This is a genomic window from Clostridium sp. C8 (assembly GCF_001010885.1).
Lineage (GTDB): Bacteria > Bacillota > Clostridia > Clostridiales > Clostridiaceae > Clostridium > Clostridium sartagoforme.
In genome coordinates, this window is record NZ_LBMX01000037.1 from 1 (window position 1) to 52,641 (window position 52,641).

The 52,641-nt window shown below is 27.8% G+C and carries 51 protein-coding genes and 1 riboswitch; of the genes, 44 read left to right on the forward strand and 7 right to left on the reverse strand.

The features are described from left to right. Positions 1-342 precede the first annotated feature (342 nt). Together AAT22_RS04875 and AAT22_RS04880 are read left to right on the forward strand one after the other, a co-directional pair. On the forward strand, positions 343-2,091 hold the full coding sequence (locus tag AAT22_RS04875) for a phosphoenolpyruvate carboxykinase (RefSeq protein ID WP_047000440.1): 1,749 nt from the start codon (positions 343-345) through the stop codon (positions 2,089-2,091). A gap of 99 nt (positions 2,092-2,190) precedes the next feature. Beyond that, positions 2,191-3,552, forward strand: a complete 1,362-nt coding sequence (locus AAT22_RS04880; RefSeq protein ID WP_052953910.1) for a DUF2334 domain-containing protein — start codon at positions 2,191-2,193, stop codon at positions 3,550-3,552. 60 nt (positions 3,553-3,612) lie between these two features. Here AAT22_RS04880 and AAT22_RS04885 read toward each other — a convergent pair whose 3' ends face one another. Together AAT22_RS04885 and AAT22_RS04890 are read right to left on the reverse strand one after the other, a co-directional pair. Further along, positions 3,613-3,822 carry a DUF378 domain-containing protein gene (locus AAT22_RS04885; protein ID WP_016207105.1) on the reverse strand — a complete coding sequence of 70 codons (210 nt, stop codon included), beginning with the start codon at positions 3,820-3,822 and terminating at the stop codon, positions 3,613-3,615. A gap of 67 nt (positions 3,823-3,889) precedes the next feature. Further along, complete coding sequence (locus AAT22_RS04890; protein WP_016207104.1) at positions 3,890-4,357, reverse strand: Lrp/AsnC ligand binding domain-containing protein; 468 nt, start codon at positions 4,355-4,357, stop codon at positions 3,890-3,892. A gap of 581 nt (positions 4,358-4,938) precedes the next feature. On the opposite strand from AAT22_RS04890, the gene AAT22_RS04895 reads away from it, so the two are divergent. Continuing rightward, positions 4,939-5,277, forward strand: a complete 339-nt coding sequence (locus AAT22_RS04895; RefSeq protein ID WP_047000441.1) for a hypothetical protein — start codon at positions 4,939-4,941, stop codon at positions 5,275-5,277. A gap of 97 nt (positions 5,278-5,374) precedes the next feature. Here the strand turns inward: AAT22_RS04895 and AAT22_RS04900 are convergent, their stop codons facing one another. Beyond that, on the reverse strand, positions 5,375-6,400 hold the full coding sequence (locus tag AAT22_RS04900) for a PHP domain-containing protein (RefSeq protein ID WP_084820719.1): 1,026 nt from the start codon (positions 6,398-6,400) through the stop codon (positions 5,375-5,377). Positions 6,401-6,519: 119 nt separating this feature from the next. On the opposite strand from AAT22_RS04900, the gene AAT22_RS04905 reads away from it, so the two are divergent. The 11 genes from AAT22_RS04905 to AAT22_RS04955 all read left to right on the forward strand — a co-directional run bounded on the left by AAT22_RS04905 (position 6,520) and on the right by AAT22_RS04955 (position 17,866). Next, positions 6,520-7,020: a gamma carbonic anhydrase family protein gene (locus tag AAT22_RS04905; RefSeq protein ID WP_016207101.1), complete on the forward strand. Its 501-nt coding sequence runs from the start codon at positions 6,520-6,522 to the stop codon at positions 7,018-7,020. 13 nt (positions 7,021-7,033) lie between these two features. Further along, positions 7,034-7,876, forward strand: a complete 843-nt coding sequence (locus tag AAT22_RS04910) for a S1-like domain-containing RNA-binding protein (protein ID WP_016207100.1) — start codon at positions 7,034-7,036, stop codon at positions 7,874-7,876. 165 nt (positions 7,877-8,041) lie between these two features. Further along, positions 8,042-9,490, forward strand: a complete 1,449-nt coding sequence (locus tag AAT22_RS04915; RefSeq protein ID WP_047000442.1) for a hypothetical protein — start codon at positions 8,042-8,044, stop codon at positions 9,488-9,490. Further along, a complete protein-coding gene (locus AAT22_RS04920) occupies positions 9,490-10,338 on the forward strand; it encodes a diguanylate cyclase (protein WP_047000443.1) in 849 nt (282 codons plus the stop codon). Before AAT22_RS04915 ends, AAT22_RS04920 begins: the two co-directional genes overlap by 1 nt. Continuing rightward, positions 10,328-11,683 (forward strand): DUF2334 domain-containing protein, encoded by a 1,356-nt coding sequence (locus tag AAT22_RS04925; RefSeq protein ID WP_047000444.1) that lies wholly within the window; start codon positions 10,328-10,330, stop codon positions 11,681-11,683. The genes AAT22_RS04920 and AAT22_RS04925 overlap by 11 nt, the downstream gene beginning before the upstream one ends. A gap of 10 nt (positions 11,684-11,693) precedes the next feature. Beyond that, positions 11,694-12,944 (forward strand): glycosyltransferase family 2 protein, encoded by a 1,251-nt coding sequence (locus AAT22_RS04930; protein ID WP_047000445.1) that lies wholly within the window; start codon positions 11,694-11,696, stop codon positions 12,942-12,944. Positions 12,945-12,957: 13 nt separating this feature from the next. Further along, positions 12,958-15,087 (forward strand): cellulose biosynthesis cyclic di-GMP-binding regulatory protein BcsB, encoded by a 2,130-nt coding sequence (locus AAT22_RS04935; RefSeq protein WP_047000446.1) that lies wholly within the window; start codon positions 12,958-12,960, stop codon positions 15,085-15,087. 89 nt (positions 15,088-15,176) lie between these two features. Beyond that, positions 15,177-15,497, forward strand: a complete 321-nt coding sequence (locus AAT22_RS04940; RefSeq protein ID WP_047000447.1) for a hypothetical protein — start codon at positions 15,177-15,179, stop codon at positions 15,495-15,497. A gap of 195 nt (positions 15,498-15,692) precedes the next feature. Beyond that, positions 15,693-16,493: an amino acid ABC transporter substrate-binding protein gene (locus AAT22_RS04945; protein WP_047000448.1), complete on the forward strand. Its 801-nt coding sequence runs from the start codon at positions 15,693-15,695 to the stop codon at positions 16,491-16,493. Positions 16,494-16,535: 42 nt separating this feature from the next. Beyond that, positions 16,536-17,177, forward strand: a complete 642-nt coding sequence (locus AAT22_RS04950) for an amino acid ABC transporter permease (RefSeq protein WP_047000464.1) — start codon at positions 16,536-16,538, stop codon at positions 17,175-17,177. Positions 17,178-17,188: 11 nt separating this feature from the next. Beyond that, a complete protein-coding gene (locus AAT22_RS04955; RefSeq protein WP_047000449.1) occupies positions 17,189-17,866 on the forward strand; it encodes an amino acid ABC transporter ATP-binding protein in 678 nt (225 codons plus the stop codon). Between the two features lie 454 nt (positions 17,867-18,320). Here AAT22_RS04955 and AAT22_RS04960 read toward each other — a convergent pair whose 3' ends face one another. Continuing rightward, a complete protein-coding gene (locus AAT22_RS04960; protein ID WP_047000450.1) occupies positions 18,321-20,945 on the reverse strand; it encodes a calcium-translocating P-type ATPase, PMCA-type in 2,625 nt (874 codons plus the stop codon). A gap of 150 nt (positions 20,946-21,095) precedes the next feature. Here AAT22_RS04960 and AAT22_RS04965 point away from each other — a divergent pair, with 150 nt between their 5' ends. The 5 genes from AAT22_RS04965 (at position 21,096) to AAT22_RS04985 (ending at position 26,642) form a co-directional block, all read left to right on the forward strand. Then, on the forward strand, positions 21,096-21,518 hold the full coding sequence (locus AAT22_RS04965) for a YaaR family protein (RefSeq protein WP_016207090.1): 423 nt from the start codon (positions 21,096-21,098) through the stop codon (positions 21,516-21,518). 108 nt (positions 21,519-21,626) lie between these two features. After that, positions 21,627-23,339, forward strand: coding sequence for an ABC transporter ATP-binding protein (locus tag AAT22_RS04970; protein WP_016207089.1), 1,713 nt, complete (start codon positions 21,627-21,629; stop codon positions 23,337-23,339). Between the two features lie 130 nt (positions 23,340-23,469). Next, positions 23,470-23,784, forward strand: a complete 315-nt coding sequence (gene trxA, locus AAT22_RS04975; RefSeq protein ID WP_047000451.1) for a thioredoxin — start codon at positions 23,470-23,472, stop codon at positions 23,782-23,784. A gap of 17 nt (positions 23,785-23,801) precedes the next feature. Beyond that, entirely contained in the window at positions 23,802-24,671 is an 870-nt protein-coding gene (locus AAT22_RS04980; RefSeq protein ID WP_047000452.1) for an NAD(P)/FAD-dependent oxidoreductase, read from the forward strand. A gap of 234 nt (positions 24,672-24,905) precedes the next feature. Then, entirely contained in the window at positions 24,906-26,642 is a 1,737-nt protein-coding gene (locus AAT22_RS04985; protein ID WP_047000453.1) for an oleate hydratase, read from the forward strand. Between the two features lie 191 nt (positions 26,643-26,833). On the opposite strand, the gene AAT22_RS04990 is transcribed toward AAT22_RS04985, so the two are convergent. Both AAT22_RS04990 and AAT22_RS04995 read right to left on the reverse strand, forming a co-directional pair. Further along, positions 26,834-27,649 (reverse strand): VanW family protein, encoded by an 816-nt coding sequence (locus AAT22_RS04990; protein WP_047000454.1) that lies wholly within the window; start codon positions 27,647-27,649, stop codon positions 26,834-26,836. Positions 27,650-28,098: 449 nt separating this feature from the next. Next, positions 28,099-29,157, reverse strand: a complete 1,059-nt coding sequence (locus AAT22_RS04995; RefSeq protein WP_016207084.1) for a nitronate monooxygenase family protein — start codon at positions 29,155-29,157, stop codon at positions 28,099-28,101. Between the two features lie 181 nt (positions 29,158-29,338). Here AAT22_RS04995 and AAT22_RS05000 point away from each other — a divergent pair, with 181 nt between their 5' ends. The 12 genes from AAT22_RS05000 (at position 29,339) to AAT22_RS05055 (ending at position 39,017) form a co-directional block, all read left to right on the forward strand. Then, the gene (locus AAT22_RS05000; RefSeq protein ID WP_047000455.1) at positions 29,339-29,890 is read left to right on the forward strand and encodes a biotin transporter BioY; all 552 of its coding nucleotides are present in this window, start codon (positions 29,339-29,341) and stop codon (positions 29,888-29,890) included. An 85-nt stretch (positions 29,891-29,975) separates the two neighbouring features. Next, positions 29,976-30,953: a beta-ketoacyl-ACP synthase III gene (locus AAT22_RS05005; RefSeq protein ID WP_047000456.1), complete on the forward strand. Its 978-nt coding sequence runs from the start codon at positions 29,976-29,978 to the stop codon at positions 30,951-30,953. A gap of 12 nt (positions 30,954-30,965) precedes the next feature. After that, positions 30,966-31,193 carry an acyl carrier protein gene (acpP, locus tag AAT22_RS05010; protein WP_016207081.1) on the forward strand — a complete coding sequence of 76 codons (228 nt, stop codon included), beginning with the start codon at positions 30,966-30,968 and terminating at the stop codon, positions 31,191-31,193. A 15-nt stretch (positions 31,194-31,208) separates the two neighbouring features. After that, a complete protein-coding gene (gene fabK, locus AAT22_RS05015) occupies positions 31,209-32,135 on the forward strand; it encodes an enoyl-[acyl-carrier-protein] reductase FabK (protein ID WP_016207080.1) in 927 nt (308 codons plus the stop codon). Between the two features lie 12 nt (positions 32,136-32,147). Beyond that, positions 32,148-33,092 (forward strand): ACP S-malonyltransferase, encoded by a 945-nt coding sequence (fabD, locus tag AAT22_RS05020; protein WP_016207079.1) that lies wholly within the window; start codon positions 32,148-32,150, stop codon positions 33,090-33,092. Then, positions 33,093-33,836: a 3-oxoacyl-[acyl-carrier-protein] reductase gene (fabG, locus tag AAT22_RS05025; RefSeq protein ID WP_047000457.1), complete on the forward strand. Its 744-nt coding sequence runs from the start codon at positions 33,093-33,095 to the stop codon at positions 33,834-33,836. Between the two features lie 15 nt (positions 33,837-33,851). After that, positions 33,852-35,093 carry a beta-ketoacyl-ACP synthase II gene (gene fabF / locus AAT22_RS05030; RefSeq protein WP_016207077.1) on the forward strand — a complete coding sequence of 414 codons (1,242 nt, stop codon included), beginning with the start codon at positions 33,852-33,854 and terminating at the stop codon, positions 35,091-35,093. After that, a complete protein-coding gene (accB, locus tag AAT22_RS05035) occupies positions 35,056-35,565 on the forward strand; it encodes an acetyl-CoA carboxylase biotin carboxyl carrier protein (protein WP_016207076.1) in 510 nt (169 codons plus the stop codon). The genes fabF and accB overlap by 38 nt, the downstream gene beginning before the upstream one ends. 9 nt (positions 35,566-35,574) lie before the next feature. After that, a complete protein-coding gene (gene fabZ / locus AAT22_RS05040) occupies positions 35,575-35,991 on the forward strand; it encodes a 3-hydroxyacyl-ACP dehydratase FabZ (RefSeq protein WP_016207075.1) in 417 nt (138 codons plus the stop codon). A 15-nt stretch (positions 35,992-36,006) separates the two neighbouring features. Further along, positions 36,007-37,350, forward strand: coding sequence for an acetyl-CoA carboxylase biotin carboxylase subunit (locus AAT22_RS05045; protein WP_016207074.1), 1,344 nt, complete (start codon positions 36,007-36,009; stop codon positions 37,348-37,350). A 12-nt stretch (positions 37,351-37,362) separates the two neighbouring features. Continuing rightward, positions 37,363-38,220: an acetyl-CoA carboxylase, carboxyltransferase subunit beta gene (accD, locus tag AAT22_RS05050; RefSeq protein WP_016207073.1), complete on the forward strand. Its 858-nt coding sequence runs from the start codon at positions 37,363-37,365 to the stop codon at positions 38,218-38,220. 2 nt (positions 38,221-38,222) lie between these two features. Beyond that, positions 38,223-39,017: an acetyl-CoA carboxylase carboxyltransferase subunit alpha gene (locus tag AAT22_RS05055; RefSeq protein WP_084820720.1), complete on the forward strand. Its 795-nt coding sequence runs from the start codon at positions 38,223-38,225 to the stop codon at positions 39,015-39,017. A gap of 355 nt (positions 39,018-39,372) precedes the next feature. Here AAT22_RS05055 and AAT22_RS05060 read toward each other — a convergent pair whose 3' ends face one another. Then, positions 39,373-39,963, reverse strand: coding sequence for a lysozyme inhibitor LprI family protein (locus tag AAT22_RS05060; protein WP_047000458.1), 591 nt, complete (start codon positions 39,961-39,963; stop codon positions 39,373-39,375). Positions 39,964-40,177: 214 nt separating this feature from the next. Between AAT22_RS05060 and AAT22_RS05065 the strand changes: the two genes are divergently transcribed. From AAT22_RS05065 to AAT22_RS05125, 13 genes are all read left to right on the forward strand, one after another. Beyond that, the gene (locus AAT22_RS05065; RefSeq protein ID WP_047000459.1) at positions 40,178-40,672 is read left to right on the forward strand and encodes a dCMP deaminase family protein; all 495 of its coding nucleotides are present in this window, start codon (positions 40,178-40,180) and stop codon (positions 40,670-40,672) included. Between the two features lie 180 nt (positions 40,673-40,852). After that, positions 40,853-42,637: a DUF438 domain-containing protein gene (locus AAT22_RS05070; protein ID WP_084820721.1), complete on the forward strand. Its 1,785-nt coding sequence runs from the start codon at positions 40,853-40,855 to the stop codon at positions 42,635-42,637. Positions 42,638-42,953: 316 nt separating this feature from the next. Further along, on the forward strand, positions 42,954-43,796 hold the full coding sequence (locus AAT22_RS05075; RefSeq protein ID WP_242849790.1) for a metallophosphoesterase: 843 nt from the start codon (positions 42,954-42,956) through the stop codon (positions 43,794-43,796). A gap of 15 nt (positions 43,797-43,811) precedes the next feature. After that, entirely contained in the window at positions 43,812-44,546 is a 735-nt protein-coding gene (locus tag AAT22_RS05080; protein WP_047000461.1) for a TatD family hydrolase, read from the forward strand. 30 nt (positions 44,547-44,576) lie between these two features. Beyond that, entirely contained in the window at positions 44,577-44,813 is a 237-nt protein-coding gene (locus tag AAT22_RS05085; protein WP_016207060.1) for a hypothetical protein, read from the forward strand. 122 nt (positions 44,814-44,935) lie between these two features. Beyond that, positions 44,936-45,043: riboswitch (TPP riboswitch) on the forward strand. 127 nt (positions 45,044-45,170) lie between these two features. Next, entirely contained in the window at positions 45,171-45,461 is a 291-nt protein-coding gene (locus tag AAT22_RS05090) for an MTH1187 family thiamine-binding protein (protein WP_016207059.1), read from the forward strand. Continuing rightward, the gene (locus AAT22_RS05095) at positions 45,433-46,209 is read left to right on the forward strand and encodes an ABC transporter permease (RefSeq protein ID WP_016207058.1); all 777 of its coding nucleotides are present in this window, start codon (positions 45,433-45,435) and stop codon (positions 46,207-46,209) included. The genes AAT22_RS05090 and AAT22_RS05095 overlap by 29 nt, the downstream gene beginning before the upstream one ends. Positions 46,210-46,243: 34 nt before the next feature. Continuing rightward, a complete protein-coding gene (locus AAT22_RS05100) occupies positions 46,244-47,248 on the forward strand; it encodes an ABC transporter substrate-binding protein (protein ID WP_047000462.1) in 1,005 nt (334 codons plus the stop codon). Next, on the forward strand, positions 47,229-47,951 hold the full coding sequence (locus AAT22_RS05105; protein WP_016207056.1) for an ABC transporter ATP-binding protein: 723 nt from the start codon (positions 47,229-47,231) through the stop codon (positions 47,949-47,951). Before AAT22_RS05100 ends, AAT22_RS05105 begins: the two co-directional genes overlap by 20 nt. Before the next feature lie 20 nt (positions 47,952-47,971). Next, positions 47,972-48,748, forward strand: a complete 777-nt coding sequence (locus AAT22_RS05110) for a GTP-binding protein (RefSeq protein ID WP_016207055.1) — start codon at positions 47,972-47,974, stop codon at positions 48,746-48,748. A 284-nt stretch (positions 48,749-49,032) separates the two neighbouring features. After that, the gene (locus tag AAT22_RS05115; protein ID WP_047000467.1) at positions 49,033-50,010 is read left to right on the forward strand and encodes a diaminopimelate dehydrogenase; all 978 of its coding nucleotides are present in this window, start codon (positions 49,033-49,035) and stop codon (positions 50,008-50,010) included. Positions 50,011-50,191: 181 nt separating this feature from the next. Beyond that, positions 50,192-51,565 carry a bifunctional UDP-sugar hydrolase/5'-nucleotidase gene (locus AAT22_RS05120; protein WP_016207052.1) on the forward strand — a complete coding sequence of 458 codons (1,374 nt, stop codon included), beginning with the start codon at positions 50,192-50,194 and terminating at the stop codon, positions 51,563-51,565. Between the two features lie 425 nt (positions 51,566-51,990). Continuing rightward, positions 51,991-52,641 (forward strand): deoxynucleoside kinase (locus tag AAT22_RS05125; protein ID WP_047000468.1); only part of this gene is annotated, 651 nt, incomplete at its 3' end.

Below are 52,641 nucleotides of genomic sequence, written 5' to 3' on the forward strand. Positions count from 1 at the left end.
TAATATAGCTTTTTACTATTTACAATTTATTCCTTAACTGGTGGAAGATTATAAATTACAATAAGGCATATCATATATATAATATGAAAAATAAGATTCGAACAAGATAGAATATTTACTCAATATTTACAAATATAGTTCGCAAATTTATCAATTATCAAAAAAAACCTAAATGTATTAGTTTGGTTACGTTTTCTTTCAGAAAAAATATTTAAAAATCATAATAATTTTGAAAAATGAAAAAATAAACTTTAAAAACTTGCATAATATATGTTATAATAGAAAAAAATAAGGTCAAAATGAAATTTTTATCATACACATAATTCACAAGGGGGTTAATTTATGCGTAAAGAGTTTTCAATAAGCAATGATAAGGTATTAATTAATTTTACAGCTAAATACTGTAGTACATTTGAGGAACTAGTAGAAAGTTATGGATTTAAGAGAGTAATAGAAAATTATTTGAAGAAATCTAAGAAAAAGGTAACATTAAGCTGGAGATATTTAAGGCAAGGATTAAAAACAGATGATATAGCTCAAATATCTAAAGATTTATCTAAAATATTTAAATATTGTACAGTTATGAGTGTTCAAGAAATAGTAGAAGCCAATGAGATGTATGATGATTTATTTTCAGATAAAGATAAATTTATAGCATTTATAGAAGACTTGTATTTATTCTGGAGGGGGCTAGAAAGATATACAATAATTCATAATAATAGACGTCAGGATGGATTATCAGCAGTAAGTTTTACTCAAGCAAATTCATCATTATCTAATTTAATTTTGAAATTATATAGAAAAATAGAAAAGAATGTTTTGGGATATAAGCCAAATGTATTTAGACAAATACCAGTTGGGGGAAATGCCTCAATAATAATTAATAGAGTTTTATGGCCATTACCAAAAGGATATGAATCATTAGAAGATATAGAATTTATTGACAGTATATTATTAGAAACACCATTTATAACATACCCTAAAAAGAATACTAGAAGTGGAATGTTTACAGAAGTAAGTACTAACCCATTACAATATGCTTCATTAAATAAAGATCATTGGTTTTGCTATCCAGCAAAAGTAGGAGAACTTATAGCGTTCATATATTTCCATAGAGATTTCATGCAACATGGAATAACTTTATGTAATTTATTTGAAATGGCAAGGTGCGAAGAATATAGAGGTAAAAAGCCAGATTTAGTTTATGTATTTGGTGCAACAGATAATGAAACGGATAAGAAAACAGTATTCTATGATGATAAAGAAAATGATATCATGTTAGGATATGTAAATCATTCTGTTGACATTGATTATTTTGGATATATGAAGAAAATGACTCTTACATTACACAATTTAGTAATGATTAAAAGAGGATATTTACCAATACATGGTGCTATGGTTAATATAGAGCTTAAGGATGGTAAAGCAGCAAATGTTGTTATCATGGGAGATAGTGGAGCAGGAAAATCAGAAAGTTTAGAAGCCTTTAGAACATTAAGTGAAGATCATATAAGTAATATGACAGTGATATTTGATGATATGGGAACATTTAAAGAAATAGATGGAAAGATAATTGGATATGGAACAGAAATAGGAGCATTTGTTAGATTAGATGATTTAGACCAAGGATATGCCTTTAAAGAAATCGATAGAAGTATTTTTATGAATCCTGATAAAATAAATGCTAGATTAGTAATGCCAGTTGCTCCATATAAAGAAATAGTAAAAGGATATGAAGTAGATTTATTCTTATATGCTAATAATTATACATCGGTGGAAGTGGGCGAAAATGCTATAGAATATTTTGAAAATACTAAAGATGCTATAGAAATATTTAAATCAGGCGCTAGAATGGCCAAAGGAACAACTTCAGAAAAAGGATTAGTAGAAAGTTATTTTGCAAATCCATTTGGACCTGCGCAAAAACAAAAAGAAACAGATATATTAATAGAAAGATATTTTAAGGCTATGTTCAATGGATCTGTTAAAGTTGGGCAAATAAAAACTTGTTTAGCTATAGATGGTCAAGAAAAAGAAGGCCCAAGAAAAGCGGCAATAGAATTATTTGATATTATTAAAGAAATGAAATAAATAATTAAGAAAACCTACTTCAAAAGTAGGTTTTTTAGTTATACAATATAAATTACTATTAGGTAGTAAAACTTAAATTATTTATAGGGGTATAACATTATGAAAAAAACTTACATAATTTTCTTAGTATCAATTATTTTTATAATAAGTTTAAATCTGATTGGGTTTAATTTATTAAAGAGTCATAATTTAAAGAAGAAGTATTATAATACAAAAGGAGCAAGGGTTGTAGAAGAATTAAAGTCCAAAAATGTAAATGAAGAAGAAAAAAATAGTTTTAAAAGAATCCCATATAACTTATCATTTTATTTAAAAAATAATAAAATGAATTTTAATAAAAACATATTATACAAGAACAATAGATTTTATATTCCGTTATCAGAATTTTTAAGTTATTTTGGGAATAAAGAAGAAGTAGATAAGGACGATATAATAATAAAAAATCTTGCGAATATTGATCTAAATAAAAAAACTTATGAAGAAGATAATAAAATTACCGATTTAAGAGGTGATATATTAAAAGAGGATAATGAATATTACATATCATTTTTTGATTTGTGTGAAATCTTAAAATTAAACACCTATTGGGATTATGAAAAAAATAGTATATACATATCTAAAAAAACATTAACAGAAGTAGACAAAGAGAAACAAATAAAAAGAAATAAAAAGAAAAAAGCATTTATAAGATTTGAAGATTTTACTGCAGGAGATGTATATATTACTAAAGGTGCTCTAGAAAAAGTAAGAAAAGTTGCTGATTATATGAATGAAAACAAAGAAAGCTTTAGTGTAGCATGGGTACCTAGATATATAAATAATACCTATAATATAGATAATGATGTATCAAAAAAAGATTCTATTCAAAATTCAAATTTCATTTTTACTTTAGATTATCTTTTAAATAGAGGTGGAAATGTAGGGTTACATGGATATACTCATCAATATAAAGATACTAATAGTATTTCAGGTTTTGAGTTTGGCGATGATGGATATAAGGATGAAAAGGAAATTAGGACAAGGGTAGAAAATGCACTGAAAATTGCAAATAAAGTAAATATACCAATTAGCTTTTGGGAAACACCACACTATAGGACAACCCATAAGCAACAAGAGATTTTTGAAGAATATTTTAAGATAATTTATGAACCTTCCATAGGAATATATAATAAAAATATAATTACAAGTAAAATAAATAAAGTTACAAAATATATACCAACTCCAATGGGATATGTAGATGATGATGATGGGAAAGCAATTCTTAGTAGAATAAGAAATAAAAGAAATAATGAAGAGTTAAGCTTATTTTATCATCTAAGTGTTGAAATAAAGGATGTAGATATTTCAATAGATAAAAACGGAGAAATAAATTATAAGTATAATGAGAACTCTATATTAAAACAAATAGTTAATTGCGTAGAATCTTTAGGCTATGAATTTGGCAATATAAAAGATTTATAAAAATTAAGAAAGTGTGGATAACCACACTTTCTTAATTTAAATTTAAAACACTATATTATTTTAGTCATTAGAACCAAGAAATTTATCTTTAGCAAAGAAGGATAGTGAATAGATTCCAGCTATACCAACTAAAGCATAAATTATTCTGCTAAATGCAGTCATAGTTCCAAATAACGTATCAACTAAGTTAAATTGAAAAAATCCAATTAATCCCCAGTTAATAGCTCCAATTATAACTAATATAAGTGCTATCGAATCTAAAACTTTCATTAAAAACACTCCTTTTATAATAGGTTTACAATTAATAGTATAACCACAGGAAAGTTTTTTATGTATTTTAAATAGTGATATTTCTATCGATTGGTTGATCTAAAGATATTATAGTATCAGTTCTTTGAATACCAGTAATAGTATTAATTTTATTAAGCAATATATCTTGAAGATCAGTAATATTCTTACAAACTACTTTAGCAAAAATAGAATAGTTACCTGTTGTTAAATGTAATTCGACAACTTCCTTAATTCTTGATAACTCTTCAAAAACTGAATCAAATGAAGATGTTTTATCTACATATATACCAACAAAACAACATACGTCATAACCTAATTTAGGTAAATTTAAAAGAATTCTTGTTCCCTTTATTATACCAAGCTCTTCCATTTTTTTCATTCTCACATGTATAGTTCCACCACTTACATGACAAATTCTTGCTATTTCTAAGTAAGGAGTTCTACAATCTTTTATTAATAAATCTAGAATTTGTAGATCTAATTCATCTAATTGATATGTTAAATTTAAACTCATAGAATCACCTCTTATTAACATTTTTTAATTTCTTACTATATTCTATCAAATAATTTATTAAAATAGAAGGGAATTATAATAAATTTAATAAATAAAATAGGAAAAATTAATATATTAGTAATAAATGCTATTTATTCAGTTCACAGTGCACAATTCATAGTCCACAGTTTTGGGATAACGGAACAGGTATCAGGGAACAAGTAACAGGGAACAGGTTATGATATAAATTGCGAAGCAATTTTTTAGTGAAAAGTTAAGAATGAAAAAGTCAAAAGTTGAGGATGTTTTGCTAAGCAAAACTTTAAATATATAGGTGCAAGGCATTGAATACTTAGTAAAGTTGAGTGTAACGATAACTGAACTTAGTATGAAAGCCCATCTACTGAAGCTTGCCTGAAGTAGATGAACATATCTTTTCCAAAATCCTATAAGGATTTTTTCCATCACTATTCACTTTTTCACTATTCCCTTTTCACTATTTTGCTTCGCAAAATATTTCAAGTATTAATTCGATATGTCTTGAAAATATGTAGTATTTCTTTTAATATAATAATAGAAGCTTTTAAAGGAGGAATAACAACGTGGACATATTAATTACTATATTATATTTTGCAGTAACTATAGGATTAATGATTTTATCATTTAATTTAGGAAAAAAATATGTATTTTCAAAAGTGAGAATAAATAAATGGATTCCATTAGCAATAGCATTAGTTTTATTTGTACCTCAAGTCGTATATAGACCAAGTAACCCGTGGCTAAATATGGGACTTACGTTATTAACAGTTTGGTTTTTCTTATGGTTCTTCGATATTCAAAATACAGGCGGACCAAAGATGAAGGAAAAGAAAATTGAAATAAGGCCAAAAGCAAAACCTAATAGAGCTAAACATATACAAAATCAAAAAAAGGAAGATTAGCATATAAGTAGGACATATATTATAAAGTATTATAGTATATGTCCTACTTATTTTATATTAAATATATTTTATAAAGGGTAATACATTGAAAATAAACTTATATTTTTAAGTTAGTGTCATTTATAAAAATAGGAGAACTAAATGCGATATTATCATTTTCTTCAAATACCTTTATTATATACCAGCTTTCATCTTCTTCCCTTTTATGCTCATATAGATATTTGATACTACTTAAATTTATATTTTCTATAGTCCTTATAATTTTGCCCTTGTTAGTTATGATTTGTATTTCTTTTATTTTATATTTAATATCCTCTGTAAATATCATAAATTTAAGTTTATCAGAAGTAATAAAAATTTCTTTTCCCATGAAATTATCATTTATAGTAAAGTATAATTTTAGATAGCGTGATTCAGTAGAATAAGTCCGTCTTTCTCTAAAAGCAGATATAATATCTTCAGTAGATAAACTATTACAAATGCAAACAGTTAAATTTTCGGAGTCTCCAAAATTCATTTTATGATTATCTTGGCCATTAATAGCACCTAGTTTCCAACCATCATCTAGCAAGCTAAAGTAGTATTTATCATGTCGTGTATATTTGTGAGAAGGATTGCCATTTCCAACTTCTATAGATGTTATTAATTTATTCAATACAGGATTGTAGGGTAAAGCTTTTATATTTTTATGGGGATGATTTATAGAAATAAATGCATCAGGATTATTCAACATCCATAAAGCTAAAATTTTCAAATCTTTAACAGCGCCTGTAAAGAAACTTGAAGAATTCATTATATTTAAATCTCCATAGAGATAAGTTTTACATTCAAATCCAACTAAAGGTAAGAAATCATCATATTTTTTTCTTACTTTAGCTGCATAAACCTTAGTACCTTGAAATTTAGAATATTTATCGTCTTTAATTGATATTTCACTAGATAAAAAAGAATTATGATCTGTTATAAACATAAAATTTAATCCAGATTTATAACCATACTCATAAGCTTCTATGGGAGAACCTTTGCCAGTTGAAAATTCAGTATGACAGTGAGGAATACCATAATAAAACTTCATATTATTTTCATCAAAATCTTTTATTTGTTTATGTTTTTTTCTTCCCAAAATAAGCTCCTTATAAATTATTACTTATTCTATATATAGTATTGAATATCTATAAATAATGACAATAATATTCACTAATGATAAAATAACTTTAAGAGAAATTAATTGGAGGATTATAAATGATAAAAGAATTTAATAATAAAAAGCCCATGATAGATAAATCTTGCTATATATCAGAAAGTGTTGATATAATAGGAGAAGTTGTTATTGAAAAGAATGTTAATATTTGGTTTGGAACTAGAATAAGAGGCGATATGAATAAAATTTATATTGGTGAAAATAGTAATATTCAAGAAAATTCAGTTGTTCATGTAGACTCTCATTGTGAAACTAATATAGGAAAAAATGTAACTATAGGACATGGAGCAATAATTCATGGTTGCATAATTTCTGAAAATGTTTTAGTTGGTATGGGATCAATAATATTAAACGGAGCTAAAATTGGCAAAAATACTATAATAGGAGCAGGATCTTTAGTGCCTCAAGGCAAAGAATATGAAGAAGGAGTTCTTATTCTGGGAAGTCCTGCTAAAGTTATAAGAAAACTGACAGAGGATGAAATTAAGGGGATAGAAAGATCTGCCAATAATTATGTTGAGTTAAGTAAAAAATACTTATAAATCAGGAGGAAAAATGATTAATATAGGAAAATATAATACTTTAGAAGTTAAAAGAGAAAAAGAATTTGGGTTTTATTTAGGTGATGAAGGCAAAGTTGATGTACTATTACCTAAATCAGTAGCAGAAGGGAAAAGTATACAAGTCGGAGAAAAGGTAGAGGTCTTTGTGTATAGAGATTCTAAGGATAGACCAATAGCAACATTTAAAAAGCCTTTGGTTACTGTTGGTGAAGTTGCATATTTGAAAGTGGTATTTCAAACAGAATTTGGTGCATTTATTGACTTTGGCTTAGATAGAGACATTTTTGTTCCAATTAAAGAGCAAAGGTTTAAATTACATACTGGAAGCAAATATTTGTTTTATGTGTATTTAGATAAGACTGGAAGAATAGCAGCAACTACAGATGTTGAGAACTATATATTAAATGCAAAAGATGAAGAAAAAGAATTTAAAGTTGGAGAAGAGGTTATAGCTCAAATTTATTCAAAAGGCCAAAGTGGAACTATCCATGTAGCAATAGATTCAAAATATAAAGGCATGATATTACCAAATGAGTATTACATAGATTTTTATCCAGGAACTGAAATGAAATTAAGAGTAAAAAGAATATATGAAGATGGGATAATAGGATTAACACCAAGAAAAACAAGGTTAAATGAAAGAGATCAAATTCAAGAAGATATATTAAAATATTTAAAAAAGAATGGCGGATTCATGCCATTTAATGATAAATCAAATCCAGATGATATTAAAGCTACTTTTAATACAAGTAAAAATTATTTCAAAATGGCTTTAGGTGGATTAATGAAGGATGGGAAAATAGTTCAAGAGAAAGAAGGAACTAGATTAAAATAAAATATTATTATAAAGAGACAGATTAATGCTGTCTCTTTTTGTATATATTTATTTATTAAGAGAAAAATATATACAAAATATAAATGAAATTTATAATAGAACTTCAATATTAATAGTAAATTTCATTAATTTAAATATTTGAATATATTTAAACAGGAGATTTATATGAAAAATATATTAAATAAAATAAATTACTCCATGTTGTCAGTAATATTATTTTTATTAATTAGTATAATAACATTATTTATTCCTCCAATAATAGGTATGGCTGACAATGGAGACTACTATAGAATTATTAGTCAAAATGATTTATATCATTTACCTAAAGAAAATGAAGATATATTTTTTGGATATTTTAATAAAAGCTATGGAATATATAAATATAATAATGAGTTAGAAACAACTCTTATTTCCACTCAATCTACATTTATAAAACTAGCTATATTTATAGATAAGTTAATAACTAAAGATGATGTTTTTGATATAAGGTTTTTATCAATAATATATATAATTATACAAGCAGTAGCACTTTATTTTATTAGTAGAGTATTGCTAGAAGATATAAATAATAAAAAATATAAAGTTATATTAGTATTTTTAATTACAATCATATTTTCAGATACCGCATACATTGCTTATTATAATTCATTTTATGGTGAATCAGTAAACATATGCTGCTTTTTATATAGTATAGGAATATTTTTGTATATGTGTAAGTTTAATAAGTTTAATATAAATAATTTAATTTTATTTGGAATATCTACATATTTGCTTTTAGGATCAAAACAGCAATTATCACCAATAGGAATACTAGCATCAATACTTTTAGTAAGAGTGATATTTCTAAAAAGGGATATTAAGGTAAGAATAGTATCTATAATTTTAATAATATTTTTAATAACAAATTCAGTATATTTCTATAAATCCATTAAGGGAGATTTTGATTATATAAATAGATATCATGCTATAACAAGAGGTGTTTTATTATATGAAGAAAGAGCAGATGAAATATTAAATAACTTTGACATATATAATCAATACTCACTTCTACAAAATGAAATATTTTTTGAAAAAATACCAATGATAAATCCAGATGACGAAAGATTAAAAGAAGACTTTTATAGTAAATATTCTGTCTTTGGTATTCTTTTATATTATATTAAAAACCCCAAGGCTTTAATAAAAATGTGTGATTTAGCTTTTAAAAACTCATATTCAATAAGACCAAAAGTAATGGGGAACTATGAAAAATCTGAAGGTAAGGCTTATGGGAAAAGATCTAACTTTTTTGTATTATGGAGCTCTTTTAAAGAAAGTATTATGCCAAAGGGTTTTATTATATCAGTAATATATATTTTTATATATTTAATTTTTTCTTATAAGAAATATATAAAAGCATTTAAGTTAGGCAATTTAGAAGGGTTACTATTTGAAGAAGGATTATTATATGCACTAATAATAGGTTTATCTCAAATATTCATTTCAATAATAGGGGCAGGAGATGCAGACTTATCAAAACATGTATTTATGTACAATTTAAGTTTTGATTTAATGATAGTATGTTTGTTAAGTAATATCATTAGTAAAAAAGATTCTAAAGGGAGGATAAAATAATGAAAGATGAAAATCAAAGAAAAGCAGTGGATTTTTATATTAATCTATTAATAGCATATTTTTTTATTCTTTCAATTATAATTACATTTTTAAATTTTCAAGTAAACTTTGAAAACTATATTATGCTAACAATATTAATGATAATTGCATTAATTAGTTACTATTTTAATGTGACAATATCTTTAGTGATAACTTTAATAATAGATTTCATTTATGGAACCTATAACTTATATAAAAACATATCAACAGGAATATCATTAAATAATGAAGTTTATTTGTGGATAGTTTTCATGCCACTAACAGCTGTGATTGTTTCATTAGTTTCAAGGAATATACTATTACTTCAAAATAAGGTGGAAGAACTAGAAGATTTAAATGAAGAACTAGTTATGATAAATCCATTAACAGGAGATAGAAATATAAAGGCTTTTACTAACGAAATACCAATATACATCAGTATGAATAAAAGATACAACATACCAATAACAATTATGATTGTAAAGTTTAAGTATGGAGATAGATTAAAAACTATAGTTGGAAAAGATTATTTCAATAACATATTAATAAAATCATCAGGAGTATTAAGTGAATCCTTAAGAGTAGAAGATAGAAAATATATATTAAATGATAGTACTTTTGTGTATATATTAATTTCTGATAATTCAGGTTCAAAGGTAGTTGAAAATAGATTGAAAGAAAATATAAAAAATATAGAAATGAAGGACAGAAAATTTAATAAAAATATAAACTTAGAAATTCAAGTTGGATCTTATACCTATGAAGGAGATGTAAAAGATCCATTGGAACTTCTGAAAAAAGCTGAAAAGGAATTAGAGTATGACGTATAAAAGAAAATCCATACTGATTATCATATCTTTTATACTATCATTTAATATTTTCTCTATAAAAAATTATACTAGTGCAAAAGAAAAAAATATTCTTATAACATATGATTCCTATAAAGCTTATGGAGAAAAACTTAATTTGCTAAATGAAGTAATAAAATTATCATTAAATTTAGAAAGTAACTTAGAGGTTATTAATTTAGAAGAAATAGAAAATATAAATTTTAATAGCTATGATGAAATAATTTTACTTAAGAATAGACCAGAAGAATTTAAAGAAAATATTATTAATGTATTAGATAGTTATAGTGATAAAATTCTGATGATTATAAATAGTGATGAAGAAAAAGAAAATTTATTTTACAAAGAAATAAGTAAATCTATACGAATAAAGAATTTAGAAGATTATGATAAAAACAAAACTGTAAGAGAAGCGATATTAAAAATGTCAAAAAAAAACAACAAAACATTTTTTATGCTAGATGAAGCTTATCCATTTGACGATTTAAATGAGCTAGTAAAAAAAATAGACTATTTATATAATAAAGGAATACCATTTATAATATCATCTATGCCTATATTTAACAATCAAAATTCCGAGGCTATGAAAAGATATATGGAGGTTTTAAGATATGCTGAGAGTAGAGGTGGATCCATAATATTACACTACCCATATATATATCAAAAAGATAATGTAAGTGCAGATATAAAAGAAATATTAAGTAAAATGTCTATGTCACAAAAAAGTTTTCAAGATTACTTAGTTTACGCAACTGCAATAGATATATCAGAAGATTGGATTTACTTTTCTGATATAAATAAATATTTAGATACAAGTAATACTTTATTTATAACACCAATAGATGAAGATATAAAAATAAGTAAATATAATATGAAAATAAACAAAAAAGAAAATGTTATAGAAAAAGTTCCATATAATAATTTTAATAATAAAGATAATTATTTAAATAATATAGCAATAACCTTAAGAAGTGATACTGATTTTGAAGTTTTTAAAAATAATTTAGATACAATAAAAGAAAATCAAATACATTTTAATGATTTTATGAATATGAATTCTTATGTTCACATGAGAGAAGATATTATAAAGAAAGAAAATGGGAACATTTTTCTTAATAATATTAATGTGAATTCTCAAAAGTTTATATCCATAAAAGATTTTGAAAATATGTTTATAAGAGAAGTTGAAGATACTACTAATAATGAGGAAATTGACTTATCTTATGCAAATAGATGGATAATATTATTAACTACAATAGCTAGTTTTATATTCTTAATAATAGGAATTCGAAGTAGAAATTTAGATAGAAACAAATTTTTTAAATAGGAGAATAAAAATGAATATATTTGATTATATAATCCTATATTCCCTCATAGTTATTTGGTTAATAATATTTATTAACGTAATTTTAGTTATAGGAGGATATTTATATTATTTAGATATACTAAAGGAAAACTTATTGCAAGAGCTAAAAGAATATCCTTTTGTTTCAGTACTAGTACCTGCTCATAATGAAGGAAAAGTAATAGAAAAAACAGCAAAAGCTTTATTAGAATTAGAGTATCCTAAAGATAAATATGAAGTAATAATAATAAATGACAATTCAAGTGATAATTCAGCAGAAATACTAGGTAAAGTTAAAGAAGAATATAAAAATAGAAATTTTATAATTATAAATACAGATAAAACTACAGGAGGAAAAGGAAAATCTACTGCATTAAATATAGGTTATAAGCAAAGCAAAGGAGAAATATTAGCAGTATATGATGCAGATAATACTCCAGAAAAGAAAGCATTAAAATATTTAATAAAGACATTAGTAAGTGATGAAAAATTAGGAGCAGTTATAGGAAAGTTTAGATGTAGAAATAAAAATGTAAATATACTTACAAAGTTTATAAATATAGAGACATTAACATTTCAATGGATGGCACAGGCTGGCAGATGGAAATTATTTAAACTATGCACTATTCCAGGAACAAACTTTGTAATAAGAAGAAAGATATTAGATGAAATAAATGGATGGGATACAAAAGCTATAACTGAAGATACAGAGTTAAGTTTTAGAATGTATAGAATGGGATATAAAATAAAATTTATGCCTTTATCAGTAACTTGGGAGCAAGAGCCACAGACCCTTAATGTATGGTTTAAGCAAAGATCTAGGTGGGCAAAAGGAAATATTTATGTAGTTCTTAAAAACTTTAAGTACATATTTGATAAATCAGCAGGGGCAACCAGGTTTGATATTTTATATTATATTCTTATTTATGTATTCTTTTTATCTGCAACCATAATATCAGATGCTATATTTTTATTAGGAGCAATAGAAGTTGTACATATAAATATAGTTGGTTATAATACAATACTTTGGATAATGGCATATTCGGTATTTGTTTTATCTATATTAGTTGCAATATCTACTGAAAAGGGTGAGTTATCAATAAAAAATACTATAATAGTTATAATCATGTATTTTACATATTGTAAACTATGGGGAATTGTAGCTGCGTTAGGATTTTATAATTACATTAAAGATGTAATATTTAAAAGAGAAGTTAAATGGTACAAAACAGAAAGGTTTTAAAGGAGTGGAATTAATGAAGAGCTATGATTTCAATATTAAACGTTTACTAACTATAGTCATATTAAGCATTATATTATTTATATCGTCATTTGAAAATGTAGTATTAGCAGAGCAAAATAATAATATAGGCGGTAAAAGTTATATAAAAAATGAAGTTATAAATGATGACATTACCTTTAAGGGAGTTTTTACAAGTCATAGCATTTATTTCAATATAGATAAATGGTGGAGTATAGAAAATGTTGATATAGAAATAAACTTATCAGTAAACCAATTAGTAGATGTAACAAAAGATTCTTATATAACATTTAATATAAATGGAGTTCCTTTCTACTCATCTAAATTAGTTTATAACCCTAAACAAGAAGTGCAAAATATAAAGGCTAAGGTGCCAATAGATAACTTAAAGGAAGGGTTTAATGAATTTAAAATAGATGGATATTGTAGAATAACAGATAAACCTTGTACAGATGATATTAATACAGCTAATTGGATGATAATAAAAAAGAATTCTAAATTGAATATAAATTATAAAGAAAAAATCACAGATAACATAATAAAAAATTTTCCATATCCATTTGTGAAGAATAATACATCACAGATAACACAAATAGTACTGTCAGATGATTACACAGATATGGATTTGAAGAATGCTTTGCTTCTATCATCTTATTTAGGTAAAAATGATACTAATACAAAATACAAATCAGAAATCATAAAGTACTCAGATTTAATAAAACAAAAAAATAATAACAATATTATATTTATCGGAAGTAAAAATTCAATACCCAATGAGATAAGCAATGCATTTAAGGATGTAAGTACTATAGACTTATCAAATAATTCAATTATAAAGTTAGGGAATTCTCCTTATAAAGGTGACTTTGAGGATGTAAAAGTAATGCTTATATGTTCTGAAAATGATAGCATAAATTTAAAAGCTATAAAGTTTTTGATGAACAGTGAGTTAACAACTCAGATAAATAACGATGCTTTTATAATTAGTGAAAATATCAATGAAGAAATTAAAGTAGAAGAAGTTAATAAGCTAATAACCTTTGAAAGCATGGGAATTAATGAAATGCAGTTTAAAGGACCATTTAGGAGAACAGGAACAGTAGCATATTTTATCCCTAAAAATAGAATAGTTACTGAGGGTACAAATATAAAATTGCACTTTAGATATTCTGATAATTTGAATTTTAATAAATCCCTTATAACTGTTTACATAAACAATATTGCAATAGGAAGCAAAAAATTAGAAAAAGAAAATGCTTTAGCAGATACATTAGAACTTTCGATTCCTAGCAATATAATAAAAAACAATTATATAGAGATAAAACTAGCTTTTGATTTAGAACTTATAGATTCTTATTGTGAAATGAGGCAGGAAGAAACACCATGGGCATTAATAGATGGAAGTTCATATATTTATTCAGAAACTCAAAATTCATTAGGATACTTTTTCGAAAAATATCCAGCTCCATTTGTTTTAGATAATAGATTCAATGATGTTTTGATTTCGGTTCCAGATAGCTTATCATCTAAAGAACTTACTTCACTAGGAAAATGTTTTTCTGTAATTGGAAAAGAAATAAATGGTAATGTTGGCGAAATAGATGTATCAAGATATTCAAATTTAAATGGAAGAGAAAAGAATAAGAATTTAATAGTATATGGTACACCATCTACAAATACTTTAATTAAAGATTTAAATAAAAAATTATGGTTTAAGTACGATGATAATTATAATTATTTTATAGGAAATGAGAAATTATATTTAACAGAGCCCTTTAATTCTAATATATCAATGTTTCAATTAGATTTATCTCCATATAATACTCAAAAAGCAATGTTAGTATTAACAGCTCCTAACAATGATATACTATTAAACTCATTAAGTTACTTAGAAAGTTCTAACGAGGTAAATAAACTTACAGGAGATTCAATAATTATAGATGAATATGGAGATATAAGAAAATTTAGATTTAAAGAAGAAGATAAAAAACCAGTATATGAAAAGATTATAGGATTAGATAAATCTTCAAGGGGAATATTAATAATTGTAGCTTTAATATTTATATTTTTACTTGCATCAACAATAATGTATTTAATAAAAAATAAGAAAAGAAAATTCAAATAAAAATTAGTAGTAAATACAGATAAATAATATTAGGAATAGAGATTTTTAAAGTGATAATAATACTGATGATAAAAAGGAGCTAGATATTAATGTATAGAAAAAATATAAATATAATAGTATTTATTATATATAATTTCTTTTTAGCTATTTCTTCAAACATTATTAGAACTAATTTTAAATATGAAAATTTAATTATGCTTTTAGTTTTATGTCTATTATCAGTAATTAATTATTATATTAAAGTTGAAGATTCTGTTATATTAACTATATTTATAGATTTCATTTATTCAAGTATAATACTATACAGACATTTAATTAAATTACAAGAGTTACAAGTAGGAACCTTTTATTGGATAGCTATAATTCCTATAACATCATATATGATATATATTTTAAAAAAACAATTATGAAAGTTATAATAAATATTATACATTTTCATAAATTATCTTTGAAATTGATAGTATTTAAGTAATTTATATAAAAATAAAAAATACGATATTTAAAATGTCGTATTTTTTATTTGACTTTAATACTTTACTATGATAAAGTATTAAATAAAGAAAGAAATATAAATAATGTAAAGCATAAAAAGGGGGATTTTATATATGAAAATGATGAAAAAATTATTAGTGGGGTATTTATTAATATTAGTATCTTTTGCAATGATATCTTGTACAGAAAAAAAAACAGTGAATTCTATGGATAAGGATGAACTAGTATTAGGATTTGATGATACATTTGTGCCAATGGGATTTAAAGATGAAAATGGAGAATATACAGGGTTTGATATAGATCTTGCTAAAGAAATGGAAAAAAAATTAGGAAAGAAAATAGTATTTCAGCCAATAGATTGGAGTATGAAAGAAACTGAACTTAATAACGGTAATATAGATTTTATATGGAATGGATATAGTGTAACAGACGAAAGAAAAGAAAAAGTCGAGTTTTCAAAAGAATATTTAAATAATAGACAAGTTATAATAACATTATCAGATTCAAAAATTAATTCAAAAGAAGATTTGAATGGAGCAAGAGTAGGCGCACAAAATCAATCAAGTGCTGTTGATGCAATTGAAGCTGATGGAAATATAGTAGATACTTTTAAGGATAGCAAAATAGTTACATTTGAAACTAATAATGAAGCTTTAATGGATTTAGAAGCAGGTAGATTGGATGCAGTTGTTGCTGATGAAATATTAGCTAAATATTATATAAATCAAAGAGGTGCTGATAAGTATAAAGTGTTAAAAGATGATTTTGGAAAAGAAGCTTATGCTGTTGGTATGAGAAAAGATGATAAAGAATTAGTAGAAGCATTTAATAAAGCTTTTGATGAATTAGTTCAAGAAGGAAAAGCAGGAGAAATCTCTAAAAAGTGGTTTGGAGATAATATAATAGCTAAATAAAATTATAAAATGACTAAGAAAGAGGTGTTTACTTTGGAATTAATGAACGAAATAATAACTTTTATTCCACAGGCTTTAGAGGGATTAAAAGTAACAATAGAAATATTTGCAATTACTCTTATTTTCTCTATTCCATTAGGAGTTATTATTGCACTAGGAAGGATTTCTAAAATAAGTATTTTAAAATCAATAACAGGTGCTTACGTATTAATATTAAGGGGAACACCTTTACTTTTACAAATATTATTTATATTTTTTGGGTTACCTTTATTAAGTATAAGTATTCCTAGATTTCCAGCAGCAATATTAGCTATGGTTTTAAACTACGGAGCATATTTTGCAGAAATATTTAGGGCGGGAATATTATCTATAGATAAAGGTCAATTTGAAGGTGCAGAAGTATTAGGCTTAAGTAAAAAAGACACATTTTTTAGAATTATAATGCCACAAGCATTAAAGAAAATATTTCCACCAGTAGCAAGTGAAGTTGTTACTTTAGTCAAAGATACAGCTTTAATTTATGTGGTAGGATTAGATGAACTTTTAAAGATAGCTAAAATAGCTTCAAACAGGCTTTCATCTATAATGCCTTTTGTAGTTGTAGCAGTAGTTTATTTAATATTTAATGGAATAATAACAAAAGTTTTAGAATTTATTGAAAAGAAGTTTAATTACTATGAATAGGAGGAAAAGTTATGCTAAAGATTCAAGGGTTAAAGAAAAACTTTGGAAAGCTTGAAGTTTTAAAAGGAATAGATTTAGAAATAAAAAGTGGAGAAATAGCAGTAATAGTTGGTCCTTCTGGTGGTGGTAAAACAACTTTATTAAGATGTGTAAATGGATTAGAGTTTTGTGATGCAGGAAGCATGGAAATAGATAATAAGTTTTTATGTAAAAATGGAGTTTATAAAGGAAAAGAAGAGTTTAATGAAGTAAGAAGAGAAATAGGATTAGTATTTCAAAACTTCAACTTATTCCCACATATGAGTGTATTAGAAAATTTAATAGAAGCTCCTAAAAGGGTTTTAAAACAAAGCGAAGAAAATGCAAAGAAAAATGCTAAAGAGATTCTAGGATTTCTAGGATTAAGTGATAAAATAAATAACTATCCATATGAGTTATCTGGAGGGCAAAAACAAAGAGTTGCAATAGGGAGAGCCTTAGCATTAAATCCAAAGCTTATGTGTTTTGATGAACCAACTTCAGCCTTAGATCCTGGATTAACAGGAGAAGTCGCAACTTTAATAAGAAGCCTTGCAAAGGATGGAATGAGTATGCTTATAATAACACATGATATGAGTTTTGCAGAAAAAGTGGCTGACAAGATATATTCAATGAAGGATGGAATTTTGGAAGAAGGAAACATCTTCTAAGTTCAACTTCAATATAAAGGCTACGATAAATAGATATGTTCCATAATCTAAATAGCTATACAAAGAAGTACTAGGCTCAGAATAACTACTATGCCAAGAGTTTTGGTTAAACTCACTACGTTCAAACAAACCAACAACACTAAGGCATAGTAGTCCTTCTTTCACCAAGTACTTCTAATTGTTCGCTATATGATTATTTCACATATTTTATTTATCTTCGCCCACTTATATTAAGAATTTAAACTAATAATGAGTTAAGGTATTAGTCTAAGAGGGAAAACATATAATTAACTTAATATTGAAAGCTCATCTACTTAAGAATCTCTGAAGTGGATGAGCTTTAATTTTAATAATACTTTAAATTTGTTCACTGAAACCAGTTACCTATTTAATATACCTACAACTTTATCTAAAACTGTGAACTGTGAATTGTGCACTATGAACTGAATAAATATTAATTTTTTCTTTCATTCATTCTAAAGAATACTTTAATTATTTCGTTAACAACAAATGGAATTAATGAAATTAAGATAACTATTACCCAATCTTTAAATTCTAGTGAATAGACTTTAAAGATTTCGGCAGTGAATGGTATTGTTATTATAGTGAATTGTAATAGTATTCCAAATAACACTGATGCAATTAACCATTTGTTTTTTAGTATTCCAACTTGGAATAAGGATTTAGTTTCGTTTCTCATAGCAAGAGAATAAAATAATTGTGAAACACTAAGAACTACAAATGCCATTGTTTGAGCGTGTCTTAATGATTCTGGATATAAGTATTCTCCAAGTACAAAAGCAAATAAAGTTGTTATACCTATTAGGATACCATTTATTATTAATAGTTTCCCCATTTTACCTGCAAATAAGCTTTCCTTTGGATTTCTTGGAGGAACATCCATAACACTTTTATCTCCAGGATCAACACCCAAAGAAAGAGCGGGGAAACTATCTGTAATTAGATTTACCCAAAGAATGTGTATAGGTAATAAAGGTGAAGCCCAATTTAATAATATTGCAACAAATAAAGCAACAACTTCTCCTAAGTTACAGCTTAATAAGAATAGAATAGATTTTTTTATATTATTAAATATATTTCTTCCTTCTTCAACGGCTTTGACAATTGTAGTAAAGTTATCATCTGTTAAAACCATATCAGCAGCACCCTTTGCAACATCAGTTCCTGTAATTCCCATTGCAACACCTATATCTGCTGCTTTTAAAGATGGGGCGTCGTTAACACCATCACCTGTCATAGAAACTATATTTCCATGAGATTTAAAGGCTTTTACAATTTTAACTTTATGCTCAGGAGATACACGAGCGAAAACTCTATAATTATTAACTATTTTAGTAAATTCCTCATCTGAGTAACTATCTATTTCACTTCCAGACATAGCTTCAGATATATCATTAGCTATACCAAGTTCTTTGGCAATAGCAACAGCTGTATTTTTATGATCGCCTGTTATCATTATAGTTCTAATACCAGCATTCTTACTAACTTGAATTGAGCCTTTTACTTCTTCTCTAGGAGGATCTATCATACCCATAAAGCCTACAAAGATTAGATTTTCTTCCAATTCATCTATAGCAACATGTTCATTTTCTATATTTTTATAACCTAAAGCCAAAACTCTTAAAGCATCATCAGACATTATATTTGAAGCTGAAAGAATTTTATTTTTTTCTTCATTAGTAAATTCTTTAATTTCTCCATTAACCAATATTTTATTAGATATTTTTAAAATACTATCTATAGCCCCCTTAGTAAAAACGGTAAAAGCATTATTATAACTATTTACTGTTGTCATAAGCTTTCTATCAGAATCAAAAGGAATTTCATTTACTCTCTCATGAGAAGTGTTTAAATCTTCCTTGAATATATTTAATTTATTTCCTACATCAATTAAAGCAACTTCGGTAGGATCACCAGTTTGTACTCCGTTTTTGGAAGTAGCATCGTTACATAAAATCATACCATGAACTAAAATCTTACTTTCATCATTATTAAGATTAATTTCATCTAATGTATTAATTTCTCCATTAACATAATATTTTTTTACTGTCATTTTATTTATTGTTAATGTACCAGTTTTATCAGAGCAAATTATATTAACAGAACCTAATGTTTCAACAGAAGGCAGTTTTCTAATGATTGCATTTTCTTTTATCATTCTTTGGACACCAAGAGCAAGTACAATAGCAACTATTGCAGGCAAGCCTTCAGGAATAGCAGCAACAGCTAAGCTTATAGAAGTCATGAACATTTCAAGGAAATCTCTTCCTTGAAACATAGAAACTATAAACATAATTATAGATATTCCTACTGCCATAAAGCCTAGAATTTTACCAAGTTGAGCTAATTTTTTTTGAAGAGGAGTTATATTTTCTTCTTCAGCATCTAACATTTTAGCTATTTTACCTATTTGAGTATTCATTCCTGTAGCTATTACAATTCCAAGACCTCTACCATAGGTGGCTAGAGTAGACATAAAAGCCATATTATGCTGATCACCAATAGGGACATTATTTTCTTCAGCTATAATATTAGAATTTTTTTCAGAAGGTACAGATTCACCTGTAAATGCTGATTCTTCAATTTTTAAATTAGCAGTTTCAATTAATCTTAAATCAGCCGGAATATATCTTCCAGCATCAATTACAACAATATCTCCAACAACAACTTCCTCTGATGAAACTTCAATAATTTGACCATCTCTTTTAACAAGAGCTTTAGGGGTGGACATATTTTTTAAAGCTTCTAAGGCTTTTTCAGCTTTAGATTCTTGAATAACCCCTATTATTGCATTAATAAATATTACAAAAAGAATTATTATTGCATCACTTATTTCGCCGACGATAGCAGAAATTATGGCTGCAACTAATAAAATATAAATCATAATATCGTTAATTTGCGAAATAAAAAGTTGTAAAAAAGATTTTTTCTTTTTTCCCTGAAGTTTATTTAAGCCATCCTTGTCTAATCTTATCTTTACTTCTTCTGAAGAAAGACCATTAATAATATCAGAAGATAAAGTCTTTACTATTTCTTCTGAACTTTCATTAAACCACATAAAAATTCCTCCCACTTCTAAAAATTGTAAAATAAAATCTCTATATAAGTATATCATGATTACTTTTAATAATATTAATACATGGGAAAAAAAGTGAGAAAATATTTTCTAAATAATGATATAATAATCTTTAGAGAAAGGGTGAGTAGTATGGAAATAGGAAGAATTAATAGAAAAGCTCCTGTGAAGCAAGATACAAAAGTGATTTCAGAAAAAAGAGACTTTTCCCAAAGCTTTAATCAAGCTAGAGAAAGAAAATCAGAAGAGCAATTGAAGGAAATGATTGAAAATATTCATAAAAAGGGAAATAGATTAGTAATTACAAAAACATATGGAGATGTAATAGCTTATAAAAAGCTAATAAAGGAATATTTAGAATCAATTTTAAAATTTATGTATGATACAAAAAAGGATATTAGTTTTTGGCAAACTCAATATTTTATAACAATAGATACAATAGATCAAAAACTTGAAGATTTAACTAAATCTCTTTTAAATGGAGAAGGAGAAAACTTAAATATAGCTTCATCAATTGATGAAATTCAAGGATTAATAGTAGATATATATAGATAAAATTCAATAAAATATTTCAAAATATCAAAGACTTCTTGAAAATAATTATCAATAGGGCTATTATTAAAGAATAATAAAAATTAATGTAGTAATAATAGGAGGTTATTTATGGTAAAGAGATTTATTAGTTATTATAAGCCATATAAAAAATTATTTTTCTTAGATATGGCTGCTGCATTTATAGCAGCAGCATGTGACCTTGTTTATCCTATGATGACAAGAACATTAGTAAATGATAGTATTCCCAATAAAAATCTTAGAATGCTAGTTGTATTTGGGATTACTTTATTAATAATATATGTAGTAAAAGCAGGGTGTGGATACTTTATGCAATACTATGGACATGTTATGGGAGTACATATGCAGGGAGATATGAGAAAAGATATGTTCTTGCGTTTGCAAAAGTTACCTAATAGTTATTTTGATAACAATAAAACAGGAGATTTAATGAGTAGAATGATAAATGATCTTATGGAAGTATCAGAACTTGCTCACCATGGGCCAGAAGATTTATTTATTTCTCTTGTTATGTTAATTGGCTCATTCGTGGTGTTAAGTACAATAAATATTCCACTAACACTTATTATATTTGCATTTATTCCATTTATAGTTTTATTTACATTAAAGCAAAAAAATAGAATGATGAGTGCTTTTATGGAAACTAGGGTTGAAACATCCGCAGTAAACTCTAATTTAGAAAACTCACTTTCAGGTATAAGAATAACTAAAGCTTTTGTTTCTCATGAACATGAAATAGATAAGTTTGAACATGGAAATAATAAGTTTAAAAATGCTAGATCTAGAGCATATAAAGTTATGGCTGAATATTTTGCAGGTGTTGGCTTTGGAATAGATATTTTAGATTATGTAGTTTTAATTGCTGGAGGAGTATTCACATACTTAGATATTATAAATTTGGGAGACTTCTTTGCATATCTTTTATATATAAAGTTATTTACTCAACCAATTAAAAAATTAGTTAACTTTATGGAGCAATATCAAAATGGAATGACTGGGTTTAAAAGATTTATATCTATTATAGATGAAGAAATTGAGAATGATGGAAATCTAGAATTGAAAGATGTAAAAGGGCATATAAAGTTTGATAATGTTCATTTTAGTTATGATGAAAAAAATATCTTAGAAGGAATAGATCTAGATATAGAACAAGGGAAAATGCTAGCATTAGTAGGGCCTTCAGGTGGAGGTAAAACTACATTTTGTAATTTAATTCCTAGATTCTATGATGCTACAGAAGGAAATATTTATATTGATGATATAAGTATATATGATACAAAATTAGAATCTTTAAGAAAAAATATAGGTATAGTACAACAAGATGTATTCTTATTTACAGGAACAATAAAAGATAATATATTATATGGTAAGCATGATGCAAGTGATGAAGAAGTAGTAAAAGCTGCTAAAAGAGCAAATATACATGAATTTATAATGACATTACCAGAAGGATATGATACTTATATAGGGGAAAGGGGGGTGAAGCTTTCAGGGGGACAAAAACAAAGAATATCAATAGCGAGAGTATTCTTAAAAAACCCACCTATATTGATTTTAGATGAGGCAACATCAGCTTTAGATAATACAACTGAATATATGATACAAAAATCCTTAGAGGAACTTTGTAAAGGCAGAACAACTATAGTTGTTGCCCATAGACTATCTACAATAAAAAATGCGGATGAAATTTTAGTTTTAACAGATAAAGGAATCGAAGAAAAAGGAAGTCATGAAGAGTTGCTTAAAGAGCAAGGTTTATATAAAGAACTATATGAATCTCAATTTTTACATTTAAAAAAATAAATAATATAAATCTATAAGTTGGAGAAAATAAATTATATAATCTTTTATAAAGTATTGACTATAATAAAATAATTGTATAAAATTAAAATATAATCATACCCTTAGGGGGTATATCGGGAGGCGGATTTATATGGTTCAACACGTATCAGAAACAGATTTTAATGAAGTAGTATTAAATTATGAAGGAGTTGTATTAGTAGATTTTTGGGCAACTTGGTGTAATCCTTGTAAAATGATTGCTCCTATAATAGAAGAAGTTTCAACAGAAATAACTAATGCAAGATTTATAAAGATAGATGTAGATGAAAATGCAAATTTAGCAAATAAATATCAAATATTAAGTATTCCAACTTTAATGATATTTAAAAATGGTACACCTGTAGATACCTTAGTTGGTTTTATGCCAAAGGATTCTTTAAAGGATGCTATCATTAAACATCTATAATAAGAAGAGGTAGAAAATTGAGCGAAAGATATGATATTGCAATAGTAGGTAGTGGTCCAGCTGGATTATCAGCAGCATTAAATGCAAAAATAAGAAATAAGAAATTTATCATTTTTGGAAACAATAATTTGAGCAATAAACTTGCTAAAGCACCTAAAGTAAATAATTATTTAGGGTTTTATGGCTTAACAGGAGAAGGCATTAAGGAAAGATTTCAAGAGCATATAAAAGCTATGGATATTGCAATAACGGAAGAAAGAATAAATAATATATATGCAATGGGAGAATATTTTGCTTTAATGGCAAATGATAAAACTTTTGAAGCAAAGTCTATTATTTTAGCAACAGGAATAGAATACACAAAACCTATTGAAGGCGAGGAAAAGTATTTAGGTAGGGGAGTTGGATATTGTGCAACCTGTGATGCCCCTTTATATAAAGGAAAAACTGTTACTATAATAGGGTATAATAAAGAAGCAGAAGCGGAAGCAAATTATGTTTCAGAATTAGCAGGTGAGATATATTATATTCCTATGTACAAAGACCAATATAATTTAAGAGATAATATAAAATTAATAGAAGATAAGCCTAAAGAAATTATAGGTGAAAACAAAGTAAATAAATTAATTTTAAAAGACTCTGAAATATTAACAGATGCAGTCTTTATATTAAAAGACTCAATATCCCCAGGACAACTAGTTCCAGGATTAAAGATAGAAGAAAACCACATTGCAGTTGATAGACTTATGAAAACTAATTTACCAGGATGCTTTGCAGCTGGAGATTGCGTTGGTAGGCCATATCAATATATAAAATCTGCAGGAGAAGGTAATATTGCAGCTCTTAGTGCAGTACAATATTTAGATTCAATAAATAAGAAGAAATAGATTTAAAAATATACAGCATCAAGTTTTGATGCTGTATATTTTTTTGTATTAGAAAAACTTTCTTTAAAGTTTTAGATTTTATAAATATGAATAGAGTATTTATAATATGAACAAATTATAAGAAATAAAGAAATTTAGACAAATAATAAATATTGTCTAAATACATTATAATTTGGATAAACTATAATATTAATCAGAAAGAGAAAACATTAAGGAAAGTTGAGGTATAGCTTTATGAGTAAAAAAACAAAAAATACTAAGATAAATCCTTTATTAGCTGTAGGTGCTATTGCCGGAGCTGCAGCAGTTGCTGCAATAGCTGCTAAAAAGTTAAAAAATGATGGAGAAAAAAAATCATCATTTGAAACTTTTACAGAAAATTTTGATAATAAAGAGAGACAGGTTTATTTTGTTGGAGGAGGCTTAGCATCATTAGCTGGAGCAGCATATTTGGTTAGAGATTGTAATTTTAAAGGTGAAAATATTCACATTATAGAAGGTATGAATATTTTAGGCGGAAGTAATGATGGAGCGGGAGATCCTGATAATGGATTTGTATGTCGTGGAGGAAGAATGCTAAATGAAGAAACATACGAAAACTTCTGGGAATTATTAAGAAGTGTACCATCACTAGAAATGCCTGGAATGAGTGTTACAGAGGAAATATTAAACTTTGATCATTTACACCCAACACATGCACAAGCTCGTTTAATTGATAGATACGGTGTTATACAAGATGTAAAAGGAATGGGATTTAACAATGCAGACCGTATGGCACTTGGGAAATTAATGATCACTCCAGAAGAAAAATTAGATGATCTCACAATAGAAGATTGGTTTAAGGATACACCACATTTCTTTACAACAAATTTCTGGTATATGTGGCAAACAACTTTTGCTTTCCAAAAATGGTCTAGTTTATTTGAATTTAAAAGATATATGGAACGTATGATATTTGAATTTTCACGTATTGAAACACTAGAAGGGGTGACTCGTACTAGATATAATCAATATGAGTCAGTTATAATGCCTTTAAAAGCATATTTAGATAAATTTAATGTTGATTTTAGTATAAATGCAACAGTAACTGATTTGGATTTTAAACCAGGAGATGGGATAACAGTTACAGCTATTCATATAGAAAATGAAGAAGGCGAAAAAATAATTGAATTAAATGATGGGGATATATGTATAATGACTAATGCTTGCATGACAGATAGTGCAACATTAGGAGATTTAAATAATGCTCCAGAATATAATCCTAACAAGCCAATTTCAGGAGAATTATGGACAAAAGTTGCTAAAAAGAAAATGGGACTTGGAAATCCAGAACCATTCTTCAATCATCCAGATGAAACAAATTGGGAAAGCTTTACTGTAACTTGTAAAGGAGATAAGCTATTAAAGTTAATAGAACAATTTTCAGGAAATGTACCAGGTAGTGGAGCTTTAATGACATTCAAAGATTCGAATTGGTTAATGAGCATAGTTGTTGCAGCTCAACCACATTTTAAAAACCAACCAATGGATACAACAATTTTCTGGGGATATGGATTATATACAGATAAAGTAGGCGATTACGTAAAGAAACCAATGAGAGAGTGTACCGGAGAAGAATTATTAATAGAACTTCTACACCATTTACACTTTGAAGATAAAGTAGAAGAAATAATGGATACCGTAATAAATGTGATTCCATGTATGATGCCATATGTAGATGCTCAATTCCAACCACGTAAAATGAGTGATAGACCTAAAGTAGTACCAGAAGGTTCAACTAACTTTGCCATGATAAGTCAATTTGTTGAGATTCCTGAAGATATGGTGTTTACTGAGGAATATTCAGTTCGTGCAGCAAGAATGGCAGTATATACTTTACTGAATGTAAAAGATAAAAAGGTGATTCCAGTAACTCAATATAAGAAAGATCCAAAAGTCTTATTAAAAGCAGTAAAAAAATCATATAGCTAAAATAAAGTTAATAGAGAAAGAGTTAATAGTGAAAGAGTTATGGATGTTTTGCTCTGCAAAACTTATATTTAAATTTGTGTAAAGCAAAAATTATTCAAAAATCCATTAAGGATTTTTTTCCTTAACTTTTTCACCCTTTCACTAAATATAAAACTCTTCAAGTTTTTACATTAATTATGCATTAGCCATTATCAATTACTCAGATACGGCTGATACATCATAAATGCGTGATTTTCTGAGATATACTCATCATTAATTTCATCACCAACAATATTATAAGTTTTTCTATATATTACATTATTTCTAATATAATGACCGAAAAATCCAGGAGTTATTGAGTGTTCCTTTTCATAAATTTCATAACTATAATTACACATTTCAGTTGAACGCCATTCACCTATAAGGTTTTCATTTGTAAGATGCAATTTAAGTTGATAAGGTTTATTTGTAGTATTTTTAATTTCTAAATCTAAATAATTATAAAAGCAAGTTGCTCCAGAACCAAATGGTTGGGTTCTGTTGGTATCAGGAAAAACATCATGACTATGCCTGTACCTTTCAGTTACAGTAAGAGGAGTATGTAATGTCATCCAATAAATCAAATTTGACAATTGACATAGACCACCACCAACTCCAGGTTTAAAGTCACCATTAGGACAAAGAACTACCCCATCCTTATAGCCTTTTCTATAATTAGGCTTTCCAATAAGTTTCCAATAAGAGAAATATTCCCCGGGCATAATAATAATACCATCAAGTTTTTTCAAAGCAATTTTTAAATTCTCAACTTTATTACGTTGTAAGTACATATCAACATTCTTTAATTTTCTAAAAAGTGGTGTGCTATGAGTAAAAATTATATTATCTAATTGATTTTGGCTAATGTTTTTACAATATGAATTTTTAGAAAACCACCAGTAAAAATACTTCTTAATTTTATAATATGTTTGTCCTAAAAATAATCTTAATTTATTACGGGTAATAGGCTTTTTCTCCACGTATGCCATAAAAATCAGCTCCTAAAATATAGTACAATATAATTGTAAAATAATAGAAGCTTATATACAAGTAGATATTCTTTATAAAGATAATTTTAAAATTAGGAGAATAATTATAAAAAAATGCGAAGCATTTTTCAGTTCACAGTTCACAAGGTACAGCGCACAGTTGCTTTGATTTTATAGGTAACAGGGAACAGTTATCAGGTAACAAGTACTAAATGTAAACTATAATTAAAAATTAAGAAACATCTACTTCAAGGTAATCTTAGAAACAGTAGTTAGTTTTGTGTAGCAAAACAACCTCAATTTTTTCATTCTTTCATTTATAAATTACTTTGCATATCATAACCTGTTGCCTGTTATCTGTTATTTTATTTCAAAAACTGTGAACTGTGAATTGTGCACTGTGAACTATATAAATTGCTTCGCAAAATAAATCAATTATTCATTAATAATCATATTTTTCCCATTAATTCATCTATAAGTTCTTTAACTGAAACTATTTTATTTATTCTATGAGCATTTCCCCCACAAAAAACTAATCCATTTTCAACATCACCTTTAACAGAGTTAATTAAAGCTGAGCTTATACAATATGGTGTATTGGCTGGATTACAAGGAATTAAACAATTATAACATTTAGTTATTTTTATTCTTTCTTTCTTTAATGTTTCTGTCAATTTATTTCTTATAGCTCTTCCTGGCATTCCTACAGGACTTATAGTCAATTCAATATCTTCTTTTGTACAATTTACATAAGCATTTTTAAAATTAATATGAGCATCACATTCATGAGTAGCTACAAACCTTGTAGCCACTTGTACTCCAGAAGCTCCAAGATTCAGATATTTAATCATGTCATCATGAGTAAATACACCTCCAGCTACAACAACAGGTATAGTAGTATTAAATTCATTTTCAAAGTTTTTAACTTCTTTAATTATACTTATAACATTATTATCGAAATTTTTAATTTCATCATTTAAGTTATTAGCTTTAAATCCAAGGTGGCCTCCAGCTAGTGGACCTTCAACAATTACAGCATTAGCCGTTTTATTGAAATGTTTTTTCCAATAGTTTAGTATTACTTTTGCGGCTTTTGATGATGAAACTATAGGGGCTATCTTAATAGAACTTCCTTCTATAATTTCAGGTAAATTTAATGGAAGTCCAGCACCAGATATAATTAAATCAGCACCAGCTTCAATTGCAGCCTTTACGTGTTCAACATAATTGTTCATTGCAACCATTACATTAACTCCAATTATTCCATTAGAGCTTATTTCTTTAGCTCTCTTTATATGTTTAGCTAATCCTCTAAGATTAGCTTTTAATGTATTACTTTCAAAATCTTCTTCCATATAACCTGCATGAGCAGCAGAAATAACTCCAATTGCACCGTTTTTCGCAACATTACCTGCAAGATTAGAAAGGGAAACACCGACACCCATTCCGCCTTGAATTATAGGAACTTTAGCTATTAAATTACCAATTTTTAATGGTTTAATATTCATAATTTTACTCCTTTAAATAAAAAATAATACTTTGATAATCAAAATATTATTAATAGTATAGTTCAGATTTTTAAAAAATACAATAATTAAAAATAAATTACGAATATTGACAAATTAAAAAAATGGTATTATCATGATGATATTACTTTGATAGTCAAAATATTTGAGAGGAGGTGACTAATTGAATCTTACAGTGAAAGATAAAATTCTAATATCAACTTTTGCAGCTTTGACAGCGATAGGAGCATTTATTAGAATCCCAGTTCCATATGTACCATTTACAATGCAATTTTTCTTTTGTAGTATTAGTGCTATTATATTGGGTGCAAAAAAAGGAGCTTTGTCACAATTGCTATATGTACTCATAGGGCTTATAGGAATCCCTGTATTTACTAGAGGAGGAGGACCTCAATATATATTTCAACCTACATTTGGTTATTTAATTGGACTTATTTTATCATCATATATAATTGGAAAAGTAATTTCTAAAAAGAAAAATAGTTTTAAAAATGTGTTTTTAGCTAATATTATAGGAGTAATAGTAATTTATTTAATAGGAGTACCATATTTCTATTTTATAAATAAATATTACTTAGGAGCAAATATATCAATAAGCTTTGCTATTTATTATGGATTTTTATTAACAATCCCAGGAGATATAGTTAAAGTATTAATAACATCTTTAGTAGGCGTGAGAGTAACATCTAGCTTAAATCACGAAATAGTAGCTTAATATATATTAAAACTTTGAATATAAAAATATTTGATAAATGAGATATTTTACTCATATCAAAAATAATTTGAGAAAGAGGCGTTGAATGAAAGGAGTAAAAGTAGTTGGATTTGGTCATTATTGTCCAGAGAATATTATAAGTAATAAAGATTTAGAAAATATAGTAGATACTACAGATGAATGGATAACTAAGAGAACTGGAATAAAAGAAAGAAGAATATCCAGTGGAGAAGGAACTGTAGAATTAGCTTACAAGGCAGCAGTAGCAGCGTTGAAAAATAGTAATTGTGGTAGTGATGATATTGATTTAATAATTGTGGCTACAACTTCACCTGATAAAATAATGCCATCTACAGCCTGTAGCATTCAAGGATTATTAGGATGTAATAAAGCAGTTGCTTTTGACATTTCAGCTGCATGTTCAGGATTTGTATATTCTTTAATTGTAGCATCTAGCTTGATTAAAGGTACAGATAAGAAAAGGGCATTAGTAATTGGAGCAGAAGTATTATCAAGAATAGTTGATTGGACTGACAGAGGCACTTGTATATTATTTGGAGATGGAGCAGGAGCTGCAGTAATTGAGCTTTCAAATGAAGAAGAAGGAATAGTTAGTACTTGTTTCTCATCAGATGGAGGTCTTGGTGAAAAGAGCTTAGTTGCAGGGCAATTAGAGCTAAATACACCTTTTGCTAAAGAAAAAATTAGTGAAAAAAGATATATAGAAATGAAAGGTGCTGAAGTTTTTAAATTTGCAGTATCAGTTTTGCCTGATGTAGTTAATGAATTGTTAAAAAAAGCAGATGAAAGAATAGAAAATATAAAATATATAGTTCCACATCAAGCTAATTTAAGAATAATTAATGAAGCAGCAAGAAGATTAGATATAGATAAGGATAAGTTTTATATTAATGTTGATAAATATGGAAATACTTCAGCAGCAAGTATTCCAATAGCATTAAGCGAACTTTTTGAAAAAGGCCTTATAAAAAGAGGAGATAAAATAATAATAGCAGCTTTTGGTGGAGGATTAACCTGGGCTGGAGCATTAATTAAATTTTAGGAGGATTTTAAAATGGTATTTGAAAAAATTAAGGAAATAGTAGTAGAACAATTAGGAGTTAATGAAGAGGATGTAAAGTTAGAAACTAGCTTTATAGAGGATTTAGGAGCAGATTCATTAGATTTATTCCAAGTAGTAATGGATCTTGAAGATGCATTTGATGTAAAAGTAGAAAATGTTGAAACTATAAAAACTGTAGGAGATGCAGTAAAGTATATAGAAAGTGCTATAGAAAAATAGAGTGGAGGAAAACTCATGAACAACAATATTTGCAAATTGCTAAATATTAAATACCCTATTTTTCAAGGGGGAATGGCTTGGGTTGCAGATAGTTCTTTAGCAGCTGCGGTTTCAAACGCAGGTGGTCTTGGAATAATTGCTGGAGCAAATGCTCCAGTAAGTGTTGTAAGGGAAGAAATTAGAAAAGCAAAAGAACTAACTGATAAACCTTTCGGCGTTAATATAATGTTGCTTTCAGAAAATGCAGATGAGTTATCAGATGTTGTTATCGAAGAAGGTGTTAAAGTTGTTACTACTGGAGCTGGAAATCCTGGTAAGTACATTGAAAAGTGGAAAAAGGCAGGAATAAAGGTAATACCAGTTGTAGCATCAGTAGCATTAGCTAAAAGAATGGAAAGAGCTGGAGCAGATGCAGTAGTTGCAGAAGGCTGTGAAGCTGGAGGCCATATAGGAAAGTTAACAACAATGGTTTTGATACCACAAGTTGTGGATGCTGTAAATATTCCTGTTATAGCAGCAGGAGGAATAGGTGATGGTAGAGGCGTTGCAGCTGCATTTATGCTAGGTGCAAGTGGCATTCAAATAGGAACAAGATTTTTAGTTGCTACTGAATGTACAATACATGAAAACTATAAAGATGCAGTAATAAAATCCAAAGATATCGATACAGTTGTAACAGGTAGAAGTACAGGACACCCTGTTCAAGTCTTAAAAAATAAACTTGCAAGAGAATATTTGAATCTTGAAAGTAAAAATGCTTCTATGGAGGTATTAGAGGATATTGGAAGAGGTGCTCTTAAAAAAGCTGTAAAAGACGGAGATGTAGAACAAGGATCTCTTATGGCTGGGCAAATTGCAGGTATGATTTCAAAAAAGCAAAGTGCTAAAGAAATTATAGAAGAAATGTTTAATGAATATGAAAATATAATTAGAAACCTTTAAAATGGAGGAAGTATGAAAACAGCATTTATTTTTGCAGGTCAAGGATCTCAATATATAGGAATGGGAAAAGATTTATATGAAAACATCTCAGTATGTAGAGAGGTTTTTGATAAAGCAAATGATATACTAGGTTTTGATATAAAAGATTTAATATTTAATGGAAATAGAGAAGAATTAGATATTACAGAAAATACACAGCCAGCTATTTTAATAACTTCAATTGCAGCTAAAAAAGCCATTGAAGAAAAAGGAATTAAAGCTGATGTGGTGGCAGGGCTGAGTCTTGGAGAATATTCAGCTTTAGTGACATCAGAAGTCTTGAATTTTGAGGAAGCAGTAGCTTTAGTAAAAAAGAGAGGTAGATTCATGCAAGAAGCAGTTCCAGTGGGAGTTGGTTCAATGGCAGCAATAATAGGATTACCACTAGAAAAACTAAAAGCTGCTTTAGAAAAAGCTAGGGAAAATGGCATAGTAGAAATTGCAAATTACAATACAAATAATCAGATTGTAGTAGGTGGAGAAAAAGAAGCTGTAAAAAAAGCAATGGAACTAGCCTTAGAAGCTGGAGCAAAAAGAGCTATAGAACTTAAGGTATCAGGACCTTTTCATACTTCCTTATTAGAAAAGGCATCAATAAAGCTTAGAGAAGAACTTCAAAATATAAAATTTAATAAACCTAAAGTAAAAACTATATCTAATGTTACAGCAGAGATTATAGACGATAAAGACGATATAAAATCATTACTTTTTAGCCAAGTAAAATCCTCTGTTAGATGGAGTGAAAGTATAGAAAAGATGCTTAATATGGGAGTTGACACCTTTATAGAGCTTGGACCAGGAAGAGTATTAAGTAGCTTCATTAAAGAAATAAGCAGGGAAAAGGGCGTTAAGGTTAAAATTTATAATGTTGAAGATATGAAATCTTTACAAAAAACATTAGAAGGGATAGAAGCTTAAATGATTAAAAATAAAAATGCAATAGTAACAGGTGGAACTAGAGGAATAGGAAGAGAAATAGCAAGAACATTAGCACAAAATGGAGCTAATATAGCAATTAATTATAGAAATTATAGTGAACAAATAGAAAAGCTAGTAGAAGAATTAAAAAGCTTTGGAGTTAAAGTATTAGCAGTTAAATGTGATGTAAGTAAAGAAGAGGAAGTAAGTAACTTTGTAAAAGAAGTTAAGAATAATTTTGAAAGAATAGATATCTTAGTTAACAATGCAGGAATAACTAAAGATGGATTAATTATAAGAATGAGTGAAAAAGATTTTAATGATGTTATAGATATAAATTTAAAAGGAACTTTCAATACAACTAAAGCAGTCTCAGCAGTAATGGTTAAACAAAGATATGGAAAGATAATAAATATATCCTCAGTTGTGGGTGTTACAGGAAATGCAGGACAATGTAATTATGCTGCATCTAAAGCAGGTGTTATAGGTTTTTCAAAATCTGTAGCAAGAGAACTTGCTGCTAGAAATATAAATGTAAATGTAATTGCACCAGGATATATTAATACAGATATGACAAGTGTACTTCCAGAAAAGGTTAAAGAGGAAGTTTTAAAAACAATTCCTATGAAGAAAATAGGAGACCCTAAGGAAGTAGCAAATTTAGCTTTATTCTTATCATCTAATTTATCTGACTATATTACAGGTCAAGTAATAAATGTAGATGGCGGAATGGTTATGCTTTAAAAGGAGTGAATTTTTATGAAAAGAAGAGTAGTAATCACAGGATTAGGAGCTATAACACCGATAGGTAATTCAATTGAAAGCTTTTGGAATTCTGTTAAAGAAGGAAAAAATGGTATAGATAATATAACCTTTTTTGATACAACAGAATTCAAAGTTAAAGTAGCCGCAGAAGTGAAAGATTTTAAAGCAGAAGATTATATAAGTAAAAAAGATGCAAAAAGATTAGATAGATATACTCAACTAGCACTAGTTGCAGCTAAGGAGTGTATAAAAGATAGTAATATAGATTTAGAAAAAGTAGATAGAGAGAGATTTGGTGTAATATTTGGTTCTGGAATAGGTGGACTTACAACAATGGAAAAGCAAATAAGGACTTTAGAAGTAAAAGGACCTAGTAGAGTTGGACCATTAACTATACCACAGTCTATATCTAACATGGCAGCAGGAAGTATAGCAATAGAATTTGGAATTTTAGGAACTTGTTTAAGTGTTACTACAGCTTGCGCAACTTCAACTCATTGTATAGGGGAAGCTTATAGAAGCATAAAGGATGGTTATTTAGATCGTGCGATAGTAGGTGGATCAGAAGCATCTATAAATGAGTTTGGAATTTCAGCATTTCAATCTTTAACAGCACTTAGTAAAAGTGAAGATAGAAATAGAGCATCAATACCTTTTGATAAAGACAGAAATGGTTTTGTAATGGGAGAAGGTGCAGGTGCATTATTATTAGAAGATTTAGAAAGTGCTTTAGCAAGAGGAGCAAAAATTTATGGAGAAGTAGTTGGTTATGGAACAACTTGTGATGCTTATCATATTACATCTCCAAGTTCTGATGGAGATGGAGCTTATAGAGCAATGAGAGATGCAATAAAAGATGCAAATATATCTCCAAGCGAAATTTCATATATAAATGCACATGGAACATCTACAGAAATAAACGATAAAGTCGAAACAATAGCCATAAAAAAAGCTTTTGGAGATTTTTCAAAGGAAGTTTATGTAAGCTCAACTAAAGCTATGACAGGACATTTACTTGGAGCAGCTGGGGCTATTGAAGCAATAATATGTATAAAAGCATTAGGAGACGACTTTATTCCAGCCAACATAAATTATTTAAATCCAGATGAAGAATGTGATTTAAATATAGTTATTAATGAAGGTAAAAAAGAGGAAGTAGAATATGCTCTTTCTAATTCATTAGGATTTGGTGGACATAATGGAACAGTTATATTCAAAAAATGGAGGGAAAGATAAAATGTTAACTTATGAACAAATAAAGGAGTTAATAAAATCTATAGATGAATCTTCTCTTAGAATTTTTGAATTAGAAAGTGACGGAATTAAATTAAAGCTTAGCAAAAATAAAGAAGCTTTTAAGGAATCTTTAAAAGAAAATTCTAAAGAAATAATTTCATCAGATAATAAAGTAATAGCAAGCAATATACCAGAAGAAAAAGAAGAAGCTAAAGAGGATTCTAATAAAATTGAAAATTTTAAAAGTATTAAGTCACCTTTAGTAGGAACATATTATTCTTCAGGGACTCCAGGAGGAAAGCCTTATGTTGAAGTAGGAACTAAGGTTAAAAAAGGAGAAGTTCTTTGCATAGTAGAGGCAATGAAAATAATGAATGAAATAACAGCAGAAGAAGATTGTGAAATATTAGAAGTTTTAAGATCTGATGAAGAAATTGTTGAATTTGGAATGGAATTATTTAAAATAAAGTAGGTGAAATAATTGGATATAAAAGAAATCATGGAGATAATCCCACATAGATATCCTTTTTTATTATTAGATAGAGTTGAAAGTCTAGAAGATAATAAAATAGTAGCAATAAAAAATGTAACGATGAATGAGTACTTTTTTCAAGGACATTTTCCAGTAGAGCCAGTTATGCCTGGAGTATTAATAGTTGAGGCAATGGCACAAGCTGGAGCAGTTGCACTTTTAAAGAGGGATGAATTTAAAGGAAAGATTGCATACTTTGGTGGAATAAACAATGCTAAATTCAGAAAAAAGGTTGTTCCTGGAGATACTTTAAGGTTAGAAGTTGAATTGACTAAGATAAGAGGCTCAGCTGGTATCGGTAAAGGCATTGCATATGTAAATGATAAAAAGGTATGTGAAGCAGAATTAACCTTTATGGTAGGGTAGTAAAGAGGTGTTTTTATGATTAGAAAGGTTTTAATAGCTAACAGAGGAGAAATAGCAGTAAGAATAATAAGAGCCTGTAAGGAACTTGGAATACAAACAGTAGCTATTTACTCAGAGGCTGATAAAGATGCTATGCATACTCAGCTTGCAGATGAAGCTATTTGTGTAGGAAAGCCTAAATCAAAGGACTCATATTTAAATGAAAGTAACATAATTAGTGCAGCAGTAATAACAAAGTGTAATGCAATTCATCCAGGTTTTGGATTTTTATCTGAAAATGCAGAGTTTGCAGCTATATGTGAAGAATGTAATATAAAATTTATAGGACCAAGTAGTAATACAATAAGTGTTATGGGACATAAATCAAAAGCAAGAGAAATTATGAAAAATGCAGATGTTCCAGTAATTCCAGGAAGTAATGGAATAGTAAAAAGTATTGAAGAGGCATATATAGAGGCTAAAGAAATAGGATATCCAGTAATGATAAAGGCAGCTTTAGGTGGAGGCGGAAAAGGAATTAGAATAGTTCATAAAGAAGATGAACTTGAAAATGCATATTTTACAGCTAAATCAGAAGCTAAAATAAATTTTGGTGACGATACAATATATATTGAAAAGTTTATAGAAAATCCTAGGCATATAGAATTTCAAATTTTAGGCGATGAGCATGGAAATATTATTCATCTAGGAGAAAGAGACTGTACTATACAAAGAAGAAATCAAAAAGTATTAGAAGAAGCTCCATCATCTATTTTAAGTGGAGATCTAAGGGCTAAAATGGGAAGAGCCGCAATAAATGCAGCAAAAGCAGTAAGTTATGTAAATGCAGGAACTATAGAATTTTTAGTAGATAAATATAATAATTTCTACTTTATGGAGATGAATACAAGGATTCAAGTTGAACATCCAATCACAGAAATGATAACTTCAATTGACATTGTAAAGGAGCAAATAAAGATTGCTAATGGAGAAAGTTTAAGTTTTTCTCAAAATGAAGTTGAAATAAGAGGTCATGCTATTGAATGTAGGATAAATGCAGAAAATCCTAAAAAGGGATTTGCACCTTCACCTGGAAAAATAGAATTTTTAAATTTACCAGGAGGAAATGGAATAAGAGTAGATACTGCAGTTTATTCAGGATATACTATACCTCCAACATATGATTCTATGATAGCTAAGCTTATTGCCTATGGTAAAAATAGAGAAGAAGCTATTAATAAAATGCTTAGAGCATTAGATGAATTTGTAATAGAAGGAATTGACAACAATATAGAATTTCAAATAGATATTTTAAATAACGAAAAATTTCGCTTAGGAAACTTTGACACTAGTTTTATAAGCAAAGAATATAAATTATAGTTGGTGAAAATTATGGGGATTTTTAAAAAGAGACAGTATGGAGTTATAAATTTAACTCAAGAAGAAGAAAAAGATATACCAATAGTTCCAGATGGAACTTGGATAAAATGCAGCAAATGCGGAAAAATTTTATATAAGAAGTCTTTGGAAGAAAACCTTAATATATGTTCAAATTGCAATAATTATTTTAGATTAGGTAGCTATGAAAGATTATCATATATTTGTGATAAAGATACTTTTAGGGAGTTTAATAAATATATGAAATCAAAAAATCCAATGGATTTTCCAGACTATGAAGAAAAATTAAAAACTAATGAAGAAAAAAGTGGAACTTCTGAAGCAGTAGTAACAGGCGAATGTGAAATTGGAGGAAATAAAGCATTTATTGCAGTTATGGATTCAAATTTTCTAATGGGAAGTATGGGAACTGTAGTAGGAGAAAAGCTAACATTAGCAATAGAAGAAGCTACAAAAAGAAAATTACCTATTATAATTTTTACAGCTTCAGGAGGGGCTAGAATGCAAGAAGGGATTTTTTCCTTGATGCAGATGGCTAAAATAAGTAGTGCACTTGCCAAACATAGTAAAGAAGGACTTCTTTATATAACGGTTTTAACAGACCCAACAACGGGAGGCGTTACAGCAAGTTTCGCAATGCTTGGAGATATTATACTAGCAGAACCTAATGCATTAGTAGGTTTTGCGGGAAGAAGAGTTATAGAAGGAACAATAAAACAAAAACTACCTGAAAATTTTCAGAGTGCAGAATTTTTATTAGAAAATGGATTTATAGATAATATTATAAAAAGAGAAGATTTAAAAAAAGCTCTTTCAACTCTTCTAAAATTTCATAGAAATAAGGAGGTGTAGTTGTGAATAAAAAAATTAAAGCATACGATAGATTAGTAATAGCAAGAATGGTAGAAAGACCGACTACACTGGATTATATAGATAAAATATTTACTAACTTTTTTGAATTACATGGAGATAGATGCTTTAAAGATGATAAAGCTATAGTAGGAGGAATTGGACTTTTAAATGGAAATCCAATTACTATAATAGGAATTCAAAAAGGAAAAGATCTAAAAGAAAATATGGAAAGAAATTTTGGCTCTCCTCATCCAGAAGGATATAGAAAAGCCCTTAGATTAATGAAGCAAGCTGAAAAGTTTAATAGACCTATAGTTTGTTTTATAAATACATCAGGTGCATATTGCGGGGTTGGAGCTGAAGAAAGAGGCCAAGGAGAAGCCATTGCAAGAAACCTAATAGAAATAGCACAAATTAAAGTGCCTATAATTTCAATAATAATAGGCGAAGGTGGAAGTGGTGGGGCATTAGCCTTAGCTTGTGGAGATAGAGTATGGATGCTGGAAAATTCAGTTTATTCAATACTTTCTCCAGAAGGATTTGCTTCAATACTTTTAAAAGACCCTTCAAAATCAAAAGATGTTGCAGAAATTATGGGAATTACTTCATATGAGCTTTTAGAAAGATGTATAATTGAAAAAATAATAAAAGAACCTAGAGGTGGAGCTCATAAGAACATAGAATTTGTAGCAAATTCCATAAAAGAAGAATTGATAAATGAGTTTAAAATATTAAAAAATAAGTCTAAAGATGCTCTTTTAGAGGAGAGGTATCTAAGATTTAGAAAATTCTCTTAGTTTTAAAATGCGAAGCATTTTTCAGTTCACAGTTCACAAGGCACAGTTTACAGTTGCTTTGATTTTATAGGTAACAGGGAACAGGTATCAGGTAACAAGTACTAGATGTAAACTATAATTAAAAATTAAGAAACATCTACTTCAAGGTAAGCTTAGGGACAGTAGTTAGTTTTGTGTAGCAAAATAACCTCAATTTTTTCATTCTTTCATTTATAAATTGCTTTGCAATTTATATCATAACCTGTTCCCTGTTACTTTATTCCAAAAACTGTGAACTGTGAACCGTGCGCTGTGAACTATATAAATTGCTTCGCAAAATTTTACAATTAGGATTGTTTAGATTTTTCCTTTAACTTTAGTCTGTCATATAGTTATTAACTAATTCATAGCATCTCTCTTTTGTTGATTCATATAAAGATGAGTTATATGCCACAAATTCAAATGTTCCACCCTTATACTGTTCAGATTCCTTATTAGCAGCAGCTTCTTTTTCTTGTATCCATTTTATTTGTTGAGTTTGCAAATCTGACATCGTTTCTGGGGACAAATCATTTCTTAATAAATCATAAATTTCATTTAATGCTTTATCATACATATCATATGATATTCCATAATAACTTCTCATAGCATTTGTTATTCCAGCATCTGAATCCTTCTTTTCTGGCAATGCATCAAGTTCTTTTTGTATATTATCTAATTTTTCTATAAATTCATTTCTTCTTCCCACTATTTTGCTTATAGTAGATGGGGCATTAGTTTCAGAAATATTTTCATTTACTTTTGGATCATTTGTATTATCAACTTTATTCAGACTATTATCTAATTGTTGTCTTTGTTCTACCTTATTTGAAGAATTTTGATTTGTTTTACTATCCTTATTACACGCTGATAATGTAATTAATGACAATGAAATTAGTATTAGAATTGAAACTTTTTTAGTTTTCATTAGTAATCTCCTTTTACTTTAATCTTTAAATATATTTCTATCTTATCATAATAATAACCATTGTTTAACCTTCATGGATATTTTTCAAATAATAAAATCAATGTTATAATTTAAATATGAATTAAAAATAATTTAATTAAATTACGAAGCAAAACTTCTAGTATATTGTGAACTGAATAAATTGCTTCGCGATTTATAACAAGGGGGTATTTAAATGAAAAGAAATGATTACATATCTTGGGATGAGTACTTCATGGGAGTTGCAATATTAGCTGGAAAGAGAAGTAAAGATCCAAGTACTCAGGTTGGAGCTTGTATAATAGATAATGATAATAAAATTTTAAGCCAAGGATATAATGGACTTCCAAGGGGATGCTCAGATGATGAATTCCCATGGAACAGAGAGGGTGAGATACTTGAAACAAAGTATCCATATGTAGTGCATGCTGAACTTAATGCTATTTTAAATAGTAGAGGAGCTAATCTTTATGGTTCTAAAATTTATGTTGCTTTATTTCCTTGCAATGAATGTGCAAAAGCAATTATACAAGCAGGAATAAAAGAAGTAGTATATCTTTCAGATAAATATTCTGACTCAGATAACGTAAAAGCTTCTAAAAGATTATTTAATGCTGCAAAAGTAAAGATGACAAAATTAGAGCCTAAGAATAAAAACATAAATATATCTTTAGATATAACAGATATCTAGCTATAAGATTGATAAACATAATTAAAGTATTAAAGATGATTTCTATATGGATAGAAGTCATCTTTTTTATTTAACTTTTTACTCTTAAATAGAAACCTGTATCATATGTTACACCAATAATTATTTCTTTATGATATGATAATGATAATGAATTTCAATTAATTGAAGGGGGTATCATTTATGAAAAAGGATATTACTTATATAACTATAGATGGCAGAGGAGACCATGAGAGCTTTAGAGACTGTGTAACAAAAACTCTAGAAACAATAGATCCAAAGCAAGGAATACATGTAATTAAAGATTTTGAACCATTTCCTCTTTATAAAATGATGGAAAGCAAGGGTTTTGATAAGTATGTGGAAAAGATAAGTGATACTGAGTATCACGCTTACTTCTTCCCTTTTGAAAAAATTTCAGATATAGAAATGAATAAGCATTTAAGTCTTGATAATGAAAGAATTAAGAAGATGCTTGACATAAAACTTGATTATTTAAATGGGAAAATTTCACTTGAAGAAGCAAAGAATAGAATGAATTCTTCCTTTGAAAGTGTTACAGCAGAAGAATTTGCTTTAGCTGAGCAACATTTACAAAGTTACGGGATTTCAGATGATACACTAGCAGAGAGAATGGAAGAAATTCTTGAAATATTTGAAAATGTACTTACATCTACAAAACTTAATCTTCCAAAGGGGCATCCAATTAGAACTTATATAGATGAGACTGAAGAAATAAGAAAAGTTCTTTCTTTTATGAAGGAATTATTAAATAAAAAGTTTATAAAAAATCAATGGCTTGAAGTTTATGATAAATTAAATCAAATAAGTATTCATTTTAGCAGAAAACAAAATCAGTTATTTTCAGCTCTTGAAAGAAAGGGATTTGATAAACCTTCAAAAGTAATGTGGACTTTAGATAATAATATTAGAGATATAATAAGAAAATCAAAAAATCTTCTAAATGAAGATAAAGATTCAGAGTTTCTTTCACTTCAATCTGAGGTGTTAGAAATGGTTGAAGATATGATGATAAAGGAAACTGAAATACTATTCCCTACTTCAATGGAATTATTAAATGATGAAGATTTTATTAAAATGAGAATTAGTGATGATGAAATTGGATATTGTTTAATAGATAATCCACCAGAATATAAGGGAAAAGATTTTAAGAACAACGTTACTTCAAAAGATACTGGAATTAATACAGAACTTCTAAAAGATCTTGCAAGTGTACTTCAAAAGCACGGAATAACTTCAACAAGTACTCAAGAAGATGAAGTTTTTAATGTTAGCCAAGGACTTCTTACTCTTAAACAAATAAATCTTATTTTCAAACATCTTCCGGTTGATCTTTCATATGTTGATGAAAATGAAATATTTAAATTTTATAGTGATACAAAGCATAGAGTTTTTCCAAGGAGTGCAGGGGCTATAGGTAGAAAGGTACAAAACTGTCATCCGCGTGAAAGTGTAGATACAGTTGAGAAAATAATTGATGCTTTTAAAAATGGTGAACAAGATAAAGCAGAGTTTTGGATTGATATGGGGGAAAAGTTTGTCTATATTCTTTATACTGCAGTAAGAGATGAAGATGGTAATTTCAAGGGAATACTTGAAATGATGCAAGATGCAACTCATATTAGAAGTCTTAATGGAAGCCAAAGATTATTATCTTGGGAAAATAAGAAAGAAGATAAAGAAGTGCAATTAAAAGAGGCTAATGTAATAAAAGTAAATAAATATAATATTACTGAAAACACAAATATAGGAGCTCTTTTAAAGCAATATCCTTATATAAAGGACTTTTTAATATCTTTAAGTCCAAAGTTTGAAAAACTAAATTCTCCTGTGTTTAAAACAATGGCAGGTATTGCTACAATTAACATGATTAGTGCAAGAGGTGGATTTGAAGTTTCAGATTTGATTATTAAAATAGTTGAAGAAATTGATAAAAGAAATAAATAAAACAAATTTCAAACTGATAGTAATTAAGGTGGGTATTGTAGCCCACCTTCTATTTATTCCTTAGATTAATTATATAAAATATGGTTATTTATAAAAGTTTTAGAAATATAGTAAAAAACTAAAATGCATTAGCTATTTTCTATAGTAAATATACTGACATGTAGGTTTTAACATAGATTTATTTATAAGTAAATGGTATACTTTATTTGTAAAATAATAGGTGATTACAATAATGTTTAGTATTAAAGATTGTTATTAATAAAATTTGTATATACATGAGGTTTATTAAATGAAAAAGCTATTTAGGAGATTAAAAATGCTAATATCAAGTATTTTATTTATTATTATATTAATTGTTTTTTGTATATGGCAAAATAATAGCATTGTTATTTCTAATTTTAATTATTATAGCTCTGAAGTTCCATCTGAATTCAAGGATTTTAAAATTGTTCAAATTTCTGATTTGCACAATAAAATGTTTGGAAAAGAGCAGTCAAAATTATTAGAAAAAATAGAAAAACTATCACCAGATATAATTGTAGTTACTGGTGATTTAATAGATAGACGTAGATATAATTTAGATGAAGCAATGCATTTTATTGAGGGATCTTTAAAAGTGGCTCCAATTTACTATGTTTCTGGAAATCATGAGGCCTGGTCAGGTAAATATAATGAGATATCGAAAAAGTTAATTGAGGCTGGAGTTCATATATTAGATGATACTACTTTAGAACTATTTAAAGGAAAAAGTAAAATACAACTTCTTGGTTTATCAGATCCAGCTTTTCTTACATCAAGTTATTTGGAAGATACTAATACAAGTAATATGGAGAAATATTTAAGTCAATGGGAAGATATGGAGGAATTTAAGATTTTACTTTCACATAGGCCAGAAATATTTGATTTATATTGTGAATATAATATAAATATGATTTTTTCAGGGCATGCTCATGGTGGACAATTTAGAATTCCATCTATAGGAGGACTTTTTGCACCAGATCAAGGATTTTTTCCTAAATATACTAGTGGAAATTACACTAATGATAAATCTACTATGTTTGTTAGTAGGGGGCTTGGAAATAGTGTACTGCCAATAAGATTATTTAATAGGCCAGAAATTATATCTGTAACCTTAAAATCTTCAGATGAAAAGTTATAATTAAAGGAGAACAAAATGTATATAGATGCACACACACATTTAGATTTCTTTAAAGAAAATATAGAAATTGCAATTAAAGATATAAATGAAAATGAAATATTAACTTTAGCAAATAGTATGGATATAGAAAGCTATATAAAAAATAAGGTGTATAGTAAACAAAGTAAATTTATTAAGCCCTGCTTTGGTATTCATCCTTGGAAAGCAGCAGAATATAAAGGAAGTTTAGAAGAGCTTATACCATATATAGAAGAAAGTGAAATTATAGGTGAAATAGGTTTAGATTATGTTTGGGTGGAGGATACAAGCACCTATGAGGCACAAAGAAGAATTTTTAATTTTATATTGGAAGAAAGCATTAAAAGGAATAAGTATGTAAGTATCCACACAAAAGGAGCCGAAGAAGAAATTTATAATGCGCTTAAGCGTAATAATTATAATAAAGCTATTATACATTGGTATAGTGGAGAAATAAGTACTTTAGAGAAATATATTAAACTTGGTTGTTATTTTACAGTAAGTGTAGATATAGGTTATTGTGATAAAGCGAATGAAGTTTTAGATAAGATACCACTAAGTAAATTACTTATAGAAACTGACGGACCAACAGCGTTAGAATGGGTAAATGGAGAATATGGTTATCCAAGTGCAATAATAGATGTAGCTAAAAAGGTTTCAGATTATAAGAAGATAGAGCTTGATGATCTATTAAGAAGTATAGAGAAGAATTATTATAAAATCATTAATTAAAAGAGTTTAGAATAAGGGGAGAAATGTTAAATGAAAGGTCTTATGTTTTTGGGAATACCAATGCTATTTATGATAGCAGTTTTAATTTTATTAGGTATGTATGTATATAAAGTTATTCAAAATCAATCCTCATCTTTAAAAATTATGATTATTGGTATAGCCGTAATATTATTTTCTATATTAATATCAATGTCAATAATAAAAATTATAGTGGGAATCTTAGGGCTTTTAATTGTGCTATATGGGGCAAATAAAAGTGAAGACTAGAATATAAATAAAAGGAAGTAAGCATCTAAAAATATTATTTAATAGGATTCTCTACTTGATAGACATTATTGATTAACTTGACATTTATAGTAAAGATGAATAAAATGGAATTATAAAAAGTAAATATAAATCTGGGGGGGCAGTGAACTGCCTGAGATAAAATTGATACTATTTTGACCCATAAACCTGATTTGGATAATGCCAACGTAGGGAGATTATTTGTTATTAATTAATGAATATACAAATTGAACTATAATACAGTATTTCTAGTCAGAAATACTGTATTTTTTTACTCTATGTACAAAATCTAATATTTGATTTGTTTACTTTTAAATATATTTAAAGGAGGAGAGGACTATGTCACTTTGCAATGTAAGTCTTCAGGTTATACCAACAGTAAATGAGGATAGAATTTATCCGGTTGTGGACAAGGTTATAGAATATATAGCATCTAAAGGTGTTAAATATGAAGTAGGTGCTATGGAAACAACAATGGAGGGCGAACTTGAAGAATTACTAGAAATAGTAAAAAAAGCCCAAGAAATTTGTACAGAAGAAGGTGCATCAAGAGTAGTATCTATGGTTAAAATAGATTATAAAAAAGAAGGCGTGACGATGGATGAAAAAATTAAGAAGTATAGGGAATAAAATAGCACCTATAGTTTTTATTTTAATTTTATTAATTATATGGGAGTTTATAGTAAGTGTTGGAGGGATAGAAAAGTATATATTACCCGCTCCCACAGATGTTATAAAAGTATTAATTAAAGACTTTAGAACAATGATCCCACATATTTCAGCAACTTTATATGAAGGAATGGTAGGGTTTTTAATTGCAATAGTATTATCTATTATATTGGCAGTGATTATGGATATGGTTCCATTAATAAAAAGAGCTTTATATCCAGTTCTTGTTATTTCTCAAACTATACCAACAGTTGCTCTTGCACCATTATTTATAATTTGGTTTGGTTTTGGTGCATTGCCTAAAATAATTGTTGTAGTTATAGTATGTTTTTTCCCTATAGTAATTAGTATAGTTGATGGGCTTGAAGGTGTAGATAAGGATTTAATAAATCATTTTAAATTAATGGGAGCATCTAAACTTAATGTGTTCTTACATTTAAAATTACCTTATGGAATGATAAATTTCTTTTCAGGTATGAGAATTGCAGCTACATATAGCATTATGGGAGCTGTAATTGGAGAATGGCTTGGGGGAGATAAGGGACTTGGTGTATATATGACAAGAGCAAGAAGCGCATATGCACTAGATAAGATGTTTGCATCAATAGTGATTATAGTAGCTATAAGTATGGGGATATTTCTTTTAGTTTCCTTTATGGAAAAGGTATTTACTCCATGGAATGATAAAAAACTAAGTATGAAAAAATAAAATAAAAAACAATAAATTTAGAGGTGAAATAGTAATGTTAAAAAAGAAAATTATATCAGTAGTATTAGCATCAGTAACAGCACTTACACTATTTGCTGGATGTAGTAAAAAAGATGAAGCAAAAACTTCAGAAGATTTGCAAAAGGTAACTGTAATTTTAGATTGGACACCAAATACTAACCATACTGGATTATATATTGCACAGGAAAAAGGCTATTATAAAGAGCTTGGACTAGATGTTGAAATAATACAACCATCAGAAGGGTCATCACTTCAACTTTTAGCAGCTGGAAAAGGAGACTTTGCAGTAAGTTATCAAGAAGATTTAACATATGCAAGAACATCAGACAGTCCGCTTCCAGTTAAAGCTATAGCAGCAATAATTCAACATAATACATCAGGTTTTGCATCTCCAAAGGAAAAAGGAATAGAAAGCGTTAAAGACTTTGAAAATAAAGTTTATGGTGGATGGGGAAGCCCATCAGAAGAAGCTATATTAAAGGCTGTTATGGAGAAAAGTGGAGCAGATTTTAGTAAGTTAAAAATGGTAGATGCAGGAACAGAAGATTTCTTTATAGCAACTAAGAATAACTTAGACTTCGAATGGACATTTGAGGCATGGACTAATATTGAAGCAAAGTTAAGAGGATTTGACATAAACTATATAGCAGTTAAAGATTTAGATCCAGCTTTAGACTATTACACTCCAATTATTGCAGCAACAGAAGATACTATTAATAATAAGAAGGATTTAGCTAAGAAGTTTATGGAAGCAACTACTAAGGGATATGAAGAAGCTATAGCAAATCCAGAAGAAAGTGCAAAACTATTAGTAAGTAAAGTTCCTGAAATCAGTGAAGAACTTGCAATAGAAAGCCAAAAGTATCTTGTAGATAAATATATGGAAGATACTAAAGTATGGGGAGAAATGAAAGATAGCGTATGGGATAACTATACAAAATTCTTATATAATAATAAATTAATTAATAAGGAAATGAAAGCAAGCGAGGCTTATACAAATGAGTTCTTATCAAAATAAGATTGTATTAAAAAATGTATCTAAGTCTTTTGATGAAATGGAGATATTAAGAGATATCAATATAGAAGTTAAAGAAGGAGAGCTTGTTTCTATTCTAGGACCATCAGGTAGTGGGAAAAGTACAATATTTAATATTTTAACTAGCCTTATAAGTAGTGATAATGGTGAAGTAGAAGTTAGTGGAGACCTAAGCTATATGTATCAAAAGGATATGATGGTACCCTGGAAAAAGGTTATAGATAATATAGGTATTCCACTTATATTTAAAGGCGATAGTAAGAAAAATTCAAGAGAAAAAGTAAAAAAACATATAGATGAATTTGGTCTTAGTGGATTTGAATATAAATATCCATCGCAATTATCTGGTGGTATGAAGCAAAGAGCAAACTTTTTAAAAACATATTTAACATCTAATGATATAATGCTTTTGGATGAACCCTTTGGGGCACTGGATTCCATGACAAGAAGAAAGATGCAAAAATGGCTTTTAGATTTAACTAAAAAGATGAATTCAACTATATTATTCATAACTCATGATATAGAAGAAGCAATTCTACTTTCAAATAGGATATATGTAATATCAGAAAAGCCAGCAATTATAAAAGGTGAAATAGAAGTTAATTTACCTAAGGAAAGAAATGAAGATATAGTTACTAGTGATAAATTTGTAGCTATAAAAAAAGAAATATTAGAGCTTATGTAAATAAAAAGATGCTGTTGTTATTGATTATAAATTTTATAGCATTGTATGATACTAAAAGTGAGAAAAGATATTATGTTATAATAGATGCGCCAGGACATAAGGAGTTCTTGAAAAATATGATTTCTGGAGCTGCAAGTGCAGAAGCAGCACTTTTAATAATTGATAGTAATGAAGGAATACAAGAACAGTCGAAAAGGCATGGATATATACTATCATTACTAGGTATTCAGCAAGTTTATGTTATAGTTAATAAAATGGACTTAATTAATTATGATGAAAAGAAATTTAATAATATAAAATCAGAAATGAATGCATTCTTAGAAAATTTAGGGGTGTATCCTAAAAAATATATTCCTATTTCAGCATATTATGGGGAAAATCTATCTAAAAAATCTGATAAGATGAATTGGTATAATGGAGAAACTGTTTTAGAAGCATTAGATTTATTTTATAAGGAAAAGGGATTAGAAGAAAAAGACCTTAGATTGCCAATACAAGATGTTTATAAATTTGATGATAGAAGAATAATAGTTGGAAGAATAGAATCAGGTAAAATATCAGAAGGTGATGAAATTATTATATCTCCAAGTAATAAAAAAACTAAAGTGAAGTCTATTGAGTATTTTATAGAAAGTGATAAGAAATCAATAGAGAAAGCAGGAAGAGCTATTGGTATCACTGTAGAAGATGAATTTTTTAATAAAAGAGGAGAAGTAATATCTCATGTCAATTCAAAACCTTTAAGTGGAGATACTATAGAAGGAAATATAAAATATATAGAAGAAAAAACGACTTAAAAAATAAAGCAAGATAAATAAATATTATAATAAGAAAGCCAAATATTTAAGTGATAATAAGTAAATATTATTAATTGTCAAGCCAAGTGGTACACTTAGCTTGACAATTTTATTATATGAGGAGAAGTTAAGATATTAGAAGAAATTTATTTCAAAGATATCAATAAATTATTAAATACAAAGAATATTATATGGAAAAAATTAATTGATATGGTAATATTATTATAAAGATAAATTTAAAATCTATGAAAAGGGGGAACTTGGCTTTAGAGCCGAGGAAGTATATGAGCAATAAGATTAGAATAGGTATTGTAGGTTATGGAAATATTGGTAAAGGTGTAGAATTAGCTTTAGAACAAAATCCAGATATTCAATTAGAGGCTATTTTTACAAGAAGAAATCCAAAAAAATTATTAACTACTTCAAAGGTAGTACATATTTCAGAGATTGAAAGTTATAAAGGGAAAATAGATATTATGATTCTTTGTGGGGGATCTGCTACTGATTTACCAAGACAAACACCTGAGATAGCAAAAATGTTTAATACAATAGATAGTTTTGATACTCATGCAAAGATTCCGGAATACTTTAATGTATTAGATGATGTAACTAAAAATGCTGGTACTATTTCACTTATATCAGTTGGTTGGGATCCAGGTCTATTTTCTTTAAATCGTCTTCTAGGTCAGGTAGTACTTAAAAATGGAAAAGATTATACTTTTTGGGGCAAGGGTGTAAGTCAAGGACATTCAGATGCTATTAGAAGAGTTGAAGGTGTTAAGGATGGAGTTCAATATACTGTACCGATTGAAAGCGCTATTGAAATGATTCGTACAGGAAAGAATACAGATTTTTCAGCTAGAGAAAAACACGAGAGAATTTGCTATGTTGTACCAGAAGATGATGCGGATTTAGATTATATTAAACATGAAATTATAAATATGCCTAATTATTTTTCAGATTATAAAACAACAGTAAATTTTATAACTGAAGAAGAACTAAATAAAAATCACAAGGGTATGCCTCATGGGGGATTTGTTATTCGTACAGGGGTTACAGGAGATGGTACAAAGCAGAGAATGGAGTTTAGTTTAAAGCTTGATAGTAATCCAGAGTTTACTTCTTGTGTGATATTATCTTATGCAAGAGCTGTATATAGATTACATAAAGAAGGTCAAACAGGAGCACGTACAGTGCTAGATATCCCATTTAGTTATTTATCTCCAAAATCAGGAGAAGAGTTAAGAAAAGAATTGTTATAAAATTATAATTAATATAGAATTTTTTTAATAAGAAATTAGTACAAAAATTAATGAAAAGTTAATATCAGCATTACCAACATTTTTAGTATCAATTTTAACTAAAAGTCTTTTAGGAACTGTGGTAGTTGGAGTTATATCAATGTTAGTAATAAAGTTAATATATTGAAAGGGATAAAGGGTTATGAGATTTAAAATATTACATACTAATGATGTTCACAGCAGGTTTGAAAATTTTGCTAGGATTACTACTAAGATAAAAGAGTTAAAAGATGAAAATACTTTGATTTTGGATGCAGGAGATTATCATGATTTTAAAGATGTAATGCTTCAAGGTACAGGAGGAAAAGCTGGAGCAGATTTGCTTTTAGAGGCAGGTTATGAAGCTATTGCAATTGGGAACAATGAGGGGTTTGAAGGGTTAGAGATTCTAAATTCTATGGTAAATAATAAGGAACTGCCATTCTTATCTTGTAACTTGGTTCATTTAGATGGAAGTAGTATAAAAGGGGTTAAAAGAAGTATAATAATTAATAAATCTGGAGTGAGATTTTTAATAATTGGAACATCACCTAATTTTAAAACATTTTTTCATCTTTTGGGTATGGATACTCTTGATTATAAAGAGCAAATTCAAAAAGAGTTAAGTGATAATGAAGGAAAATATGATGTATGTATTTTGCTTTCACATTTAGGACTTATTGAAGATACTGATATAGCTAATACTATGGAAGGAATAGATATTATAATTGATGGTCATAGTCATGACCTTATGTCAGAGCCAGAGATAGTTAAAAGTACTGTTATTCATATGTCAGGTTGTTATGGGGAGAATTTAGGAGTTTTAGAATTTGAGTATGATGGAAATATAACTAATATCAATGGAGTAAATATTAATATAAAGAATGTAGAGATGGATGAAAATATTCTAAAGATTATTGAGAAAAATAGAAAAATTGCAAATGATAATCTTGGAGTATCTCTTTATAATATAGATAGAGATATGTGGCATGATGTAGTAGAGGAGAATCCTATAACTAATTTATTAGCAGATGCTATTAGGGATGTATTAAATTGTGAGATTGGTTTAATTAATAGTGGGGTTATGAATAGTGGTATAAGAAAAGGAGAGGTATCTTTTAAGAAATTAATTGAAATATGTCCATCACCATTAAACCCAACTTATATGGAGATACAAGGTAAATATATACGAGAGGCTTTAGAGCAATCTTTAGATCCAGAGATTTGTTACAAAGACGGCGCAGGATCCGGGTTTAGAGGAAGATTTTTAGGAAGACTTCATATTTCAGGAGCTATAATTGAACATGATGGCAATCAAATCAATAGAATAATTGTAAATGGTAAGGAACTTGATGAAGAAAAATATTATAGAGTTGCTACTTCAGACTATTTACAAAGAGGTACTGGCTACAAAACTTTGGCTAATAATATAAATGTAAGATATAATGTAGAGTATCTTAGAATAGTACTTAGAGATTATCTATCTAGAGATATTTTTTTGGACAAATCTTATATTGATAGATGGATTAAAATATAAATTAGTGCATTACTTTTTGTTTTATTAAAATTCATATGCCTATATTTATCATATTGTGATAAATATATTTATTAATGTTTTTGATTATTATTTTTGCTGCTTTTTAAGAGCAGCTTTTTTTTATTCTTTAGACCAGTTATAAAAGTTTCCTCTTTGGATAGCTTTTTGTAATTTTCTTCCTTGAATATAGTCCACCAATGAACCATTAGCGTGATTTTGATAGGACTTACATATTGAATTAAAACTTATTGATAATTCAAATAAATATGAATATATAGATTTTAAGAATCATAAAACTACTATATACGGTGTTTAGCCTTAAGAATAAATACTATATATGGTATAAAAATAAAAGTCAAGACTTGAAAGTAAATTTTTAATTATGTAATATAGAGAAAGACAAAAAAGTAAAGGATAGGTGAAGCATGTTGATAGTTGTTGGTGGGATGATAGGTCTTGGAAAAAGTTCTGTAGCTGAAATTTTAGGGGATCACTTTAAATCAGATGTATTTTATGAAAGTGTAGATGATAATCCAATATTACCTTTGTTTTATAGTGAAAGTGAAGAAGAAATACAAAAAAAGAGATATCCTTTTTTACTACAACTTTACTTCTTAAATACAAGATTTAAAAGTATAAAGGAAGCATTAGTACATAATAATAATGTTTTAGATAGATCAATTTATGAAGATTGGTACTTTGCTAAGAAGAATATGGAGCTTGATAGAATTAATGATTTAGAAATGAAGATATATGAGGATCTTTTACATAACATGTTAGAAGAGCTAGAAGAACTTCCTAAGAAAGCTCCAGATGTAATGGTATATTTAAAAGGCTCCTTCGAGACTGTTTTAAATAGAATAGCATTAAGAGGAAGAGATTTTGAAATTGATGAAAGCTTAAAAGAATATTATCATTTTCTATGGAAAGATTATGATGCATGGGTAGAAAATTGTTATAATGCATCAGAAGTTTTAATAATAGATATGGATAAGATGGATGTAGTTAATAACGAAGAAGATAAAGAAAAGCTTATAGAATTAGTAGAACAAAAGGTAAGCGATTCAGAAAATGGC

Coding starts and splice junctions, on each gene's coding strand:
- AAT22_RS04985 (WP_047000453.1), top strand. CDS start 24,906: ATGAGTAAAAAAACAAAAAATACTAAGATAAATCCTTTATTAGCTGTA.
- AAT22_RS04990 (WP_047000454.1), bottom strand. CDS start 27,649: ATGGCATACGTGGAGAAAAAGCCTATTACCCGTAATAAATTAAGATTA.
- AAT22_RS04925 (WP_047000444.1), top strand. CDS start 10,328: ATGACGTATAAAAGAAAATCCATACTGATTATCATATCTTTTATACTA.
- AAT22_RS04910 (WP_016207100.1), top strand. CDS start 7,034: ATGATTAATATAGGAAAATATAATACTTTAGAAGTTAAAAGAGAAAAA.
- AAT22_RS05095 (WP_016207058.1), top strand. CDS start 45,433: ATGAAAAAATTAAGAAGTATAGGGAATAAAATAGCACCTATAGTTTTT.
- AAT22_RS04960 (WP_047000450.1), bottom strand. CDS start 20,945: ATGTGGTTTAATGAAAGTTCAGAAGAAATAGTAAAGACTTTATCTTCT.
- fabD (WP_016207079.1), top strand. CDS start 32,148: ATGAAAACAGCATTTATTTTTGCAGGTCAAGGATCTCAATATATAGGA.
- fabF (WP_016207077.1), top strand. CDS start 33,852: ATGAAAAGAAGAGTAGTAATCACAGGATTAGGAGCTATAACACCGATA.
- AAT22_RS04995 (WP_016207084.1), bottom strand. CDS start 29,157: ATGAATATTAAACCATTAAAAATTGGTAATTTAATAGCTAAAGTTCCT.
- AAT22_RS04885 (WP_016207105.1), bottom strand. CDS start 3,822: ATGAAAGTTTTAGATTCGATAGCACTTATATTAGTTATAATTGGAGCT.
- accB (WP_016207076.1), top strand. CDS start 35,056: ATGGAACAGTTATATTCAAAAAATGGAGGGAAAGATAAAATGTTAACT.
- AAT22_RS05120 (WP_016207052.1), top strand. CDS start 50,192: ATGAGATTTAAAATATTACATACTAATGATGTTCACAGCAGGTTTGAA.
- AAT22_RS04915 (WP_047000442.1), top strand. CDS start 8,042: ATGAAAAATATATTAAATAAAATAAATTACTCCATGTTGTCAGTAATA.
- AAT22_RS05105 (WP_016207056.1), top strand. CDS start 47,229: ATGAGTTCTTATCAAAATAAGATTGTATTAAAAAATGTATCTAAGTCT.
- AAT22_RS04905 (WP_016207101.1), top strand. CDS start 6,520: ATGATAAAAGAATTTAATAATAAAAAGCCCATGATAGATAAATCTTGC.
- AAT22_RS05005 (WP_047000456.1), top strand. CDS start 29,976: ATGAAAGGAGTAAAAGTAGTTGGATTTGGTCATTATTGTCCAGAGAAT.
- AAT22_RS04950 (WP_047000464.1), top strand. CDS start 16,536: ATGAACGAAATAATAACTTTTATTCCACAGGCTTTAGAGGGATTAAAA.
- AAT22_RS04955 (WP_047000449.1), top strand. CDS start 17,189: ATGCTAAAGATTCAAGGGTTAAAGAAAAACTTTGGAAAGCTTGAAGTT.
- AAT22_RS04970 (WP_016207089.1), top strand. CDS start 21,627: ATGGTAAAGAGATTTATTAGTTATTATAAGCCATATAAAAAATTATTT.
- accD (WP_016207073.1), top strand. CDS start 37,363: ATGGGGATTTTTAAAAAGAGACAGTATGGAGTTATAAATTTAACTCAA.
- AAT22_RS05115 (WP_047000467.1), top strand. CDS start 49,033: ATGAGCAATAAGATTAGAATAGGTATTGTAGGTTATGGAAATATTGGT.
- AAT22_RS05080 (WP_047000461.1), top strand. CDS start 43,812: ATGTATATAGATGCACACACACATTTAGATTTCTTTAAAGAAAATATA.
- AAT22_RS04890 (WP_016207104.1), bottom strand. CDS start 4,357: ATGAGTTTAAATTTAACATATCAATTAGATGAATTAGATCTACAAATT.
- AAT22_RS04935 (WP_047000446.1), top strand. CDS start 12,958: ATGAAGAGCTATGATTTCAATATTAAACGTTTACTAACTATAGTCATA.
- AAT22_RS05090 (WP_016207059.1), top strand. CDS start 45,171: ATGTCACTTTGCAATGTAAGTCTTCAGGTTATACCAACAGTAAATGAG.
- fabG (WP_047000457.1), top strand. CDS start 33,093: ATGATTAAAAATAAAAATGCAATAGTAACAGGTGGAACTAGAGGAATA.
- trxA (WP_047000451.1), top strand. CDS start 23,470: ATGGTTCAACACGTATCAGAAACAGATTTTAATGAAGTAGTATTAAAT.
- AAT22_RS05070 (WP_084820721.1), top strand. CDS start 40,853: ATGAAAAAGGATATTACTTATATAACTATAGATGGCAGAGGAGACCAT.
- AAT22_RS04880 (WP_052953910.1), top strand. CDS start 2,191: ATGAAAAAAACTTACATAATTTTCTTAGTATCAATTATTTTTATAATA.
- AAT22_RS05075 (WP_242849790.1), top strand. CDS start 42,954: ATGCTAATATCAAGTATTTTATTTATTATTATATTAATTGTTTTTTGT.
- AAT22_RS05045 (WP_016207074.1), top strand. CDS start 36,007: ATGATTAGAAAGGTTTTAATAGCTAACAGAGGAGAAATAGCAGTAAGA.
- AAT22_RS04930 (WP_047000445.1), top strand. CDS start 11,694: ATGAATATATTTGATTATATAATCCTATATTCCCTCATAGTTATTTGG.
- AAT22_RS04875 (WP_047000440.1), top strand. CDS start 343: ATGCGTAAAGAGTTTTCAATAAGCAATGATAAGGTATTAATTAATTTT.
- AAT22_RS04940 (WP_047000447.1), top strand. CDS start 15,177: ATGTATAGAAAAAATATAAATATAATAGTATTTATTATATATAATTTC.
- AAT22_RS05060 (WP_047000458.1), bottom strand. CDS start 39,963: ATGAAAACTAAAAAAGTTTCAATTCTAATACTAATTTCATTGTCATTA.
- AAT22_RS04965 (WP_016207090.1), top strand. CDS start 21,096: ATGGAAATAGGAAGAATTAATAGAAAAGCTCCTGTGAAGCAAGATACA.
- AAT22_RS05065 (WP_047000459.1), top strand. CDS start 40,178: ATGAAAAGAAATGATTACATATCTTGGGATGAGTACTTCATGGGAGTT.
- AAT22_RS05100 (WP_047000462.1), top strand. CDS start 46,244: ATGTTAAAAAAGAAAATTATATCAGTAGTATTAGCATCAGTAACAGCA.
- AAT22_RS04920 (WP_047000443.1), top strand. CDS start 9,490: ATGAAAGATGAAAATCAAAGAAAAGCAGTGGATTTTTATATTAATCTA.
- fabK (WP_016207080.1), top strand. CDS start 31,209: ATGAACAACAATATTTGCAAATTGCTAAATATTAAATACCCTATTTTT.
- AAT22_RS05085 (WP_016207060.1), top strand. CDS start 44,577: ATGAAAGGTCTTATGTTTTTGGGAATACCAATGCTATTTATGATAGCA.
- acpP (WP_016207081.1), top strand. CDS start 30,966: ATGGTATTTGAAAAAATTAAGGAAATAGTAGTAGAACAATTAGGAGTT.
- AAT22_RS04945 (WP_047000448.1), top strand. CDS start 15,693: ATGAAAATGATGAAAAAATTATTAGTGGGGTATTTATTAATATTAGTA.